The sequence below is a fragment of the Lentzea sp. NPDC037011 genome, from assembly GCF_055607425.1.
Genome location: NZ_JBVJRT010000003.1, coordinates 112,943 through 168,001, shown reverse-complemented (window position 1 = coordinate 168,001; position 55,059 = coordinate 112,943). Strand labels below are relative to the sequence as shown.

At 70.8% G+C, this 55,059-nt stretch carries 55 protein-coding genes and 2 pseudogenes (2 of these 57 only partly in view); 26 read left to right on the top strand and 31 right to left on the bottom strand.

Features of this window, described 5'->3' with window-relative positions:
- Positions 1-632: the 5' portion of a GAF domain-containing protein gene (locus ACZ7CH_RS09360; protein WP_360401242.1), read on the bottom strand. Its footprint begins 481 nt before the window's first position; 632 of the gene's 1,113 nt are visible here — the first part of the coding sequence; the start codon lies at positions 630-632; its stop codon lies beyond the left edge, outside the window.
- A gap of 117 nt (positions 633-749) precedes the next feature.
- Here ACZ7CH_RS09360 and exaC point away from each other — a divergent pair, with 117 nt between their 5' ends.
- Positions 750-2,273 (top strand): acetaldehyde dehydrogenase ExaC, encoded by a 1,524-nt coding sequence (gene exaC / locus ACZ7CH_RS09355; protein WP_470373537.1) that lies wholly within the window; start codon positions 750-752, stop codon positions 2,271-2,273.
- Entirely contained in the window at positions 2,273-2,635 is a 363-nt protein-coding gene (locus tag ACZ7CH_RS09350) for a DUF779 domain-containing protein (RefSeq protein WP_470373536.1), read from the top strand. Before exaC ends, ACZ7CH_RS09350 begins: the two co-directional genes overlap by 1 nt.
- A gap of 67 nt (positions 2,636-2,702) precedes the next feature.
- On the opposite strand, the gene ACZ7CH_RS09345 is transcribed toward ACZ7CH_RS09350, so the two are convergent.
- Positions 2,703-3,074 (bottom strand): hypothetical protein, encoded by a 372-nt coding sequence (locus ACZ7CH_RS09345; RefSeq protein ID WP_470373535.1) that lies wholly within the window; start codon positions 3,072-3,074, stop codon positions 2,703-2,705.
- A gap of 79 nt (positions 3,075-3,153) precedes the next feature.
- Between ACZ7CH_RS09345 and ACZ7CH_RS09340 the strand changes: the two genes are divergently transcribed.
- On the top strand, positions 3,154-4,209 hold the full coding sequence (locus tag ACZ7CH_RS09340) for a threonine aldolase family protein (RefSeq protein WP_470373534.1): 1,056 nt from the start codon (positions 3,154-3,156) through the stop codon (positions 4,207-4,209).
- A gap of 81 nt (positions 4,210-4,290) precedes the next feature.
- Positions 4,291-5,565: an alpha/beta hydrolase gene (locus tag ACZ7CH_RS09335; protein ID WP_470373533.1), complete on the top strand. Its 1,275-nt coding sequence runs from the start codon at positions 4,291-4,293 to the stop codon at positions 5,563-5,565.
- 48 nt (positions 5,566-5,613) lie between these two features.
- Here the strand turns inward: ACZ7CH_RS09335 and ACZ7CH_RS09330 are convergent, their stop codons facing one another.
- Positions 5,614-6,612: a chitinase gene (locus ACZ7CH_RS09330; RefSeq protein WP_458434376.1), complete on the bottom strand. Its 999-nt coding sequence runs from the start codon at positions 6,610-6,612 to the stop codon at positions 5,614-5,616.
- Positions 6,613-6,714: 102 nt separating this feature from the next.
- Entirely contained in the window at positions 6,715-7,584 is an 870-nt protein-coding gene (locus ACZ7CH_RS09325) for an MBL fold metallo-hydrolase (RefSeq protein WP_470373532.1), read from the bottom strand.
- An 82-nt stretch (positions 7,585-7,666) separates the two neighbouring features.
- On the opposite strand from ACZ7CH_RS09325, the gene ACZ7CH_RS09320 reads away from it, so the two are divergent.
- Entirely contained in the window at positions 7,667-8,506 is an 840-nt protein-coding gene (locus ACZ7CH_RS09320; protein ID WP_470373531.1) for a LysR family transcriptional regulator, read from the top strand.
- Here the strand turns inward: ACZ7CH_RS09320 and ACZ7CH_RS09315 are convergent.
- Together ACZ7CH_RS09315 and ACZ7CH_RS09310 are read right to left on the bottom strand one after the other, a co-directional pair.
- Positions 8,503-9,240: an SDR family NAD(P)-dependent oxidoreductase gene (locus tag ACZ7CH_RS09315; RefSeq protein WP_470373530.1), complete on the bottom strand. Its 738-nt coding sequence runs from the start codon at positions 9,238-9,240 to the stop codon at positions 8,503-8,505. The two genes, ACZ7CH_RS09320 and ACZ7CH_RS09315, sit on opposite strands and share 4 nt — an antisense overlap.
- Entirely contained in the window at positions 9,240-10,181 is a 942-nt protein-coding gene (locus tag ACZ7CH_RS09310; RefSeq protein WP_360401212.1) for an SDR family NAD(P)-dependent oxidoreductase, read from the bottom strand. The genes ACZ7CH_RS09315 and ACZ7CH_RS09310 overlap by 1 nt, the downstream gene beginning before the upstream one ends.
- 109 nt (positions 10,182-10,290) lie before the next feature.
- Here ACZ7CH_RS09310 and ACZ7CH_RS09305 point away from each other — a divergent pair, with 109 nt between their 5' ends.
- Positions 10,291-10,833 carry a TetR/AcrR family transcriptional regulator gene (locus ACZ7CH_RS09305; RefSeq protein WP_360401209.1) on the top strand — a complete coding sequence of 181 codons (543 nt, stop codon included), beginning with the start codon at positions 10,291-10,293 and terminating at the stop codon, positions 10,831-10,833.
- Here the strand turns inward: ACZ7CH_RS09305 and ACZ7CH_RS09300 are convergent.
- Positions 10,772-11,239 carry a GbsR/MarR family transcriptional regulator gene (locus ACZ7CH_RS09300; protein WP_360401206.1) on the bottom strand — a complete coding sequence of 156 codons (468 nt, stop codon included), beginning with the start codon at positions 11,237-11,239 and terminating at the stop codon, positions 10,772-10,774. The genes ACZ7CH_RS09305 and ACZ7CH_RS09300 overlap by 62 nt on opposite strands.
- 66 nt (positions 11,240-11,305) lie before the next feature.
- Here ACZ7CH_RS09300 and ACZ7CH_RS09295 point away from each other — a divergent pair, with 66 nt between their 5' ends.
- From ACZ7CH_RS09295 to ACZ7CH_RS09285, 3 genes are read left to right on the top strand one after another with little or no spacing between them, the layout of a single operon-like run.
- Complete coding sequence (locus ACZ7CH_RS09295; protein ID WP_360401203.1) at positions 11,306-11,827, top strand: FAD-dependent oxidoreductase; 522 nt, start codon at positions 11,306-11,308, stop codon at positions 11,825-11,827.
- Positions 11,828-11,838: 11 nt separating this feature from the next.
- Positions 11,839-13,353, top strand: coding sequence for an alkaline phosphatase D family protein (locus ACZ7CH_RS09290; RefSeq protein WP_470373529.1), 1,515 nt, complete (start codon positions 11,839-11,841; stop codon positions 13,351-13,353).
- A gap of 40 nt (positions 13,354-13,393) precedes the next feature.
- Entirely contained in the window at positions 13,394-14,470 is a 1,077-nt protein-coding gene (locus ACZ7CH_RS09285) for a hypothetical protein (RefSeq protein ID WP_470373528.1), read from the top strand.
- A gap of 120 nt (positions 14,471-14,590) precedes the next feature.
- On the opposite strand, the gene ACZ7CH_RS09280 is transcribed toward ACZ7CH_RS09285, so the two are convergent.
- Complete coding sequence (locus tag ACZ7CH_RS09280; RefSeq protein ID WP_458434375.1) at positions 14,591-15,625, bottom strand: aldo/keto reductase; 1,035 nt, start codon at positions 15,623-15,625, stop codon at positions 14,591-14,593.
- Positions 15,626-15,686: 61 nt separating this feature from the next.
- On the opposite strand from ACZ7CH_RS09280, the gene ACZ7CH_RS09275 reads away from it, so the two are divergent.
- The 3 genes from ACZ7CH_RS09275 to ACZ7CH_RS09265 are packed head-to-tail and all read left to right on the top strand — an operon-like array spanning position 15,687 to position 17,329.
- Positions 15,687-16,076, top strand: coding sequence for a MerR family transcriptional regulator (locus ACZ7CH_RS09275; protein WP_360393727.1), 390 nt, complete (start codon positions 15,687-15,689; stop codon positions 16,074-16,076).
- 10 nt (positions 16,077-16,086) lie between these two features.
- On the top strand, positions 16,087-16,788 hold the full coding sequence (locus ACZ7CH_RS09270; protein WP_360393724.1) for an MOSC domain-containing protein: 702 nt from the start codon (positions 16,087-16,089) through the stop codon (positions 16,786-16,788).
- Positions 16,789-16,798: 10 nt separating this feature from the next.
- The gene (locus ACZ7CH_RS09265) at positions 16,799-17,329 is read left to right on the top strand and encodes a GNAT family N-acetyltransferase (RefSeq protein WP_360393721.1); all 531 of its coding nucleotides are present in this window, start codon (positions 16,799-16,801) and stop codon (positions 17,327-17,329) included.
- Here ACZ7CH_RS09265 and ACZ7CH_RS09260 read toward each other — a convergent pair.
- From ACZ7CH_RS09260 to ACZ7CH_RS09250, 3 genes are all read right to left on the bottom strand, one after another.
- Complete coding sequence (locus ACZ7CH_RS09260) at positions 17,322-17,729, bottom strand: protein-tyrosine phosphatase family protein (protein ID WP_360393718.1); 408 nt, start codon at positions 17,727-17,729, stop codon at positions 17,322-17,324. The two genes, ACZ7CH_RS09265 and ACZ7CH_RS09260, sit on opposite strands and share 8 nt — an antisense overlap.
- A gap of 213 nt (positions 17,730-17,942) precedes the next feature.
- A complete protein-coding gene (locus ACZ7CH_RS09255; RefSeq protein WP_360393715.1) occupies positions 17,943-18,425 on the bottom strand; it encodes a hypothetical protein in 483 nt (160 codons plus the stop codon).
- A gap of 60 nt (positions 18,426-18,485) precedes the next feature.
- Complete coding sequence (locus tag ACZ7CH_RS09250; RefSeq protein WP_360393712.1) at positions 18,486-18,896, bottom strand: VOC family protein; 411 nt, start codon at positions 18,894-18,896, stop codon at positions 18,486-18,488.
- Positions 18,897-18,990: 94 nt separating this feature from the next.
- Between ACZ7CH_RS09250 and ACZ7CH_RS09245 the strand changes: the two genes are divergently transcribed.
- The gene (locus ACZ7CH_RS09245) at positions 18,991-19,959 is read left to right on the top strand and encodes a helix-turn-helix transcriptional regulator (RefSeq protein WP_470373527.1); all 969 of its coding nucleotides are present in this window, start codon (positions 18,991-18,993) and stop codon (positions 19,957-19,959) included.
- On the opposite strand, the gene ACZ7CH_RS09240 is transcribed toward ACZ7CH_RS09245, so the two are convergent.
- Entirely contained in the window at positions 19,913-20,587 is a 675-nt protein-coding gene (locus tag ACZ7CH_RS09240; protein WP_470373526.1) for a Clp protease N-terminal domain-containing protein, read from the bottom strand. The genes ACZ7CH_RS09245 and ACZ7CH_RS09240 overlap by 47 nt on opposite strands.
- Before the next feature lie 135 nt (positions 20,588-20,722).
- Here ACZ7CH_RS09240 and ACZ7CH_RS09235 point away from each other — a divergent pair, with 135 nt between their 5' ends.
- The 3 genes from ACZ7CH_RS09235 to ACZ7CH_RS09225 all read left to right on the top strand — a co-directional run bounded on the left by ACZ7CH_RS09235 (position 20,723) and on the right by ACZ7CH_RS09225 (position 24,877).
- On the top strand, positions 20,723-22,690 hold the full coding sequence (locus ACZ7CH_RS09235) for a serine/threonine-protein kinase (protein WP_470373525.1): 1,968 nt from the start codon (positions 20,723-20,725) through the stop codon (positions 22,688-22,690).
- Positions 22,687-23,424, top strand: coding sequence for an SDR family NAD(P)-dependent oxidoreductase (locus ACZ7CH_RS09230; RefSeq protein WP_360393700.1), 738 nt, complete (start codon positions 22,687-22,689; stop codon positions 23,422-23,424). Before ACZ7CH_RS09235 ends, ACZ7CH_RS09230 begins: the two co-directional genes overlap by 4 nt.
- A 115-nt stretch (positions 23,425-23,539) precedes the next feature.
- Complete coding sequence (locus tag ACZ7CH_RS09225; protein WP_360393697.1) at positions 23,540-24,877, top strand: glycosyl hydrolase family 18 protein; 1,338 nt, start codon at positions 23,540-23,542, stop codon at positions 24,875-24,877.
- Here the strand turns inward: ACZ7CH_RS09225 and ACZ7CH_RS09220 are convergent.
- Both ACZ7CH_RS09220 and ACZ7CH_RS09215 read right to left on the bottom strand, forming a co-directional pair.
- Positions 24,770-25,129, bottom strand: coding sequence for a DMT family transporter (locus tag ACZ7CH_RS09220; protein WP_360393748.1), 360 nt, complete (start codon positions 25,127-25,129; stop codon positions 24,770-24,772). The two genes, ACZ7CH_RS09225 and ACZ7CH_RS09220, sit on opposite strands and share 108 nt — an antisense overlap.
- A 42-nt stretch (positions 25,130-25,171) precedes the next feature.
- The gene (locus ACZ7CH_RS09215) at positions 25,172-25,486 is read right to left on the bottom strand and encodes a DMT family transporter (protein WP_360393694.1); all 315 of its coding nucleotides are present in this window, start codon (positions 25,484-25,486) and stop codon (positions 25,172-25,174) included.
- 104 nt (positions 25,487-25,590) lie between these two features.
- Between ACZ7CH_RS09215 and ACZ7CH_RS09210 the strand changes: the two genes are divergently transcribed.
- Complete coding sequence (locus tag ACZ7CH_RS09210; RefSeq protein ID WP_470373524.1) at positions 25,591-25,884, top strand: YiaA/YiaB family inner membrane protein; 294 nt, start codon at positions 25,591-25,593, stop codon at positions 25,882-25,884.
- 42 nt (positions 25,885-25,926) lie between these two features.
- Positions 25,927-26,748: pseudogene (locus ACZ7CH_RS09205) on the top strand (5'-nucleotidase); the annotation flags it as partial.
- A 74-nt stretch (positions 26,749-26,822) separates the two neighbouring features.
- Here ACZ7CH_RS09205 and ACZ7CH_RS09200 read toward each other — a convergent pair.
- Both ACZ7CH_RS09200 and ACZ7CH_RS09195 read right to left on the bottom strand, forming a co-directional pair.
- Positions 26,823-27,536, bottom strand: coding sequence for a DUF2625 family protein (locus ACZ7CH_RS09200; RefSeq protein WP_470373523.1), 714 nt, complete (start codon positions 27,534-27,536; stop codon positions 26,823-26,825).
- Between the two features lie 61 nt (positions 27,537-27,597).
- Positions 27,598-33,063 (bottom strand): ATP-binding protein, encoded by a 5,466-nt coding sequence (locus tag ACZ7CH_RS09195; protein WP_470373522.1) that lies wholly within the window; start codon positions 33,061-33,063, stop codon positions 27,598-27,600.
- Positions 33,064-33,389: 326 nt separating this feature from the next.
- Between ACZ7CH_RS09195 and ACZ7CH_RS09190 the strand changes: the two genes are divergently transcribed.
- A complete protein-coding gene (locus tag ACZ7CH_RS09190; protein ID WP_360393682.1) occupies positions 33,390-33,839 on the top strand; it encodes a DUF4383 domain-containing protein in 450 nt (149 codons plus the stop codon).
- Here the strand turns inward: ACZ7CH_RS09190 and ACZ7CH_RS09185 are convergent.
- From ACZ7CH_RS09185 to lnt, 5 genes are all read right to left on the bottom strand, one after another.
- Entirely contained in the window at positions 33,836-34,312 is a 477-nt protein-coding gene (locus ACZ7CH_RS09185; RefSeq protein ID WP_458431637.1) for a TspO/MBR family protein, read from the bottom strand. The two genes, ACZ7CH_RS09190 and ACZ7CH_RS09185, sit on opposite strands and share 4 nt — an antisense overlap.
- Positions 34,312-34,605: a hypothetical protein gene (locus ACZ7CH_RS09180; protein ID WP_360393676.1), complete on the bottom strand. Its 294-nt coding sequence runs from the start codon at positions 34,603-34,605 to the stop codon at positions 34,312-34,314. The genes ACZ7CH_RS09185 and ACZ7CH_RS09180 overlap by 1 nt, the downstream gene beginning before the upstream one ends.
- A gap of 10 nt (positions 34,606-34,615) precedes the next feature.
- Positions 34,616-35,410, bottom strand: a complete 795-nt coding sequence (locus ACZ7CH_RS09175) for a MerR family transcriptional regulator (RefSeq protein ID WP_470370303.1) — start codon at positions 35,408-35,410, stop codon at positions 34,616-34,618.
- Positions 35,411-35,523: 113 nt separating this feature from the next.
- A complete protein-coding gene (locus ACZ7CH_RS09170; RefSeq protein WP_360393670.1) occupies positions 35,524-36,291 on the bottom strand; it encodes a polyprenol monophosphomannose synthase in 768 nt (255 codons plus the stop codon).
- Positions 36,275-37,816: an apolipoprotein N-acyltransferase gene (gene lnt, locus ACZ7CH_RS09165; RefSeq protein ID WP_360393667.1), complete on the bottom strand. Its 1,542-nt coding sequence runs from the start codon at positions 37,814-37,816 to the stop codon at positions 36,275-36,277. Before lnt ends, ACZ7CH_RS09170 begins: the two co-directional genes overlap by 17 nt.
- A 52-nt stretch (positions 37,817-37,868) precedes the next feature.
- Here lnt and ACZ7CH_RS09160 point away from each other — a divergent pair, with 52 nt between their 5' ends.
- The 7 genes from ACZ7CH_RS09160 (at position 37,869) to ACZ7CH_RS09130 (ending at position 44,538) form a co-directional block, all read left to right on the top strand.
- A complete protein-coding gene (locus ACZ7CH_RS09160; RefSeq protein ID WP_470373521.1) occupies positions 37,869-39,254 on the top strand; it encodes a class I adenylate-forming enzyme family protein in 1,386 nt (461 codons plus the stop codon).
- A 29-nt stretch (positions 39,255-39,283) separates the two neighbouring features.
- Positions 39,284-39,895, top strand: a complete 612-nt coding sequence (locus ACZ7CH_RS09155; protein WP_360393661.1) for a TetR/AcrR family transcriptional regulator — start codon at positions 39,284-39,286, stop codon at positions 39,893-39,895.
- A 35-nt stretch (positions 39,896-39,930) separates the two neighbouring features.
- Positions 39,931-40,125 carry a PspC domain-containing protein gene (locus tag ACZ7CH_RS09150; protein ID WP_360393658.1) on the top strand — a complete coding sequence of 65 codons (195 nt, stop codon included), beginning with the start codon at positions 39,931-39,933 and terminating at the stop codon, positions 40,123-40,125.
- Between the two features lie 107 nt (positions 40,126-40,232).
- On the top strand, positions 40,233-40,787 hold the full coding sequence (locus ACZ7CH_RS09145) for an EF-hand domain-containing protein (protein WP_360393655.1): 555 nt from the start codon (positions 40,233-40,235) through the stop codon (positions 40,785-40,787).
- Between the two features lies 1 nt (position 40,788).
- Positions 40,789-41,505 (top strand): GNAT family N-acetyltransferase, encoded by a 717-nt coding sequence (locus ACZ7CH_RS09140; protein WP_360393652.1) that lies wholly within the window; start codon positions 40,789-40,791, stop codon positions 41,503-41,505.
- A gap of 53 nt (positions 41,506-41,558) precedes the next feature.
- Positions 41,559-43,964 carry an ATP-binding cassette domain-containing protein gene (locus ACZ7CH_RS09135; RefSeq protein WP_470373520.1) on the top strand — a complete coding sequence of 802 codons (2,406 nt, stop codon included), beginning with the start codon at positions 41,559-41,561 and terminating at the stop codon, positions 43,962-43,964.
- Between the two features lie 16 nt (positions 43,965-43,980).
- Positions 43,981-44,538, top strand: a complete 558-nt coding sequence (locus ACZ7CH_RS09130) for an EF-hand domain-containing protein (protein WP_360393646.1) — start codon at positions 43,981-43,983, stop codon at positions 44,536-44,538.
- A 4-nt stretch (positions 44,539-44,542) separates the two neighbouring features.
- Here the strand turns inward: ACZ7CH_RS09130 and ACZ7CH_RS09125 are convergent, their stop codons facing one another.
- The 10 genes and pseudogenes from ACZ7CH_RS09125 to ACZ7CH_RS09080 form a co-directional block, all read right to left on the bottom strand.
- Positions 44,543-44,959 (bottom strand): SRPBCC family protein, encoded by a 417-nt coding sequence (locus ACZ7CH_RS09125; RefSeq protein WP_360393643.1) that lies wholly within the window; start codon positions 44,957-44,959, stop codon positions 44,543-44,545.
- Between the two features lie 17 nt (positions 44,960-44,976).
- Positions 44,977-46,107, bottom strand: a complete 1,131-nt coding sequence (locus ACZ7CH_RS09120; RefSeq protein WP_360393640.1) for a Glu/Leu/Phe/Val dehydrogenase dimerization domain-containing protein — start codon at positions 46,105-46,107, stop codon at positions 44,977-44,979.
- Positions 46,108-46,132: 25 nt separating this feature from the next.
- Positions 46,133-47,218, bottom strand: a pseudogene (gene rho / locus ACZ7CH_RS09115) (transcription termination factor Rho); the annotation flags it as partial.
- A gap of 222 nt (positions 47,219-47,440) precedes the next feature.
- The gene (locus ACZ7CH_RS09110) at positions 47,441-49,513 is read right to left on the bottom strand and encodes an acetate--CoA ligase family protein (protein WP_470373519.1); all 2,073 of its coding nucleotides are present in this window, start codon (positions 49,511-49,513) and stop codon (positions 47,441-47,443) included.
- Entirely contained in the window at positions 49,510-50,676 is a 1,167-nt protein-coding gene (locus tag ACZ7CH_RS09105) for an acyl-CoA dehydrogenase family protein (RefSeq protein WP_470373518.1), read from the bottom strand. The genes ACZ7CH_RS09110 and ACZ7CH_RS09105 overlap by 4 nt, the downstream gene beginning before the upstream one ends.
- A gap of 702 nt (positions 50,677-51,378) precedes the next feature.
- Positions 51,379-51,729, bottom strand: a complete 351-nt coding sequence (locus ACZ7CH_RS09100) for a GntR family transcriptional regulator (protein ID WP_360393632.1) — start codon at positions 51,727-51,729, stop codon at positions 51,379-51,381.
- A gap of 232 nt (positions 51,730-51,961) precedes the next feature.
- Complete coding sequence (gene kal / locus ACZ7CH_RS09095; RefSeq protein WP_360393630.1) at positions 51,962-52,330, bottom strand: 3-aminobutyryl-CoA ammonia lyase; 369 nt, start codon at positions 52,328-52,330, stop codon at positions 51,962-51,964.
- A gap of 26 nt (positions 52,331-52,356) precedes the next feature.
- Entirely contained in the window at positions 52,357-53,109 is a 753-nt protein-coding gene (gene kamE, locus ACZ7CH_RS09090; RefSeq protein WP_360393627.1) for a lysine 5,6-aminomutase subunit beta, read from the bottom strand.
- Positions 53,102-54,673, bottom strand: coding sequence for a lysine 5,6-aminomutase subunit alpha (gene kamD / locus ACZ7CH_RS09085; RefSeq protein ID WP_360393625.1), 1,572 nt, complete (start codon positions 54,671-54,673; stop codon positions 53,102-53,104). Before kamD ends, kamE begins: the two co-directional genes overlap by 8 nt.
- A 4-nt stretch (positions 54,674-54,677) precedes the next feature.
- Positions 54,678-55,059, bottom strand: the 3' portion of a protein-coding gene (locus ACZ7CH_RS09080) for an amidohydrolase (protein ID WP_360393745.1). It continues 1,166 nt past the right edge of the window; the window shows 382 of its 1,548 coding nt (coding positions 1,167-1,548); the start codon falls outside the window, past its right edge; its stop codon occupies positions 54,678-54,680.

Sequence of the window (55,059 nt, the reverse complement as noted above, 5' to 3'; positions counted from 1 at the left end):
AGCGACAGCGGGCGTCCGTCGAGGGTCGCGGCCAGTCCGCCGAGGAAGGTGAGCGCCAGCACCGGCCTGCGCGGCCGCAGGTGGCTCCGCAGGTGGTGTTCCGCGAGCTGGGCGGCGGCGGAGACCAGCGGCGCGACGGCCGGGTGCATCGTCTTCAACGGGCCGCTCACGTCGACCACGCCCAGCAACGTGCCGGTGCGCGGGTCGCGGATGGGGCTCGCCGCGCACGTCCACGTGTGGCACCGGCGCACCAGGTGCTCGTTCGAGTGCACGGTCACCGGGCGGCCGGTCGCGAGCGCCGTGCCCATCGCGTTCGTGCCGATGGCGTCCTCGCTCCACCGCGAGCCCTCGGTCAGGTGGACGCGCTCCGCGGTGTGCCGGGTCTTGTTGTCGCCTTCGCACCACAGGATCGTGCCCGTGGTGTCGGTGACGATCATGATCGTCTCGTCCATCGCGAGGGTGTGCCGCAGCACCGGCAGGGCAGCCGCCAGCGGGTGGTCCCCGCGCAGGTGCGCGACCTCGTCCGGTGCGAGCACCACCGGCGCCTCGTGCCGGTCGGGGTCGACGCTGGCCGCGAGGGACCGCTGCCACGACTCGGCGATCACCGGCCGCGCCACTTCGCGAGGCTGCATCACACCAGGATGACTGCCGCACGCGCGGTCCGGACTACTCCTTTCGGATGCAACGTCGATGAAACGTTGCCCTCCCTAGCGTCGTCACCGGTTCGCAACGATGCGGGAGGCGAGACGATGACGAAGTACGCGGCCCCGGGCCAGCCCGGCAGCGTGGTGACGTACCGCGACCGGTACGACCACTTCATCGGCGGGGAGTACGTCCCTCCCGCCAAGGGCGAGTACTTCGCCAACCCGACCCCGGTGACCGGTGAGGACTTCACCGAGATCGCCCGCGGCACCGCGGAGGACGTCGAACGCGCGCTGGACGCCGCCCACGGCGCCGCCCGCGCGTGGGGCAAGACCTCCCCCTCCGCCCGCGCCCAGGTGCTCAACCAGATCGCGGACCGCTTGGAGGACAACCTCGAGGCGCTCGCCGTGGCCGAGTCGTGGGAGAACGGCAAGCCCGTCCGCGAGACGCTGGCCGCCGACCTGCCGCTGGCCGTGGACCACTTCCGCTACTTCGCGGGCGTGATCCGCGCCCAGGAGGGCGGCATCTCGCAGATCGACGAGGACCTGGTCGCCTACCACTTCCAGGAGCCGCTGGGCGTGGTCGCGCAGATCATCCCGTGGAACTTCCCGCTGCTCATGGCCACCTGGAAGCTCGCACCGGCCCTCGCGGCCGGCAACGCGGTGGTGCTCAAGCCGGCCGAGCAGACCCCGGCGTCCATCCACGTGCTGATGGAGCTCATCGCCGACCTGCTGCCACCCGGTGTCCTCAACATCGTGAACGGCTTCGGCGTCGAGGCCGGCAAACCGCTCGCGTCCTCCCGCCGCATCGCGAAGGTCGCGTTCACCGGCGAGACCACCACCGGCCGGCTGATCATGCAGTACGCCAGCGAGAACATCATCCCGGTGACGCTGGAGCTCGGCGGCAAGTCGCCCAACGTGTTCTTCTCCGACGTGGCGGCCTCCCGCGACGCCTTCTACGACAAGGCCCTCGAGGGCTTCACGATGTTCGCGCTGAACCAGGGCGAGGTCTGCACCTGCCCGTCCCGCGCGCTGATCCAGGACTCGATCTACTCGGACTTCCTCGGCGACGCCGTCGAACGGACGAAGGCGATCAAGCAGGGCAACCCCCTCGACACGGACACGATGATCGGCGCCCAGGCCTCCAACGACCAGTTGGAGAAGATCCTGTCCTACATCGACATCGGCAAGCAGGAGGGCGCCCGCGTCCTGACCGGCGGTGAGCGGGCCGACCTCGGCGGCGAGCTCTCCGGCGGCTACTACGTCACCCCGACGGTGTTCGAGGGCGACAACAAGATGCGCGTCTTCCAGGAGGAGATCTTCGGCCCGGTCGTCGCCGTGACGTCGTTCTCCGACTACGACGACGCCATGAAGACCGCCAACGACACCCTCTACGGCCTCGGCGCCGGCGTCTGGTCCCGCGACGGCTCCATCGCCTACCGCGCGGGCCGCGACATCCAGGCCGGCCGCGTGTGGGTGAACAACTACCACTCCTACCCCGCGCACGCCGCGTTCGGCGGCTACAAGCAGTCCGGCATCGGCCGCGAGAACCACCGCGTGATGCTCGACCACTACCAGCAGACGAAGAACCTGCTGGTCAGCTACTCGCAGAACGCCCAGGGCTTCTTCTGATGGCACGGGTCGACCTGACCTCGGAGGCGGCGGACCTGCTCCGCCGCCTCCGGGCGTCGCACGGCGAGCTGATGTTCCACCAGTCCGGCGGCTGCTGCGACGGGTCGGCGCCGATGTGCTACCCGGCAGGGGAGTTCCGGACCGGGTCGTCGGACGTGCACCTCGGGGACCTGGCCGTGGACTCGGATGCCGACTCGTTCTCCGTTCCCGTGTGGATGTCGGCGGCGCAGTTCGAGTACTGGAGCCACACGCACCTGACGATCGACGTGGTGAAGGGGCGCGGGAGCGGGTTCTCGCTGGAGGCACCGCTCGGGGTGCGGTTCCTGGTCCGGTCGCGGCTGCTGGCCGACGACGAGCTCTGAGGAGCTCAGTCCAAGGCAGCCGCCAGCACCGCGAGATCCGTGAACGCCGGGGCCCGCGGCACCTGCGTCACGAAGTCCGCACCGGAGTCCCAGTCCCACTCCTCCGCCTCCTCCCCCAGCCGTTCGACCAGCTCTCGGCCGGGCGCAGGCCCTCCACCACCGCGGTCAGGTCGCGTGCAGCGACGAAGCGCGCGCCGTCGCCGCCGACGGACAACCCAGACAGCCAGCCGTCCGCGTCGGCCGGCCACAGGTTCGCGCCCGTCTCCGCCCGGAACAGCACCGTGGCCTCAGCGGGACCGGACAGGAACTCGCCGGCCGCGGCGAACATCAGCAGGGCGGTGAGCTCGGTCAGCCCGATGAGGTGCGCGGACCGCGCGGAAGCGGGTGAACGAGCAGTCGAATCCGCTCTCGAAGGCGTACAGCGCCGCGAACCGGTCACGCGGGCTCCCCTGCCCGGTGTGTCCATCCAGGACCTGGACCGAGCCGGCGACAGAAATCGGAGCAGCTACCGTGCGGGCATGACGATCGAGCCGTTGCACGACACCGGCTGGCGTGCCTTCGCCAGCGACAACTACGCCGGGGTGCTGCCGGAGGCGCTCGCCGCCATCGCCGCGGCGAACGGCGGGCACCAGGTGTCGTACGGCGAGGACGTCTACACGGCACGGTTGCAGGAGGTCGTGCGGGAGCGGTTCGGGGAGCGCGCGGAGGCGTTCCCGGTCTTCAACGGCACCGGTGCGAACGTCATGGCGCTCACCAGCGTCTTGCCCCGGTGGGGCGCGGTCGTCTCGGCGGCCACCGCGCACATCAACGTCGACGAGGGCGGTGCGCCGGAGCGGATGACCGGGCTCAAGGTGCTGACCGTGCCCACGCCGGACGGCAAGCTCACGCCGGAGCTGATCGCCGCGGAGGCGTGGGGCTGGGGCAACGAGCACCGGGCGCAGCCGCTGGCCGTGAGCGTCTCGCAGACCACCGAGATGGGCACCCTCTACACACCCGATGAGCTGCGGGCGATCTGCGACTACGCGCACGAGCGGGACATGGCCGTGCACGTGGACGGCGCGCGGCTGTGGAACGCGGCCGCCGCGCTCGGGGTGCCGTTCCGCGAGTTCACCACCGACGCGGGCGTGGACGTCATCAGCCTCGGTGGCACGAAGGCGGGGTTGCTGGGCGCGGAGGCGGTGGTCGTGCTCGACCCCGGCCGGGCAACCGGGCTGCGGTACCTGCGCAAGCTGATGATGCAGCTGCCGAGCAAGATGCGGTTCGCGTCCGCGCAGCTGCTCGCGCTGTTCGACGGCGACCTCGGGGTGCGGTCGGCGGCGCACGCGAACGCGATGGCGGCACGGCTGCGGGCGGCGCTGGAGGAGGTTCCCGGGCTCGCGTTCACGCAGGAGACGGCGGCGAACGCGCTGTTCGTGACGTTGCCGGTCGAGGTCGCCGACCGGATCCGCAAGCGGGTGCGGTTCTACGACTGGGACCGGGCGCGCGGGGAGGTGCGGTGGATGACGGCGTGGGACACGACCGAGTCCGATGTGGACTGGTTCGTCGCGGTCGTCCGGGAGGAGCTCGGCGCGTAGCCGGACCGCAACGTCAGGGAAGTCCCAAGTTTGTGCGGGTGAACTGGACCACAGCCGGCGGTGGGCACACGATTCCCAGCCATGAACGTCCTGCTGGCTTTCGCTCTCACCGCCGCGAGCGTCACGACGCCCGTGCACCTGCCGCCCACGGCGCCGTGCCCGGCGAACGTCCCGGCCGACACCCGCTGTTACGAGGGCCGGGACGCGAACGGCGCCTACTACACCGTTGCCGTGCCGAAGCACTGGAACAAGACGCTGGTCGTGCACTCGCACGGCGGTCCGGACCTCGGCGAGCCCACGCCCGAGCGCACCCGTGACGACCTGAGCCGCTGGGCCGTGATGGTGAAGGAGGGCTACGCGTGGGCCGGCACGTCCTACCGGCGGGGCGGGTACGGCACGCGGATGGCCGCCGAGGACACGGACAACCTGCGCAGGATGGTCAGCTCGACGCTGAAGCCGCGCAAGGTGTACCTGCACGGGCAGTCGTGGGGCGGCAACGTCGCGGCCAAGACCATCGAGCTGCACAAGGGCTACGACGCGGCACTGCTCACCAGCGGGGTCATGGCCGGCGGGTCGAAGGGCTACGACTACCGGGTCGACCTGCGGGTGGTCTACCAGTACTACTGCGGCAACCACCCGCGCCCCACCGAGGAGCAGTACCCGTTGTGGATGGGGCTGCGCAAGGACTCCACGATGACCACGGCCGGGTTGCGGAGCCGGATCGAGGAGTGCCTGGGCACCGCGGGCAACCGCACGGCTGAACAGCAGCAGAAGCTCAATGACGTCCTGGCCGTCACGAAGATCCCCGAGTCCACCTTGAACTCGCACCTGAACTTCGCGACGTTCACGTTCCGCGACATCGTCCACAACCGGCTGGGCGGCCGGAACCCGTGGAGCAACGCGGGCGTGCGGTACCAGGGCTCGCACGACGACGCCGCGCTCAACGCCGGGGTCGAGCGGTTCTCACCGGACCCGCAGGCACGCGCGGAGCTGGCCTACGACAGCGACCTCACCGGCAAGATCGACATCCCGGTGCTCTCGCTGCACGCGATCGGCGACCCCACGGCGTTCGTCGAGCACGAGTCGGCCTACCGGCAGCAGGTGCTCAAGGCCGGGCGGTGGTGGAACCTCGTGCAGACGTTCACCACCGAGTCCGAGCACAGCGCGCTCAGCGACTCCGAGTACGCCTCGGCGGTGCAGTCGCTGGAGCGCTGGGAGCGGACCGGGCTGCGGCCGAACCCGTTCTCCGTCGCGGCCAAGTGCCCCCGCAACGACGAGACGTACGGCTCCGGCTGCTTCTTCGACCCGCGGTACCAGCCGAAGTCCTACGGGTCGCGCGTGCTCCCGCGGTCGTGACCGCTGCTCGGGCCGGAGGTGCAGGCCTCCGGCCCGAGCAGCGGTGCGCTACCGGCCCTGCAGGCGCTTCACGTTGTCGCCGAACGTCCAGCCCTTCGAGCCGTCCCAGTTGATCGACCAGGTCATCAGGCCCTTGAGCTGGCCACCGAAGCTGTTCCACGCCTGCCCCACCAGCGAGGGCGACATGTACCCGCCACCGGCACCGGGCTGTGCGGGCAGGCCGGGGACCTGCTTGTCGTAGGGCACCCGGATCGTGGTGCCCTGGATGACCAGCCCCTTGTTGAGGCACTGGGTCTGCGCCACGAACCCCTGCACGGTGCCGGCGGAGTAGCTGTCACCGGAGCAGCCGTACATCGAACCGTTGTAGTACTGCATGTTCAGCCACCACAGGCGGCCGTTGTCGGCGTACTTCTTGATGATCGGCAGGTACGCGCCCCAGATCGAGCCGTAGACGACGCTGCCGCCGGTCACGTACGCCGTCTCCGGCGCCATCGTCAGGCCGAACCCGGCGGGCATCGCCGCGAGCACCCCGTCGATGATCCGGATCAGGTTGGTCTGCGACGGCGACAGCTGGGTGATGCTGCCGCTGCCCACCAGACCGGTCTCGACGTCGATGTCGATGCCGTCGAAGTTGTACTTCTTCAGGATCGGCACGACGGTCGCGATGAACCGGTCCGCGACGGCGGACGAGCTCAGGTCGATGCCGGCCGTCGCGCCGCCGATCGAGAGCAGGATCGTGGCGCCCGCGGCCTTCGCCGCGCACATCTCGGCCGGCGTCGCGACCTTCACCGTCGCGTCCATCCCGTCCTCCCACAGCACCGTGCCGTCGGAGCGGATCACCGGGAAGGCCGCGTTGATCACGTTGTAGCCGTGCTGGGCGATCCGGCTGTCGTTGATCGGGGTCCAGCCGAACGGCGGGTGCACGCCGTTCGAGGCACCGTCCCAGTTCTCCCAGTAGCCGTGCAGCACTTTTCCGGCCGGCCGGGGTTTGAGGGCGCACGTGTCGGCCGCCTGGGCAGCGGTCGACGGGACCAGGACGGCGGTCATGAGCAGAAGCAGGGCTGTCAACACCGAACGTGCGGACATTCGCTCACCTTTCGCGTTCAGGCGGCGACCCGCTGTCATTCAAGCACGAAATGGTCCAGACCTCTAGGCGGGATGTTCGGCGCACAGGCACGCGACGCCCGGTTCGATCCACTCGCGGCCCTCCCACTCGGGGTGCCGCGCGATCATCAGCTCCCGCACCTCCTCCGCGACCAGCTCGCAACCACGGCGCCGCCACGTCTCGTCGCGCAGTTCAGCCAGGTAGGACCGCACGTCCGCAAGCACCTCCTGCCCGCCGACATCGCCGTGGCCGGGCACCACGACGGACGGCCGCAGCGCGCTCAGCCGGTCCAGCACGTCGATCCAGCCCAGCCCGGACACGTCGGTGTCGTACGGCGGGAACCACGGGAAGATCGCGAACTGCCCGGTCTCGGCGAGGTCGCCGGTGAACAGGACGCCGGCGTCGGGCACCTCGACCACCTGGTCGCCCAGCGTGTGACCGCGCCCCGTGGCCCGCAGCCGCACCACCCGGCCACCGAGGTCCAGGTCGTACGAGTCGTGCACCACGTCCGGCACCGGCACCTCGACGCCTTCCAGCCGGCGCGCGACCACGTCGCTCAGCCCGCGGAACATCTGCAGATAACCGGCGCCCTTGCGGTCCAGATCCGCGGCCTGCGCGCGGTTCACCAGGTACGTGGCCTCCCCCGCGAACACCTGCGCGCCGAACGCGTGCTCCGGGTGGAAGTGCGTCGTGGTCAGGTAGATCCGGCGGCCGCGCGCCACCTCCTGGGCGAACGCCAGCACGGCGGAGGCGTTCTCCACGCCCAAGCCGGTGTCCACGACGAGCACCGCCGCGGAACCGCCGATCACACCGATGTTCGGCACGAGCGGCACGCGTTCGCCGGGCACCACCAGCAGGTCGCGGGCGATCTCGACCGCGCCTTCCACCCGGACGACCGGGTCCATGAGCTCCATGACCACCAGCTCACCCGCGGGACCGCGCGCTGTCCAAGACCGGCTCCGCACACCCGATACCGGGCCGGTATCGTCGCTGATCGTGGAGCTGCGCACCCTGCGGTACTTCGTCGCCGTCGCCGAGGAGCTCCACTTCGGCCGCGCCGCCGCGAGACTGCACCTGAGCCAGCCGCCGCTGAGCCGGGCGATCAAGCAGCTGGAGCACGACCTGGGCGCCGTGCTGCTGCACCGCTCCCCCGCGGGCGTCGCGCTCACGCCGGCCGGTCGCCTGCTCCTGCACGGGGCGCGCGACCTGCTGGACCGGGCGGACCGCCTGCGCGACCGGGTCGCGGGCGCGGCCACCCTCACGATCGGCATGCTCGCCGACAGCTCCGACCAGGGCGCGACCCGGCTGGCGGCCGCGTTCCGGCGCGAGCACCCGGACGTCGAGGTGCTGGTCCGCGAGACCGACCTCACCGACCCGACCTGCGGCCTGCGGGCCGGGCTCGTGGACGTGGCGCTGACCAGGGCGCCGTTCGACCTGACCGGGCTGAGCACCCACGAGCTGCGCGGCGACCCGGTCGGCGTGGTGCTGCGCGCGGACGATCCCCTGGCACAGCACGGGGAACTGCGGCTCGCCGACCTCGCCGACCGCCGCTGGTTCCGGTTCCCCGAGGGCACCGACCCGGCCTGGCAGAGCTACTGGCACGGCGGCGAGCCCCGTGAGGGCCCGGTCGTGCGCGCGGTCCAGGAGTGCCTGCAAGCCGTGCTGTGGAACGGGACCGTCGGCATGACCCCGTTGGGACACACCCCACCGGCCGAGCTCGCCGTCGTGCCGCTCACCGACATGGCACCGAGCCGCGTCGTCGTGGCGTGGCAGGACGGCGACCCGAACCCGCTGATCAGCTCGCTGGTCCGGACCGCCGTCACGGCGTACGCCTAGCGCAGGGCGGCCTGCAGGTCGTAGACGCCCAGGGTCTCCTCGGAGACCTTCCACAGCAGTGCCGCTGACTCCTCGTCCTGCGCGTACGGGGCCAGGCCGCGGTAGCTGCCCGGCAGCACGGCGGTAGTCGTGATCCCCTCGGCGGCCCACCGCTTGCCGGCCTCGATCGCGAACAGGATGTTCGCGGTCTTGGACTGGCCGTAGGCCTGCCAGCGGTCGTACTCGCGGTGCTCGAAGTGGAGGTCGTCGAACACGACATCGCTCTTGAGGTGCGCGGACGAGCTGACGTTCACCACGCGCGCACCGTCGGCCCGCAACGAGTTGAACAGCCCGAGCGTGAGCGCGAAGTGCCCGAGGTGGTTGGTCGCGAACTGCAGCTCCCAGCCCTCGGCGGTGCGGGTCAACGGCGTGGCTCGCACCTCGGCGTTGTTGACCAGCAGGTGCAGCGGGCCGTCCCAGTCGCGCGCGAACGCCTTCACCGACTGCTGGGACGCGAGGTCCAGCCGTGCGGCTGAGATCCGCTTGTTGCCGGTGGCCACCATCAGCTCCACGGCCACCCGTTGCGCGGCATCGAGGTCACGTGCCGCGATGGTCACCTCGGCGCCCGCGACGGCCAGCGCGCGCACGGTCTCGACACCGATCCCCGACGCCCCGACGGTCACGACCGCGCGGCGGCCGGAGAGGTCAGCGCCCTCGACGACGTCCAGTGCGGTGGTCTCGAACCTGGTGTTCATCACTGTTCCCCAACGTTGAGCGTGTCCTCGGAGACCTTCCACAGCTGTGCGGCGGCCTCCGGGTCGTGTGCGTATGCGGCGAGCCCGGCCGAACCGGTGGCGGGCAAGGCCTGGTTGCAGTCTTCGAAGTAGAGCCCCGACCGCCCGTCGACCAGCGGCGAGACGGCGAGCACGAGCGTGGTGGCCGCGCCCTGCTCCGGCGTCTTGAGTCGCACCGGCCGGTCGCCGCCGCGCAGCCGGCGCCGTTCCTCCAGCTCCTCCGGCGTGATGTGCCGCTGCAGGTTCGTCAGGATCGCGCCCGGCATCAGCGCGTTCATCGTGATCCCCTCGGCGCCCCAGCGCTTCCCGGCCTCGACACCGAACAGGACGTTCGCGGTCTTGGACTGGCCGTAGGCCTGCCAGCGGTCGTACTCGCGGCGCTCGAAGTGGATGTCCTCGAACACCACCGGGCTCGAGAGGTGACCGGCCGAGCTGACGTTCACGACGCGTGCGCCCTCGGCCCGCAGCGCGTCGAACAGCCCGAGCGTCAGCGTGAAGTGGCCGAAGTGGTTGGTGGCGAACTGGATCTCCCAGCCCTCCGGCGTGCGGGTCAGCGGCGTGGCCATGACGCCGGCGTTGTTGACCAGCAGGTGCAGCGGCCCGTCCCAGGACCGCGCGAACGCCTTGACCGACTCCTGGTCCGCGAGGTCCAGCGGCGCCACGAGGACGTTCTTGTTGCCCGTCGACTCGGCGAGCGACGCGGCCACGCGCCCGCCCACCTCGACGTTGCGGGCCGCGATGGTGACCTCGGCGCCGGCGGCGGCCAGTGCCCGCACGGTCTCGACGCCGATGCCCGACGCCCCACCGGTGACCACGGCGCGGCGGCCGGACAGGTCGACGCCGTCGATGACCTCGAGAGCGGTGGTCTCGAAGCCGAACGGGGTGGTGATGCGCTCCGTCATCTGCTTTCCCCAACCTGTCGTACACTGAAACGGAGGTTCCTCCGGTTCGAGTTCCACACTAACCGGAGGCCCCTCCGGTTAGCAAGTGATCCCACGGGGAGAGTTCGAAGTGCGTGCTGATGCCGCCCGCAACCGGGCGTTGCTGCTCGAGGTGGCGCTCGACGCGTTCACCCACGGGAAGGACGTGACGCTCGGCGCCGTCGCCAAGAAGGCGGGCGTCGGGATCGGCACGCTGTACCGGCACTTCCCCACCCGCGAGGCGCTGATCGAGGCCGTCTACCGCGCGGAGCTGGAGAAGCTCTGCGACCTGACCCCGCTCGCCGGCCTGCCGGCCGAGGAGGCGCTGCGGGCGTGGATGGACCGCTTCACCGCCTACATCGCGACGAAGCGCGACCTCAAGGACGCGTTGCAGGCGGTGATCGCGAGCGGTGTGAACCCGTTCGAGCACAGCCGCGCGAAGATGGTCGGCGCGTTGCGGGAGCTGCTGGAACCGCTGGGTGCCCGCAACGAGCCCGCGGACGTGATGGCGATGCTCGTGGCCGTCGCCCAGAACGACGACCCGGCTCAGGCCCGCAGGATGCTCGACCTCGTCATGGACGGGATTCGCTTCGGCGCTGCTCGAACCGCTCCACCAGCGCCGGCACCTCGCTGAGCAGGAACTCGTAGAAGTCCCGCATGTAGACCAGCCGCTCACGGGCGGGCCCCGGCTCGACCGACTCGACCCCGCGTGCGACGGCGTCGAGGATGTCGTCGATCGGGGCGTGCTGGCGGCCGTAGAGCGTCGTCCACGCCCGGTCGCGCATCCGGTAGTGCTCACGGCGGCTGCCCTGCACCGGCACGCGTTCGATCAGCCCCATCTGCATGACCATCTTGACCGCGCCGGACACCGACCCCGCGCTCGCGCCGAGCTCCTCGCTCAGGTCGCCCGCGGTCAGCGAGTCCTCGTCGGTGAACAGGAACGCGGCGAGCACGCGCGCGGCCATCCGCTGCATCCCGGCGCCGACCAGCGTCAGCGCCAGGTGCTCGGCCACCTGCCTGCGGTCTGTCTCGCCCGTCACAGTGCCCCAGCCTTCAGAAATTTCTGAACGTTCGCTAGCCTCAATCCTAGGGGGAAGGGGCAGGTCATGGCCACAGCACTCGTCGTCGGAGCCGGGACCGCCGGGCTCGCGACCGCTCTCCGGCTGGCCCGCAGCGACTGGCACGTCGTCGTCCTGGACCACGGCGTGCGGCAGGAACCGATGCCGGTGCTCGGGCCGGACCGCCACGCCGCCCGCCGGCTCGCCGCGCTGCCGCACCCGCTGCACTACGAGACCCGCCACGACCCGGTCACCGCCCTGTGCCCGGACCGGTTCGGTGTCACCGTCGCGTTCCCCGGTCACGACGAGTGGTTCGACATCGTCGTGTGCGCGCAACCCTGCTGCCAGGCGGAGCGATTACCGGGCCTGCGCCTCGACGCCTGGTCACGCGACCACGTGGCGCTGCTCCACCGGGCCGTGCGGGACACACGGCTGCCGCTGAGCTCGGCGGAGGCGCTGGCGGACGGACTCGACCTGCACCGCGACCACCGCGACGCGTTCTCGTGGTGGGAGAGCACATTAAGACCGCATACCACCGCCGTTAGGCGGTCCTTTACTCGCGCCGGGTAAGCCTGCGAGGCATGACCACGTTACGGAGACGCACCTTCATCGTGGGAAGTCTCGCCGGAGCGAGCGCGGGTGTGTTCGTCCCCCGGCTGGCCAACGCGATCGGCTACCCCTTCACCCTGGGCGTCGCGTCCGGTGAACCGGCGGCCGACGGGTTCGTGATCTGGACCCGCCTCGCCCCCACCCCCCTCAACGCCGACGGTCTCGGCGGCATGCCGAACGCCACCACCTCCGTCGAGTGGCAGGTCGCCACCGACGAGCGCTTCACGGGCATCGCCCGCACCGGCACGGTCACCGCGGTGCCGGCGAGTGCGCACTCCGTCCACGTCACGCTGACCGGCCTGGAACCGGGCCGGGAGTACTGGTACCGCTTCCGCGCCGACGGCCACATCTCCCCCGTCGGCCGCGCGGTCACCGCACCGGCCGCCGGCACCTCCCCCGAGCTGTCCATGCTCTTCGCGTCCTGCTCGCACTACGAGGAGGGCTACTTCACCGCCTACCGCAGGATGGCCGAGGAGCACCCGCACCTGATCCTGCACCTGGGCGACTACATCTACGAGGGCGCGGCCACCACCACGAAGGTCCGCAAGTTCGCGCCCGCCGGCGAGATCAGCACGCTCGCGAACTACCGGGTGCGGCACGCGCAGTACAAGACCGACCCGGACCTGCAGGCCGCGCACGCGACCGCGCCGTGGCTGGTCGTGTGGGACGACCACGAGGTCGAGAACAACTACGCCAACCTGGTCCGCAACGACTCCAGCCCTGCCGGTGACTTCAAGGCCCGCCGTGCGGCGGCGTACAAGGCCTACTACGAGCACATGCCGCTGCGCTCCGCCCAGGCCCCGAGCGCGGAGAACATGCTGCTGCACCGCAGGGTCCGCTGGGGCAGCCTGGCGACGTTCCACCTGCTCGACACCCGCCAGTACCGCGACGACCAGGCGTGCGGCGACGGCACGAAGGTCTGCCCGGACGCCGACGCCACGGCCCGCACGCTCACCGGCGCCGCTCAGGAGTCGTGGCTGGTCGACGGCCTGCGGCAGAAGCTCGGCACCTGGGACTTCCTGGGCCAGCAGGTGTTCTTCGCGCAACGGCTGGCCGCTGCGGACGGGTCGAAGAGCATGGACGCCTGGGACGGCTACACCGCCAACCGCACGCGCATCCAGAACGCGTGGGACACCAACGGCAACAAGGGCACCGTCGTGCTCACCGGCGACGTGCACCGCAGCTGGGCCGCGAACCTCATGCAGTCCTACCAGTCGCAGAACCGGATCATCGGCACCGAGCTGGTGACCACGTCCGTCACCTCCGGCGGTGACGGCAACGCCGCCGACAACAGCCTCAACCCGACGCTCAACCCGCACGTGAAGTTCTTCAAGAACCTGCGCGGCTACGTGAAGACCCGCACCACGAGCACCGAGATGCGGGTCGACTTCCGCGCCGTCGACAAGGTCACCGTCCGCGACTACCCGGTGAAGACCGTGCAGAGCTACGTGGTCGAGGCGGACAACCCCGGATTGCAGGCGCCGTGAAGACATTGCTGATCGCCTCGTTGCTCCTCGCCCCGCCCCCATGACGTGGTCCACGGTCAACAGCGACTCGACCGGTGACCAGGACAACGCCGCCGTCTCCGCCACCCGCAACGGCTACACGGCCGTCGTGTGGGAGGACGACCGCGACACCGCCACCCCCGAGGACCCGGTCCACTCCGACGTCTGGATCCGGCTCTACCGGGAGGGCACGCCGGTCTACGAGAAGAAGCTCAGCACCGGCGGCACCGGCGACTGGCGGCACTGGCAGCCCGACGTCGCGCTGCACGAGGACGGCAGCGCTGTCGTCGTGTGGTCGGAGGACCCGGACGGCAACGGCTACTACAACATCGCGGTCCGCCAGGTGTCGGCCACCGGGACGGTCTCCGGTTCCGGCACCGCCAACGCCAGCGCCGACGGCCAGCAGCACTTCCCGAGCGTGGCGGCGGACCCGGACACCGCGCACTTCGCCGTGACGTGGGAGGACGAGCAGGGCACCGACCCGTCGACCGTCCGGATCGCCGGGTTCGCGTCCCTGACCAGCAAGACCTATGAGGCCCAGGTCAACAACGCCGGTGGCACGCACGCCAAGCCGCAGGTCGCCATGGGTGCGGCCGCGAACGCGGTCGTGGTGTGGGAGGCCGATGCGACCGTGGCCCGCAAGATCCTCACCCCGTCCGGTGGCGTGAAGCAGGCGCAGACCACGACGGGAACGGGGAAACGTCCCGCCGTGGCGGCCAACTTCAACGGCGACTTCGCGGTCGCGTGGGAGAGCGCCGGGGTGCGGACCCAGTCGTTCACCGCGGCCGGTGCGGCCACCGGGACGACCGCGCAGACCACCGGCGCCGACCCGCAGATCGGGGTCGACGACCAGCGCGGCGTCGCGGTGACCACGGCCGAGGCGCAGGACGTGCACACGGTGGTCTACAACCCGGACGGCACCACCACGGGCCGGCCGCCGCGGCAGCTCACGGTCTCGACCGCCACCGGCAGGCAGGACGAACCGGCCGTGGGCGTCGACCCGTGGGGCCGCGTCAGCGTCGTCTACACCGACGACAACGACGGCAACGGGTTCGACCAGGTCTACCTCGGCCTGGGCCTCACGACCCAGGGGTGGTGAGCTGAGCCCCTGGCCAGAAGCCTTGCCCGCCCCCTCGTTGCTTCCCAAGGATGTTGAGTTGGTGGTGCTTGCAGACGCCAGCAGAGCCAGGGGGCGAAGGCATGACAGCTGGCAACCTGCCTAGCGGAGGTCCAGGGGCCTGCGTCGCTGGTGGACGTCCACCAGCGACGCGGGCTTCCAGAACCCGTGCACGTCGTAGGTGTCGGTGCCGGGCGGCACGATCTCGTCGACGCGGTCCAGCACGTCGTCGGTCAGCACCAGGTCGGCGCCCTCCAGCAGCGACTCCAGCTGCTCCATCGTGCGCGGCCCGGTGATCGCCGAGGTCACGGCGGGGTGCGTCGTCACGAACGCGATCGCGAGCGCGGGCAGCGTCACGCCCATCTCGTCGGCGAGCTTCGCGAACTGCTCGACGGCGTCGAACTTCGCGGCGTTGCCCGGCAGCGACTCGTCGAACCTGTCCGGCGTGAGCGTCGCGCGGAACGCCTCGGCCGCCGCGCCCCTGCGGTGCTTGCCCGACAGGAACCCGCTGGCCAGCGGCGACCACACCAGCACGCCCATGCCGAGCCGCTGGGCCGTGGGCAGCACCGAGCGCTCGACCCCGCGCGCCAGCAGCGAGTAGGGCGGCTGTTCGGTGCGGAACCGCAGGAAGCCGCGGTTCAGCGCCACGTGGTGGGCCTCGACGATCTCCTCCGCCGGGAACGTCGAGCACCCGAACGCGCGGATCTTGCCGTCCCGCACCAGGTCCGTGAGCACGGACAGCGTTTCCTCGACGTCGGTCGAGTAGTCCGGCCGGTGCACCTGGTACAGGTCGATCCAGTCGGTGCCGAGCCGGCGCAGGCTGTCCTCGACCGCGCGCATGATGTACCGCCGCGAGTTGCCGCTGCGGTTGCGGCCGTCGGTCAGCGGGAAGTGCACCTTCGTCGCCAGCACCACGTCGTCGCGGCGGCCGGCGAGCGCCTTGCCGACGATCTCCTCGGACTCCCCTGCCGAGTACATGTCGGCGGTGTCGACGAAGTTGATCCCCGCGTCCAGCGCGCGGTGGATGATCCGCACGCCCTCCCCGTGGTCGGCGTTGGCCACGTTCCCGAACATCATGGCGCCGAGGCAGTGGTGGCTGACCTCGATGCCCGTTCCCCCAAGTACGCGATAGCGCATCGTCATGAGCGAGAACGTACGAACTAGAGCCGCCTCTAGGTCAAGAACCTATGCTCGGGGCATGGGGATGAGCATCGGCGAGGTCGCCGAACACACCGGGCTGAGCGTGCACGCGCTCCGGTTCTACGAGAAGGAGGGCATCCTCGCCCACGAGGTCCACAGAGGACCGGGCGGTCGCCGGGTGTACACGCAGCAGGACGTGGACTGGCTGCGCATGTGCATCATGCTGCGGATGTCCGGAATGCCCGTCCCGGAGATCCGCCGCTACACCGAGCTGGTCCGCCAGGGCGACGGCAACGAGCTGCAGCGCCTCGACATCCTCAAGGAGCACCAGGACCGGGTCCGCGAGCAGATGGCGCGGCTGCAGGAGTGCCTGGACCTCATCACCTACAAGGTGGGCAAATACCAGGACTACGTCAATTCGATCGCATCGAGGGCAGTCGGCCAATAATGTCGATGCCATGCCAGTAGTGCTCTCGCTGAACGTCGCCTCGAAGACCGTCCCGGTCGACTACGCCCGCGCCGGCACCACCGGCATCGACAAGCGCCCGGTCGACGGACCGCTGCGGGTCGGCCCGGTCGGCCCCAAGGGTTCGGCCGGCAGCGGCGTGGCCGGTGACGAGATCGGCGACTGGACGGTTCACGGCGGCGCCCACCAGGCGGTGTACGGCTACGCCCGCGAGGACCTCGACTGGTGGCAGGCCGAGCTCGGCGTCGAGCTGGACAACGGCCAGTTCGGCGAGAACCTCACGACCCAGGGCATCGACCACACCCACGCGCGCGTCGGTGAACACTGGCGCGTCGGCACCGCGGTGCTGGAGGTCACCGGTCCGCGCGTGCCGTGCCGCACGTTCGCGACGTTCCTCGGCCAGCCCGGCTGGGTGAAGCGGTTCACGCAGGAGGCACGGCCCGGCGCCTACTTCCGCGTCCTCGAACCCGGCCTGGTCGCGCCCGGCGACGAGATCACCGTCGTGCACCGCCCCGGCCACGACGTCACGGTCGAGCTGTTCCTGCGCGCCATCACCACGGAGGCCGCCCTGCTGCCCAGCCTGCTGGAGGCGGGCGACGCGGTGCCGCCGGAGGTCCTCGAACTGGTGCACCGGCGGACGGTGATCGACCTGTCGCCGGAGATCGCGGCGAGCCGGGTGCCCTCGGACGGGTAGCTTCGAGATCATGACCGAACCAGGGTGGCCGCCTTCCCCGATCAAGACGGAACGGCTGGTGCTGCGCCAGTCCGAGGCACGTGACCGCGCGGCGTTCGTCGAGCTGTTCTCCTCACCCGAGGTCGGCACCCACATCGGCGGCTCGAAGCCGCGGGCCGAGGTCGAGGCCGCGGCCCCGGAGGTGCCGGGCCGCCGGTTCGGGTTCTTCGCCGTCGAGCTGGACGGCGAGACGATCGGGATGGTCACGTTCGACCGGCGGCTGCCCGACCAGCCGGGGCACTACCGGCCAGAAGGCGGCGAGCACCAGCTCGGCTACCTGTTCCTGCCCGCCTCGTGGGGCAACGGCTACGCCACCGAGGCGTGCGCGGCGGCACTGGGGTGGTTCGCCGCCGCGCTGCCCGGTGAGCCGCTGGTGCTCACGACCCGGGTGGCCAACGAGAGCTCGCTGCGGCTCGCGAAGCGGCTGGGGTTCACCGAGGTGGAGCGGTTCGACGCCTTCGGCGCCGAGCAGTGGTTCGGTGTGCTGGAGCCCGCTAGCTGACCGGGAACCGGCGCACCCAGCGCTTCTGCCACGGCGTCTCCACGGCACGGCGGTGGTAGTGGGCACGGGTCCACGCCACCGCCTCGTCCGCGGGCACCCCGGAGAGCACCGCCAGGCACGAGATCACGGTGCCGGTGCGGCCGACACCGCCGCTGCACGCCACCTCGACCCTGTCACCGGCCAGTGCGCGCCGGTGCAGCGCGCGGATGAACCCGATCGCCGCCGCGGGGTCGCGGGGCAGGCGGAAGTCAGGCCACTCGACCCAGTCGTGCTCCCACGGCAGGTCGACCGCGCGCGCCTGGAGGTAGAGGCCGTAGGCAGGGGCGGGCTCGACGAGCCTGCCGTCGCGCAGGCCGCGACCGGTCACCTCGGCGCCGTCCGGTAGCTGAACCGTCTTCACGAACTTCCCCCAATGGTGCTCGGCCGGCGTCACCGGACAGCAACACCACCGGCGCCGGGAGCTCAACGTCAGCTGGTCGGCGACGGCCGGCACGACGCCGGACGACACCATGAGCACCGCCGTGTATACCAGCAGCGTCCGCGCGCCCGGTGTGCACCGCCACCAGCCCCGCGCCAGGAGCTGCGCCGACGGCGTGTGCGCGGTGACCGCGTCTCACCGGCTCGCGCCCTCGGGCCACAGCACCGTGACCGGCACGCCCCGCGACCGCGCGTAGGCGACCACGTCCGCCGTGCCGCCAGGGCCGCGCCCCGGCAGCCCGTCCCACACCGCGAGCAGGGCGGCGGACTCCCCCAGCTCGTCCACCATCCGCTTGCCCGCCTCCATGTAGGCGGTCGGGTCGGGCGTCACGAACGGCAGCTGCACCACCCGGCCCGCCTCCGCGAGCAACCGGTCGTAGACGGGCCGGAACTCCTCCGGCAGCGACGCCCGGTACTCCACCGCGGGCAGCACGGCCACCAGTTCGCCGCCCACGTCCAGCACGGCCTGGGCGAACACCGCGTCCGCGCCGTCGGCCAGGCAGGACACCCCGACCACGTCGTCGTCCGCGGTCACGGCGGCCCGGATCATCCGGTCGACCTCCGCCTCCAGCTCGGCGGAGAGCCCCCGGTGCCCCGTGATGGCGAGCTGCGTCGTCATCCCTGCAGCATAGGTGTCCGAGCAGCACAGCGGGCCTTTCCGCGCAAGACCGGTCCCGGCTCACCCCTGCCCGGCCAGCACCGCGAGGTAGTGGACGTTGGTCATCACGCCGAGCACGTTGCCGAACGGGTCGACCACCGACGCCGTCACGAACCCCTCGCCGCGCACCCGCGGTTCGTCGTGCACCTCCGCCCCCAGCTCGAACAGCCGGTCCAGCGTCGCCCGCAGGTCGTCCACCGCCCAGTAGAGGACCGCCCCGGACGGCCCGTCCGACGGCGTGACCTCAAAACCGCGGTGCACCAGCCCCAGCTCCGCCTGGTGGTCGCCGATGCGGAACTCGACGTAGGCCAGCAGCCCGTCCGGTGTGCGGCGCTCGAAGTAGGCCTCGACGCCCAGCAGTTCGGTGTACCAGGCGCGCGCCTCCGCCAGGTCGTCGGCGTAGTAGGACACGGTCGACATGCCTCGCAACATCTCGTTCTCCTTCGCAGGTCCGACTTGCTGATGTCCTCCAGCTTCGGCTGTGAAGTGCTCATCTTCTGAGCACTTTGACCGGGAAGCTGTCGACATGCGCGCAGACCGGCTCGTGGCCATGTTGTTGCTGATGCAGGCCCGCGGCCGGGTGACCGCCGCGGAGCTCGCCGAGGAGCTGGAGGTCTCCACGGCCACCGCCCGGCGCGACCTGGAGGCGTTGTCCGCGGCCGGGGTGCCCGTGTACCCGCAGCCGGGCCGGGGCGGCGGCTGGTCGCTGGTCGGTGGCGCGCGCACGGACCTCAGCGGGCTCACCGCGGCCGAGGCGCAGGCGTTGTTCCTGGTCGCCGGACCGGCGGCGGCCGTCGCGCCGCAGGTGAGGTCGGCGCTGCGCAAGCTCGTCCGGGCGTTGCCGGGCACGTTCCGGGCCGACGCGCAGGCGGCAGCGGAGGCGGTCGTCGTCGACACCGCGGCCTGGGGCGAGCACACCGGCGAACGGCCGGCGCTGGTCACGGCGCTGCAGGAGGCCGTGGTGCGGCAGCGGAAGGTGCGGCTGACCTACGCGAAGCGCGGTGCCGGGACGAGCGAGCGCGTGGTCGACCCGTGGGGGCTCGTCGACAAGGACGGCACCTGGTACCTCGTGGCCGGGACGCCGGACGGTCAGCGCACGTTCCGGCTGGACCGGGTGCGGGAAGCGGCGCTGACCGACGAGCAGGCGAGCCGTCCCGCCGGCTTCGAGCTCGCCGGTGCCTGGGACTCGGTCGTAACGGAGGTGGAGCGCAGGCGGGCGGAGACCACGGCCGTGCTGGTGGTGCCGACGCGGTTCCTCGACGTCTTCCGGCACCAGCACGGCCGTCACTGCACGGTCGTGGCGGAGCTCGGCGACCGGACGCGGGTCGAGCTGACCGCGCCCCGGCCGCTCGACCTCGCGCGCAACGTCGCCGGCTGGGGCGGCCTGGTCACCGTCGAGTCGCCAGAGTCCGTCCGCGACCACCTGGCCGCCATCGGGGCGGAGCTGGTCAGCCGATACCCGCGTGCCGCTCCAGCCGGGCCAGCCGACTCATGATCATTTCCAGGACCTTCGCCGCGTCCGGCGTGCTCTGCTGCTGCTTCTTGAGGTGGACGATGCCCGCGAGCGCCGTCTGCACCGCGCGCCGGGTGGACTTGAGGTCGGCACCGCGGTCCCGCAGCACCTGACCGCCCGCCCCCTCCGGTTCGGCGACCAGACCGAGCAGCAGGTGTTCGCAACCCACGTAGTTGTGGCCCAGTGCGATCGCCTCGACGACGGCCAGCTCCAGCGCGTTCCCCGCGTCGGCCGCCAGCCCGGCAGGAGCGGCGCCCTCGGAGGCGGAGGTGTGGCGCAGGGTCGCGGGATCGATGTCGATGGCCTGCAGGACGTCCAGCGCGAGGTTCCCCCCTTCGCGCAGCAGTCCCTCCACCAGGTGTTCGCTGGTCACGCTCGGTTGTCCGCCCGCAGCCTCGACGGCGAGCCGGAGGGCGTCCTTGGCGCGCTGGGTGAAGCTCTCGATCCGGTCCGACCCTCTCACCAGGTCTTCGGGTTTCACCGCCCGGATGGCGGCTATGCGTTTGACGGAACCTTCGAGTGCACGCTGGCAGATCGCGGAAAGCGGGATGTTGAGGTCCTTGACGGCCTCGGCCAGGTCGTCCGGCAGGTACACGTTGACTTTAGGCATAACCCCATCTGTACCCCCAGTAGGGGTTACAGTCAATCGACATCGCGTCGCCCGTCACACTTGTAGGTGATCGAGGGGACAGGGAGAGCACACGTCGTGGAGGAGAACAAACGGCTCATCGGGAGCCGATACCGGTTGAGGACGAAAGTCGGCCAGGGCGCCATGGGTGTCGTGTGGCAGGCCTACGACGAGAACCTGCACCGCGTCGTCGCAGCCAAGGAGCTGCTCGTGCTGGCGGGACTCGACGACTCCAAGATCGACCGCGCCAAGCACCGGGCCATGCGCGAAGCGCGCCTGGCCGCCCGGCTGGAGCACCCGAACGCGATTCGCGTGTACGACGCCGTCGAGGACGACGGCCAGCCGTGGCTGATCATGGAGTACCTCCCCTCGCGCAGCCTCGCGGCGGTGATCGCCGAGCAGGGCACCCTGCCGCCGCGCGAGGTCGCCCGCATCGGCTGCTACACCGCCGCCGCTCTGGCCGCCGCGCACCGCAACGGCATCCAGCACCGCGACGTGAAGCCGGGCAACGTGCTGATCGGCGACCAGGAGGTCAAGATCACCGACTTCGGCGTCTCGCGCGCCACCGGTGACGACGGCACCGCCACCGCGACCGGCACGGTCGGCACTCCCGCGTTCTTCTCCCCCGAGATCGCCCGCGGCGAGGAAGCCGGTTTCCCGTCCGACGTCTTCTCCCTCGGCGCCACGCTCTACAACGCCGTGGAGGGCACGCCGCCGTTCGGCGCGGCCGACAACCACATCGCGATGCTGCACCGCGTGGCGAGCGGCTCGATCATGCCGCCCGCGAACGCCGGCCCGCTGCTCTCGCCGGTGCTGTTCCGCCTGCTGGCCACCGACCCGGAGCGCCGCCCCACGATGGAGGAGGCCGTGCACCTGCTGGCCGCCGTCGTGAACGAAACGCCGCAGGCGTCCGAGGCCACGGTCGTCATCCCGGCGACGGTGGAGCTGCCGGTCGAGGCGCAGCCGGAGGAGAAGGCCAAGCAGCAGAAGAAGGCGGGCGCCGCGGCGGCCGGTGCGGCGGCGGCCGGGCTCGTGGCCGGTGCGGCGCAGGCGGAGGCAGCGGGTCTGACGGCGCCGGGCAAGGCCGATGCCGAGCAGGAGAAGGCCGACGCGGACCAGGCAGGCGCTGACGAGGCCGGCGCTGGCGAGGCTGGCGCTGACGAGGCTGGCGCTGACGAGGCCGGGAAGGCCGGTGCGGAGGCGAGCGAGCCGGAGGCAGCGGTCGCCGCCGCGGCAGCCGGGGAGCCGGAAGCAGCCGCCGCCGTGGAGCTGCCGCCCGCGGACACCGCCGACGCGCCCCCCGCGGAGCCTGCCGCGCCCCCCGCGGAACCCGTTGCGGCACCGGAGAAGACCGCGGTCGCAGCGACCACGCCGGAGGCCGCTCAGCCCGAACCCGTGCAGCCCGAACCCGCGCAGCCCGAACCCGCGCAGCCCGTTCCGGCACCGGCACGGCCTGAGCCCGCCACCCCGGCCGCGCCCGTCCCGTCCGCCCAGGAGGAGGAACGCCGCAGGAACCCGCTCGCCCTCCTCGGCATCATCGTCCTGGTGATCGCGGTGGGTGTCGGCGCGTTCCTGCTGTGGCCGAAGGGGGACCGGGAGCAGGCGGGGAACGACCCGACCGGCTCGGCGAACCCGCCGGCGGCGAGCCAGTCCCAGCAGCAGCCGCAGCAGTCCCAGTCACAGCAGCCGACCACCACGGCAGCGGAGACCACGACCCCGCAGGAGACGACGACCACGCCGGTCGTCCCGCCGAACACCGCGACCCCGCCGCCCGCGACGACGCCGGGCACGGCGCAGGAAGCGCTGACGGCGTACTACGCGCTGATCCCCGGCAACCTCGAAGCCGGGTACGCGACGCTGACGGACAGGTTCAAGGCGACCAGGACGCCGACGTTCCAGGAATACCAGCAGTGGTGGGGCCAGTTCAGCAGCGTCGACCTGTCCGACTTCGCGCCGCAAGGCGACAACGTGGTGGCAGCGACGCTCACGTACCGCAAGGGCGGGGCGGTCACGACGACCGAGCGCAACACGTACACATTGGTGCAGGTGAACGGCAAGTGGATGATCGACAGTCAGTCGCCGTGACCAGGCGCGCACTCGTGACCGGTGCCTCCCGGGGCATCGGAGCGGCAATCGCCCACGCGCTCGCCGCCGACGGGCACCGGGTCGCCGTGCACTTCCGCAGCGACCCGGAGCAGGCCGCGGAGGTGGCCGCGGGCCTGCCCGGCGACGGCCACGTGACCGTGCGGGGCGACATCGCCGCGGGTGAGGCCGAGCAGGTCGTCACCGAGGCGGTCGAGCGGCTCGGCGGGCTCGACGTGCTGGTGAACAACGCGGGCGTGTACTTCCTGCACCCGATCACCGCGACGAGCTTCGCCGAGTGGCAGGACGCGTGGCGGCGCACGGTCGAGCTCAACCTGTACGGGCCGGCCGACCTGGCGTGGCACGCCGTGCGGCACCTGCCAGAGGGCGGGCGGATCATCAACGTGGGGTCGCGCGGCGCGTTCCGGGGCGAACCCGACGCGCCCGCCTACGGTGCGGCGAAGGCGGGGCTGCACGCCTTGACCCAGTCGCTGGCGCAGTCACTGGCACCGCAGGGGATCGCGGTGGCGGCGGTGGCGCCGGGGTTCGTGCGCACCGACATGGTCACGGACCTGCTGGCCGGGCCCGCCGGTGACGCCATCCGCGGGCAGAGCCCGTTCGGGCGGGTCGCGGAACCCGAGGAGGTCGCGGCGGCCGTCGCGTGGCTCGCGACCCCGGCCGCGACGTGGGCCAGCGGCACGGTCATCGACGTCAACGGGGCCTCGTACCTGCGCTGATCCCCTGCTGCCACGACCGGAACCAGTTCCGGTCGGCTGCCGACCTTCCCGGCAACCGGTCTAGACCACTACCGTCGCTGTGGGCGCTCGACGTTAGTGGAAGGCAACCCTGCACATGCGTTCACTCCGCTCTCGCCTCGGTTCGGCCTGCCTCGCGCTGGCCGCCGCCGCGGCGACCATCACGGTCACGGCGCCTGCCGCGCAAGCCGCCTACCCGGCCGGGTTCAAGAGCGTCGGCTACCTGCCGTCGTGGTCCGGCAGCGTCAGCTCCATCCAGTACGGCAAGCTGACGCACATCAACTACTCGTTCGTGCTGCCGAACTCGAACGGCACGCTCCAGGGCGTTCCCGACCCCGGCAAGCTGCAGCAGCTGGTGAGCCTCGGCCACCAGAACGGCGTGAAGGTCTCGATCGCGGTCGGTGGCTGGAACGACGGCAACGACGACAACTTCGAGGTCCTCGCCGCGAGCGCGAACGGCCGCACGACGTTCGTCAACGCGCTGGTCGGCCTGGTGAACCAGTACAACCTCGACGGCGTCGACATCGACTGGGAGTACCCGGACCCCGGCGCCGAGGGTGACAACTACACCCTGCTGATGCGCCAGCTCGGCGACGCGCTGCACAGCCGGGGCAAGCTGCTGACCGCGGCCGTCGTCTCCGAGGGCGGCACGGCCAACGGCGTGCAGCCCGCGGTGTTCGGCATCGTCGACTGGCTGAACATCATGGCCTACGACGGCGGCAACCCGCACGCGAACTACGACTGGTCGATCAACAGCGTCAACTTCTGGAAGGGCCGCGGCCTGCCCGCGAGCAAGGCAGTGCTGGGCGTGCCGTTCTACAGCCGGCCGACCTACATCGCTTACAAGGACCTGGTCGCGCAGGACCCGGCCAATGCCAACCGCGACAGCTACAACGGCAACTACTACAACGGCATCCCCACGATCAAGCGCAAGACGACGTGGGCGCTGTCGAACGCCGGCGGCATCATGAACTGGGAGCTGTCCCAGGACACGACCGGCAGCACCAGCCTGCTCAACGCGATCTGGGAGGCCGCGAGCGGTGGCACCCAGAACCCGCCCACCGGCGGCACGATCACCGGTTACGGCGGCAAGTGCGTGGACGTGGCGGGCGCGAGCTCGGCCAACGGCACGGCGGTGCAGCTGTACACGTGCAACGGCACCAACGCCCAGCAGTGGACCCGCACCGGTCAGACGCTGCGCGCACTGGGCAAGTGCCTCGACGCGTCGGGCACCGCCAACGGCGCCGTGACGCAGCTCTGGGACTGCACGGGCGCCGGCAACCAGCAGTGGACCGCCGAGTCGAACGGCCAGCTGCGCAACGCGGCCTCAGGGCGTTGTCTCGACGCCACCGGCCCCAGCTCGGCGGACGGCACCAGGCTCCAGCTCTGGGACTGCGCCGCCACCGCCAACCAGCGGTGGACGCTCAACGCCTGAGCCCTTCAGGAACTTGAGCCCGATGACGCAGGCGATGATCCCGGTGAGGAAGACGACCTTCCAGGCGGAGACGGCTTCCGCACCGGTGATCATCGCCCACGTCACGGTCAGCGCGGCACCGACCCCGACCCACACCGCGTACGCGGTGCCGACCGGAATCCGTTTCATCGCAACGGAAAGCCCCACCATGCTGAGCGTCGTGGCCACCGCGAAGACCACATAGGACTGTTCGGACAACGCGGTCGCCCACACCGCTTCGAGCACGGCGCTCACCAGCAGCACGGCCCAGTGCACTCAGCTCACCACCTTCAGCCCGGCGACGCAGCCGATCAACGCGGCCAGCAGCACCGCCTTGGCGACCCCGAGCTTCTCCTCACCCCGCGCGACCGCGACGAGGACCGTGAGCACGGCCCCCACCCCGACCCACACCGCGTAGGCGGTGCCGACGGGAATGCCCTGCATCGCCCACGCCAGCCCGGCGACGCTCAACGTCATCGCCACGGCGAACACGACCACCGGCCACGGCCGGCGAAACCCGCGCGACGCGGCGAGCGCCGTGGCCCACACGGCCTCCAGCACTCCTGACGCGACCAGCACCACCCAGTACATTAGTACGACCGTACCAGAAAAACTTCCGCTGGTTCGCCCCCGTCCCGCTCGGATGAGTAGCCGTACTCATGACAGGCCCGGTGTGACCCAGGACGCTGGACGGCATGACCACCAAGCCCGCTGGCACCCCCACCTCCAGCGCCTTCTACGTGCAGGCGGTCCTGTCCTTCGGCCTGTCGCTCACCGCCGTCGGCATCGGGGTCGTGTTCCTGCCGGTCGACGGCTGGGTGCGGGCGTTCCTGGGCATCGCGATGCTCTACACGGTCACGTCGGCGTTCACGCTGGCCAAGGTGATCAGGGACCGGCAGGAGGACACCTACATCGCGAGCCGCGTGGACCGCGCGCGGCTGGACAAGCTGCTGGCGGAACACGACCCGTTCAAGCTGGACGCGGCCTGACCGCCGCTGAAACGACTGAACATCGGCAGGCGATAGGACCACATGGCCTATGACCTGAGCGGGAGACTGGTGGTCGGCATCGCGTCGAGCGCGCTGTTCGACCTCAAGAAGTCCGATGCGGTGTTCAAGCGCAAAGGCGTCGAGGCCTACCGCGAGCACCAGCGGAAACGGCGTCACAAACCGCTCAAGCCCGGTGTCGCGTTCCCGTTCATCCGCCGGCTGCTGTCCTTGAACGACCTCGCCGGTCCCGACGGTCCCCCGGTGGAGGTCATCGTCCTGTCCCGCAACTCGCCGGACACGGGCATCCGCGTCATGCGCTCCATCGCCCACCACGGGCTGCCGATCACACGCGCGATCTTCAAGCAGGGCAGAGCGCCCTACGACTACATGTCCGCGCTGAACATGTCCCTCTTCCTGTCTGCGGAGAAGAGCGACGTCACCGCGGCGGTGGCGGAGGGCCTGGCAGCGGGACACGTCCTCAAGTCGGAGTTCCAGGACGACGACCACGACGAGCTCCGTATCGCGTTCGACTTCGACGGGGTGCTCGCCGACGACGACTCCGAGAAGGTGTACGCCGAAGCCGGTCTTCCGAGCTTCCAGGAGTACGAGGTCACCAGGGCGGTCAGTCCGCACCACCCAGGACCCCTGCACAACTTCATGGTCAACATCAACCGGATCCGGCTGCTGGAGGAAGAACGACGCGCGAAGGAGCCCGAGTACCGGGTCAGACTTCGCGTCGCGATCGTGACGGCGAGGAACGCCCCGGCACACGAACGTGCGTTGAACAGCCTGAACGAATGGGGCATCACCGCCGTCAACGACGCCTTCTTCTTGGGCGGCATCGAGAAGCGCAAGGTGCTCGATGCCGCCCAAGCCCCACGTCTTCTTCGACGACCAACGTCAGCACCGTGGGGCAGCCGGTCTCCGTCAACCGCGGGTTACTCCGCCACCTCGCCGAGCGGCCCCGGATCGGCGATGCCGAGCTGCCCGCACGCGTCCGCGGCGAACGAGAGCAGCTCGCTCATCGGCACAGGCGACCGCGTGGCCCCGGCGACGTCGGTCGCGCCCTCCCCGGACCACAGCGGCGGGTACGCGGTGATGCCTTCGCGCAGCCCGAGCGCCGCCACGTCCGCCTCCCACCCCGGCCAGAACATGCCCTCGTAGTACCGCTCCACCCCACCGTCGAGCATCCACATCAGCCACGCGCCGTGTCCGCCGTCGAAGGTCTCCCACTCCAGCGTGTCCGGCGCGAAGTACACGACCTGCCCCGGCTCCCCCGGCCGGCCGAACCGCCCGCAGTCCGCGCCGTTCAACGCGAACACGCCACCCAGCACGTCGTGGGCGAGCACCAGCCCGCCAGCGGGCGCCCACGACGGGTCCACGGTCTCGGGAAACCCGTTGACCTCTCCGAGGCTCGGCAACGCACCGCCCGAGCCGCCGTACACGCGCAACCACCCGTGGTGCAGCACCATACCGCCGGTGTTCAGCACCACCGCGCCCAGCAACGACCGCACGGTCACCTGCAGCTGCAGCAACACAGCCCGGCAGGCACCCGGTTCCGGTGGCAGCACCGCACACGACGCGGGAACCGCCTCCGCCACCACCGGCCAGCCGGGGTCGTCCACCTCGGTCAGCTCCGCGATGTCCCGCACGACCGCCCCCCAGAACGCAGAAGAGCCCCGGCGAGATCGCCGGGGCTCCTCCATCCAAGCACTAGCGGGCCAGACCGGCCTCCACGGCCTTGATGATCGCCGGCCGCAGCTCGGCAGCCGAGATGATCGCGTCCACGGACCCGACCTCCACCGCCCGCTGCACGCTGTGCACCCGGTCGAACTCCGCCGCCGTCTCGTTCAGCTTCTCGGTTCGCACCGACTGCCGCGTCGACGCCAGCTCGGCGGCCAGGGCCGCGCGTTCAGCACCGGAGGCCTCCGCGACCGCCGTCTCCAGCTTCTTCACCCGCGGGTCGTTGGCCGTGCGGCCGTCGACGTCACGGGCGAACACGACCGCGGCCGCCGGTGCGCCACCGATGACCGAGGCGTACGAGCCCTCGACGGCGAGCACGGTCATGGACGGGTTCAGGGCCTTCGAGAAGACCACGAACGCGCCGCCGTGGTAGCGGGAGATCACGCAGAACACGATCGGGCCGCGGAAGTTCACGATCGCGCGGCCGATCTCGGCGCCGTACTCCAGCTGCAGCAGGCGCATCGACTCGGGTGAGCCGTCGAAGCCGGACAGGTTCGCCAGCACCACCAGCGGGCGGTTGCCCGAGGCCGCGTTGATCGCGCGGGCCGCCTTCTTCGACGACTTCGGGAACAGCGTGCCCGCGGTGTAGGTGTCCGGGCCGTCGGTGGGCGGGAAACCGGCGCGGGCCACGCCGCGGGACTCGATGCCCAGCAGCGTCACCGGGATGCCGCCCAGGTGCACGTCCTGCACCACGGCGGTGTCCGCGTCGGCCATGCCCGCCCAGCGCTCCAGGACGACGTGGTCCTGGTCCGACAACGCGCGCATCACCGTGCGGATGTCGAACGGCTTCTTGCGGTCCGGGTTCGCCTCGGCCGAGAAGATCTCCCCGACCGTCGTGAACGGGCTGTCGCCCGCCACGTGCGGGTACGACGAGACGTCGCGCGCCACCGGGTCCGAAGTGGACACCCGGCGCGGGCCCGGCTCGCCCGGCACCACGTAGGTGTGCTCGTAGTGCGCCAGCAGCACGGCGAACGCCGCCCGCAGGTTCGGGGCCCAGTACTGCGCCTGGCCGTTCGGGCCCATGACGCGGTCGTAGCCGCCGATGCCGTAGTTGTCCTCCGCCGACACGCCGCCGGAGAAGTCCAGCGCCTGCTTGCCGGTCAGCACCATCGCCGAGTCCGGCGTCATGACCAGGATGCCCTTGGTGTGCATGAGCATCGTGGCTTCGGCGTTCCAGTACGGCTGGGCGCCGACGTTGATGCCGTTGACGACGATGTTGATCTCGCCGCCGTCCTGGGTGAACTCGACGATGCGCTTGAGCGCCGCCGCGACCCAGTCCATGTTCTCGACACCGGACGACATCGAGATCTTCGCGCCCGACGAGAGCGAGAACCACTCCAGCGGCACTGACAGCGACGACGCCAGGTCCAGGGCGTGGATCACCCGCGAGCACTCGGGTTCGGCGAGCGCGCCCAGCGACTTGGTCGGGTCGCCCAGCAGCACCACGCGCTTCATGCCCTCGGGGTAGGCCGGGGTCGGGGTGGTCACCACGCCGACGACGATGCCCGCCCTGTTGCCGCCGCGCGGGCGGTCGACCGGCACCAGCGCGCCGTCGACGAGGTCGTGCTCCACGAACGAACCGCCCTCGCCCGCGAGCATGTCGCACAGCTCGTACGGGTAGATCGTGCCGCGCGACTGGGCGCGCAGGACGTTCTGGCGGTAGTCGTCGAGCGGCTGGATCGCGTCGGTCGGCGGCTGCACGAACGAGAACCGCACGCCCGAGCCCGCGTCGGTGGCGATGCGGACGCCGATGTCGGTGAGCTCACCGGTCTCGCTGTCCTTGCGCCGCGCCAGGAACAGGACCTCCTCCAGGTCCAGGCCCGTGGTCGTGGGCAGCACGCGGGACGCGATCGCGTCCAGGTCCGCCGAGTGCAGGTTGGTCGGCGGCCACGCGTAGAGCACCACGCGGTTGGTCGCGAGGCGGGTGCGGCCACCGGCCTGCGCACGGGCCCGGCGGATGCCGTCCAGGCACGTCGCCAGCACGTCCTCGGCCGCGGGCAGCGCCACGATCCGGCCCTCGTCGTCGCGCAGCGGCGTCAGGTCGCGGACCTGGCCCAGCGCGACGAGGCGCTCGTCGGACTTGTTCGTCTTCGCCACCGCGCGGAACAGGTAGACGTCCTCGTCCACCGACGGCAGGCGGGTGAGGTCGAACTCGCGCAGGCGTTCCAGCTGCATGCGTTCGGCGATGCGCGGGTGCAGCCCGCGCACCAGCCTCTCCTCCGCGAACCCGTTCGAGGACGGGCGGAACGTGAAGTGGTGGTGCATCGACTCACCGCGGCGGCCGGCCACGGTGGTGGTGATGCGGGTGATCGTCGGCGGCAGCTGGTGCGCGGCCACCGCGGCACCCAGACCGGCGGCCAGCTCGTCCTGTTCGGACGGACCGTCGGGCCAGTTGACGTAGAGGTCGGCCACGACCGGGTTGCCGTCGGCGTGCTTGACGATGTCGCCGATCGCGTCCACCAGCGACGAGAACTCGACGGCGGTGCTGACCAGGCGGGTCTGCTCCGGCTCGTTCTCGGCGAGGAAGAACGCGCCGTCCACGCGCGGGTTCTCCAGCGCCTTCTTGGTGTAGTAGCGGCGGGCCAGCACCTCCAGCAGCGGGGTGTTGTCCGCGCCGGGCTTGCCGATGCGCTGGCCGAGCAGGCGCACCAGCGGTTCGGCCGACGCGACCATCGCGGCGATCCGGTCCTCGCGGTCGGCGGCCTGCGGCTGCGCGTCGAGGTGGATCAGGTGCCTGCGGACCTCGGTGTGCACGCGGGCGCGGTTGCGGCGCACCAGCGGCTGCGCGAACCAGGTGAACACGACGCTGCGGGCGAGGTCGGCCACCTGCGGGTAGCGGACCTGGGTCGCGGCGACGATGTGCTCCAGAACCAGGCCGACCCGCACCCGCTCCGACTCGACCGGCGGCGCCTCCTCCACCCAGCGGCGCAGCAGGGTCGTCGCGACGGCGGCGTCGAACACACCCCGGCGCAGCGCGACGAAGATGCGGAACACCGCCTGCTCCAGCTCCGGCGTGCGGTCGAGCTCGGTGATGCCGTAGTGGCTCAGCACGTGCTGCAACCGCTCGCGGAACGTCGCCGGCAGCGCGGCGCGGTCGGCGTCGAGCGTCTTGAGGTAGGTGTGGAAGTGCTCGCGCGGCGAGTGGATGTGGTTCTCCGGCTTGGTCTCCTCGCCGGCCGGGCGGTTGCGCGACAGGTCGCACAGGTCGGCGAAGATGCTGAGCAGCTGCGCCTCCGCGACCAGTGGCCGCTCCGCCAGGTCCTCCCGCGCGCTCATGTAGCCCGCCAGCACCCGCTCGGTGTCCGCGGCGGTGGTGTCGAAGCCCAGCAGCAGGCTGCGCAGGTCGTCGAGGCCCCGTGCGGCGAGCTGCTCGGCCGGGACGCCGGTCTGCGGCGCGGGCATCTCCAGCTCGACCGCGGACTCCGGCTTCTGCACCTGCACGGCGCCCGCGTCGTCCTCGACCTCCTCCAGCTTGAGCAGCGCGCCACCGGCGGGCACCTGGGTGCCGACGACGACGTTCAGCTCCTTGAGCCGGGCGCGGAACGGCGCGCGCAGCACCGTCTCCATCTTCATCGCCTCGAGGACCAGCACCGGAGCGCCGGCCTCGACCTCGGCACCGACCTCCAGCGGCGTGGCGACGACCAGCGCGGGCATCGGCGAGCGCAGCACACCGCCCTCGTCGCGGGTGACGCGGTGGGTGACGCCGTCGACCTCGACCTGGTGCACCACACCGGACGTGCCGGTGACGACGCGGAACCGGGTGCCGTTGACGGTGATCTGGCCGACGTGGTGGTCGAAGCGCTCGACGTCGACGTCGGCGGACAGCACGACGTCGGAGTCGGCCGCGGACACGCCGACGCGGTACCTGGTGGCGCCGGCGCGGGCCACGGTCACGACGTAGGGCTGGCCGCGCAGCACGAACTCCAGCTTGCGCGCGCCCTCGTGGTTGGTACGCGGCTGGCCGCCGTGCGCGGAGGCGAGCAGCTCGGTGCGGTTGATCTGCTCCTCGTCCTCGTACACCTCGATGGCCGCGGCGGCCAGCGCGATGGCGGAGTGGCGGTGCGAGATCAGGCCGCCCTCGGAGCGGACCCGGTCGATCCACGACGTGTCGGCGGAGCCGTCGACCACGGCGGGCTCGTCGAGCAGGTCGAGCACGAAGCTCTTGTTGGTCGTGCCGCCCTCGATGATGACCGTGGTCTCGGCCATGGCGCGGCGCAGCTTGCCGAGCGCCTCGTCGCGGTCGCGGCCGTACGCGATGATCTTCGCGATCATCGAGTCGAAGTCGGCGGGGATCTGCGAGCCCTCGGCGACACCGGTGTCCACGCGGATGCCGGGACCGGCGGGCAGTTCGAGGCGGACGATCCGGCCGGGGCACGGCGCGAAGTCGCGGTCGGGGTCCTCGGCGTTGAGGCGGGCCTCGACGGCGTGGCCGAGCTCGGCGGGCTTGGCGCCTTCGAGCCTGCCGCCGCCCGCCACGTGCAGCTGGGCCTTGACCAGGTCGAAGCCCGTGGTGATCTCGGTGATCGGGTGCTCGACCTGCAGGCGGGTGTTGACCTCCAGGAACGCGAAGAGCTTCTCACCGGGGTGGTAGAGGAACTCGACGGTGCACGCGCCGCGGTAGCCGACGGCGTTCGCGAGCCGCTCGGCCGAGGCCTTGAGCTCGTCGACCTGCTCCGGCGCGAGCACGCAGGAGGCCGACTCCTCGATGATCTTCTGGTTGCGCCGCTGCACCGAGCAGTCGCGGACGCCCAGCGCCCACGCCGTGCCCTGGCCGTCGGCGATGACCTGCACCTCGACGTGCCGGGCGCCGGTGACCAGGCGCTCCAGGAACATCACGCCGGAGCCGAACGCACGTTCGGCCTCCATGCTGGTGCGGTCGAAGTTCTCCTCCAGCTCCTCCGGCGAGGTGATCTTGCGGATGCCGCGGCCACCACCACCCGCGGTCGCCTTCAGCATCAGCGGGTAGGTGACCTCCTCGGCCACCTTCAGGGCGTGTTCGAGGTTCTCGACGGCACCGCGCGACCACGGTGCGACCGGGACCCCGACCTCCTCGGCGATCAGCTTGGAGCCGATCTTGTCGCCCAGCTTGCGCATGGCATCGGCTGACGGACCGACGAAGGTGACCCCGACCTTCTCGCACAGCTCGGCGAACTCGGGGATCTCGGCGACGAAGCCCCAGCCGACCCACGCGGCATCGGCCCCGGTCTCGACGAGCGCCTTCTCCAGCACCCCGAGGTCGAGGTACGGACGATCGGCCGCCAGGCCGAGGTTGTGGGCGAGGTCGGCTTCCCTCACGAAGGGCGCCGACTTGTCGACATCGGTGTACAGGGCAACGGTCTCGATCCGTTCCCCTGACTCGGCGGCGAGCTCACGGACGGCGTGGATCAGCCGCATAGCGGCTTCCCCGCGGTTGACGATCGCTACACGACTGAACAACGACTTCTCTCCTCGCGGACAGACAACCTCAGCGGCAGTCGCCGCCCAATCGATGTACACACTCTCGTCTACTACCCGGTAACAAAACCGCTGGAGCGAAGCGAGTTGAGCAGCGTGCTTTGTATGAAACCAACAAGGCACCAGGTCCTCAGCACAGCTTCACTTGAGCCCCGTGTCTCAATTCACGACCGCGCCCGCCAGCGGCGGCGTGATGACGGTCACAGTCCGCGGTGGAGTGATCGCCCAGGAGCCACCCGGCGCTCCGCACCTGTGGGGACGGAGGTGCCGCACGAGTTCGTTCCGGCGGTGGCGGGGTAGTCAGGCACATGAAACCTGTGCAAACGGCAGCCAGGGTCGTCGGCGGGGCGTTCCTGCTCGTCGGCGTCCTCGGGTTCATCCCCGGCATCACCAGCCACTACGACCAGCTGACCTTCGCCGGCCACCACTCGGGCGCGCTCCTGTTCGGGCTGTTCGCCGTGTCCGTGCTGCACAACCTGGTGCACCTGGCGTTCGGGATCATCGGCCTGCTGATGGCGAGGACGGCGGGTGCCGCCCGGTTGTTCCTGGTGGTCGGCGGCGGGATCTACGTCCTGCTGTGGGTCTACGGCTCCGCGGTCGGCGAGCAGACCCGCGCGAACGTCCTGCCCGTCAACACCGCCGACAACTGGCTGCACCTCGGCCTCGGTGCCGCGATGGTCCTGCTGGCCATCGGTCTCACCATCGGGGAACGGGCCCGCGGCGACTACACCTCCGCGGGCCACACACCCACCAGCTAGTTCGCGACGGCGATGGCGATGTTCAGGGCCGCCGCGAAGCTGACCCACGCCAGGTAGGGCACCAGCAGCAGCGCGGCGGCCCTGCTGCGCGACCAGAACACGACGACGAGAGCGGCGATCGACAGCCACAGCAGCGCGATCTCCACCACCGCCACCGCGTACCAGCCGAGCGCGAAGAACAACGGCGTCCACAGTGCGTTCAGCACCAGCTGCACGCCGAACAGGGTCAGCTCGCCGCGACCGGCACCGGCGCGCCACGCCAGCCAGCCCGACAGCGCGATCAGCCCGTAGAGCACCGTCCACACCGGACCGAAGAGCCACGGCGGCGGCGCCCACGACGGCCGTTGCAGGGCCTGGTAGTCCGCTCCCGCCGACACGGAGAACAGCGAGCCGACGACGGCGGTCACCACGACCGCGGCGACGAACACGAGCAGCACGCGCACGGGGTGGTGGCGCACGGGCAGAGCGGTCATCAACAACTCCCCACAGGCAGGGCGCGGACGATGGCGAGCACGGTCGCGCGGCTCGGGGCCGCCCGTTCCGCGGCGCCGAGCAGCGACACCTCGTCGGCCAGCACCGCGCGCCGGATCTCGGCGCCCTTGCCGGGTACCTCCCGCAGCAGCGCCTCAACCAGGCGCGACCGCAGGGCCCGCCCGGCTTCGTCGTCGGAGGGCAACGCGCGCCAGTGGGCGCGCACGACCCGTTCGGCGACGGCCTCGTCACCCGCCGCCCACAGCAGACGGATCATGCGATCGGCGAGGCTCACGCCGACCAGACTAGATTCGATTCAAAATCGTTTCAACCGCGGCGGCCAGCGTGTCGACCCGCTGAACGCCCGGCGGAAGCGTCATCGAGGCCCACCCCGGCCCGCCGACCAGCACCGGCACCGCCGAGAGCTCGGCCAGGGGTACCTGCTCGGCATACACCCGATCGTGTGCCCACACGAAGACGACCCGCGGCTTCAGCACCTCCACCGCGCTCGTCAACGCGTCCCCCGGCACCCGCGCCCCCAGGTTGCGCGCCGCGTGCCCGTGCTCCGCGAGCGCCGCCGCCAGCACGTCCAGCGGCAGGCTGTGCTGCTCGTCCGGCGCGCACGCCAGCAGGGCCGACGGCGCACCGGCGACCGCGGACGCCCGCAGCACGTCACCGATGCTCGCGCTCGCGAAGTGCTCGACCTCGACCCCCGACGCCGAAGCCGTGACCCGCTCCCCCAGCTCCACCAGGAACGGCGCCAGCACCACGTCCCACGCGTGCACCACGCCGTGCCGGGCGATGAGGTCGACCGCGACGCGGCGCATCTCCACGGCGTCGAGCCTGGTCGCGGCACCCTCGAAGTCCAGGTCGTCCGACGTCGCCGGCACCACGGTCGCCGCGGCAGAGGCCGGCGCGACACCGGACGTGGTCAGCTCGACCATCCGCCGCAGCCGTGCCACGTCGTTCTCGCTGTACCGGCGGTGCTTGCCCTCCGCCCGCGTGCTCGGACCGAGCCCGTACCGGCGGTCCCAGGTGCGCAGGGTCGTCGGCGAGACGCCGAGCATCCGGGCCACCGCGCCCGCACTCCACTCCACCACTCACCCCACGTCCCGTCGCATCGGTTCTGAATCGTATCGCCCCGGACACGAAAACGGCCCCCGGCGCGACGCCGGGGGCCGTCGGGGTCCCGTCCACTCCGGACGGGCCCGCCTCACTTCTTCTTGCCGCCGAACAGCTCCTTGAGCTGGTTGCCGCGCCGCCGCAGCCCCCACTTGGTCACCCTGATGAGCGCTTCGCGGACGATGTTGCCGCTCATCTTCGACTCGCCGTACTCGCGCTCGCGGAACGTGATCGGCACCTCGCGCACGCGGAAGCCGAGCTCGATCGTGCGCCAGAGCAGGTCGATCTGGAAGCAGTAGCCGGCCGAGGCGACCGAGGCCAGGTTCAGCTTGCGCAGCGTGTCCGCGCGGAAGGCGCGGAACCCGCCGGTCATGTCGCGGATGTTCGCCCCCAGCGCGATGCGCGAGTAGAGCGAACCGCCGCGGGAGAGCACCTCGCGCTGCACGGGCCAGTTGACGACCTCGCCACCGGGCACCCAGCGCGAGCCGATCACCAGGTCGGCCTGCGGCAGCGCGTCCAGCAGCCGGTGCAGCTGTTCGGGGGCGTGCGAGCCGTCGGCGTCCATCTCGCACACGACGCCGTACTCGCGGTCGAGCGCCCACTGGAAACCCGCGACGTAGGCGGCGCCGAGGCCGGCCTTCTCCGTGCGGTGCATGACGTGGACGCGCTGGTCAGCGGCCGCCATCTCGTCGGCGAGCTGGCCGGTGCCATCGGGGCTGCCGTCGTCGACCACCAGGACGTGCACGTCGGGCAGTGCCGCGTGCAGCCTCTTGACGATCTTTCCGATGTTGTCCCGCTCGTTGTAGGTCGGGATCACCACCAGCACCTGCCCGAGTTCCTGGTCAGGCTGCTGCGCCATTCGAGTCCTTCCGTCGTCGTGTGAAGCCCAGCGCCAACGCGACAAGGCCCGCAGCGGTCAACACCCACGCGGGCCAGGCTCCAAGCCAGGTCGCCAGCGTAGTCTGTGACCGCAGGGGCAGTTCCGCCACCAGTGCGCCGGGCACGAAAAGGCCGGTCTTCTGCGTGACCGAGCCGTCAGGCCGCACGATCGCGCTGACCCCCGAGGTAGCGGCCACCACCACGGCCCGGCCGTGCTCCACGGCACGCACCCGTGACATGGAAAGCTGCTGGTAGGTCATCTCCGTGCGACCGAACGTGGCGTTGTTCGTCGGGATCGCGATGATCGTCGCGCCCGCCGTCACGGAGTCGCGGACAACTGAGTCGAACGCCACTTCGTAACATGTGTCAAGTGCGACCCGCGCGGGCCCCATCCGGAAGCCCTCGGGGTCGGTGCCCGGCTGGAAGACGCCCGCCCGGTCCACATCGGACGAGAACAGCCGGAAGAACGACCGCATCGGCATCGTCTCGCCGAACGGCTGCAGCTTGCGCTTGGTGTAGGTGTCCGTGGCGCCCTTCTCCGGGTCCCACAGCACCACCTGGTTGCGCGGCAGCCCGTCGCCCCGGTCGACCACGACGGCCCCGACCGCGATCGGCGCCTTGATCGCCTTCGCCGCGCTGTCGATCGCCGCCTTGGCGTCGGCGTTGCGGAACGGGTCGATGTCGGAGGAGTTCTCCGGCCAGATGACGACGTCGGGCTGCTTCACCCGGCCGGCGGCCACGTCGTCGGCCAGCTCGACCGTCTTCTTGACGTGGTTGTCGAGCACGGCCCGGCGCTGCGCGTTGAAGTCCAGCCCCGCACGCGGCACGTTGCCCTGGACCGCGGCGACCGTGACGGTGCCCGCGGAGGCGTCCACCCCGACCGGCACGCCGAACCCGGCCACCAGCGGCACCACGAGCAGCGGCAGGCCGAGTTTCCAGTTCCTGGTCAGCCAGAACAGCCCGAACCCGGTCAGCACGACCGCGAACGACACCAGCGGCGCGCCCCCGAGCGCGGCCAGCGGCAGGAACCAGCCCTCCGGCTGCCCGAACGCGATCTTGCCCCAGGTGAAGCCGCCGAACGGGAACACCTCGCGCAGCGCCTCGTCCGCCGCCCACAGGAACGCCGCCCACAGCGGCCAGGCGGGCAGCCGGGAGGTGAACGCCATCGCGGTCGTGCCGATCGAGATCATCAGCGCGCACGCGAACGCCAGCGGCAGCCACGCGACCAGCCCGACGAACTCCCCGGTCCACCGCAGCAACGGCACCATGAACCCGAGACCGAACAACAGGCCGTATCCGAACCCAGCGCGCGCACGACGGCCGTAGAGCACGTACGCGAGCACGGCGAACCCGACCGGCGCCAGGAACCACAGCGGCCGCGGCGGGAAGCTCAGGTAGACCAGCACGCCACCGGCGACGGCGAGGAGCACGCGCAGCAGCACGGACCCGCTGAACCGCTTGCGACGGGCGGGCTTTTCCGGCGATTCTGGCGAATCGGGCGCCATCGGGGGTGCTACCACCCGTTCAGCCTACGAGGAGCCGGAGTAGACAGGGTCCATGACCTACGTCGACCTCGTCCTCAACCGCCTCGCGACCGGGCAGGAACGGGAGGCGGTGATCGGCGGCGACACCCGCCTGACCCGCGGCCAGGCCCGTGACCTGGTGTTCCGGCTGGCCGACGGGCTGGCCCGGCGCGGGATCGGCCGGGGTGACGGCGTGGCGGTGTTCATCGGCAACACCCCGGAGGCGCTGCTGCTCACCGTGGCCGTGCACCTGCTGGGCGCCCGGCTCGTGTACGTGCCACCGGAGCCGGGTCAGCGCGAGCTGGCGGCGTTGATCGAGAAGGCGGAGGTCGCGGCGGTCGTCGTGGACCCCGGCTTCAGCACCCGCCTCACCGGCTGGGACCTCGCGGAGCTGCCCGGCGACCCGGTCGAGCGAACCCCGGCGCCGGACTTCACCACGGTCAGCTACACCGGCGGCACCACCGGTCTGCCCAAGCTCGCCGTCCACGGCCCGCGCTCGACGAGCCGCTGGGAGGCGCTGGGCCACACGCCGTCGCTCACCATGCTGTGCAGCACGCTCATCACGCACGGCAGCGGTGCCGGCGCCTCGGTCGGGGCGCTGGTCACCGGCTCGAAGCTCGTGCTCGGCCCCTCGGTGTTCGACGCGGACGCGTTCGTGCGGCTCGCCCGCGACGAGCAGGTCAACGCGACGTTCTTCGTGCCGCCCATGATGTACGAGGTGCTGGACCACCCGGACTGCCCAGGACCGCAGTTCCTCAGCATCGGCCTCGGCGGTTCCCCGCTCGCACCGGAACGCCTCCGGCAGGCGGTCGAGCGCTGGGGGCCGGTGGTGTACCAGGGCTACGGCATGACCGAGGCCATGGCGATCGCGTTCATGCCCGCGACGGCCGTCGACCTCGCGAAGCCGCACACGCTGCGCACCGTCGGCAAGCCCAACCCGGACATGGAGGTCGAGGTGCGCGACGGCGACGTGTGGGTGCGCGGCCCGCACGTCATGCGCGGCTACTGGGGCGAGCCGCCGCTGAGCGAGACCAGCGACGGCTGGCTGAACACCGGCGACGTGGGCCACTTCGACGAGGACGGCTACCTCTACCTCGACGACCGCAGCAAGGACGTGATCGTCACCGGCCGCACCTCCGACAACGTCTACTCGCGGCTGCTCGACGACTTCCTCGTGACGCTGCCCGGCGTCCGGCAGGCCGCGGCGGTGGCGGCACCGGACGAGAGGTGGGGCGAGGCGGTGCACCTGTTCGTCGTGGTGGAGGACGGCCACGAGCTCGACCTCCACGAGGTGGAGCAGGCCGTTGTCGCCGAACTGGGCGATCTCTATGCACCACGTGGCGTCACGGTCGTACCCCGTCTGCCGCTGACGCAGGTGGGAAAGGTCGACAAGCGCCGGCTGCGCGCGTTGCTTCGGTAAGGTCTCGAAGCAAGTCATGGAGGTGACGGATGCCCCGTCCAAGCGTGGAAGCCGAACGCAAGGCGCAGATCCTCGCGTCCACCTGCAAGGTGATCGCCGCCGAGGGCTTCCGCCACCTCCGGGTGTCCGACGTGGCCAGAGACGCCGGCGTGTCCGGCGGCACGGTCCACTACTACTTCGAGACCAAGCGCGAGCTCACCGACGCCGCGTTCGAGCACTGCTTCGAGCAGTCGCTCAAGCGCCGCCGCTGGATCCTCGAGTCCGACGAGCCGCCGTTGTCGCGGCTGCGCATGGTCGTCGAGTCCTACCTGCCGCAGGGCGCGGAGACGGTCGAGGCGTGGAAGATCTGGGCCGAGCTGTGGGTCGAGGCGATCCGCAGCCCCGAGCTGCAGGAGCTCAACGAGCGCTTCTACGGCGAGTGGCGCGAGATCGTCGCGAGCATCTTCCGCGACGGCCAGGACACCGGGGAGATCCGGACCGGCGACGACCCGGTGGAGCTGGCGAACATGCTGGTCAGCATGCTCGACGGGCTGGCGCTGCAGGTGCTCGCCGGGTCCAGGTCCATGACCGTCGACACCATGCGCGCCACGTGCCTGAGGTTCGTCGACCAGTTGTCAGGGGTATCCCAGGGCTGTCCCTGATGCAACGAACGGACCGGCGGGAGCATTGTGGAGCTATGACCACGACAGTTGCTTTGAGCAGGCCCAGGACCAACCGGATGATCGCAGGTGTGTGCGCGGGGCTCGCCCAGCGGTGGGGCATGAAGGCGAGCACGGTGCGCCTTCTGTTCGTGCTGTCGTGCCTCCTGCCCGGACCTCAGTTCGTCGTCTACCTCGTGCTCTGGGTGATCATGCCCAGCCGCGGCTATTGATCGACGCCCTCGTCAGACCCACGCGCAGCAGCCCGGCGCGTGGGTCGCGTCGTGCGTGAAAGAGCAGGTGGTGGAGGGCGTGTTCGAAATGCGGTAGAAGGATGCCCATGGAGATCACCGCCTTCCTGGACCGCAAGCTGGCCCGTCGGTTCCGCACCTACGACGCCGACGGCGACGGGTTCATCGGGTGCGATGACTTCACCACCGCGGGACTGCGCACCACGAGGGCGTTCGGCCTGGGTGATGACGAGCCGAGGGCGGTGCGATTCCGCGCGACGCTGACCGGGTTGTGGCAGCAGCTCTCGCTGGCCGCTGACACCGACCGCGACGGCCGGATCAGCGTGGACGAGTACAAGAAGGCGTTCGCGGACGGCCTGCTGGAGACACCGGAGTCGTTCGACGAGGGGTACGTGCCGTTCCTGGACGCGGTGATGGCGATCGCCGACGGGGACGGCGACGGCAAGCTGACCGTCGACGAGCACGTGAAGTGGACCGGCGCGTTGATGAACCTCTCCGAGGCCGATGCCCGGATGATCCACGACCTGCTCTCCGACGACGACGGCCTGCTGTGCACGCACGCGCTGCTGGCGGCCATCCGGGAGTTCTACTTCTCCGAGGACCCCGCGGCGGCCGGCAACTGGCTGCTGGGGTCGTTGGACTGACGTGCTGCTCAAGACGCTGCAGGAGTACGCGGCACGGGCTCAGCCGGCCGCGCACGTCGAAGAGGCCGGTGGCTGGTGGCTGCGCCATTCCCCCGACGACGCCTGGTGGGTGAGCGCGGTCCTGCCGCACGACCGCGAGGACCGGGTCGAGGTCGCCGAGGAGTTCTGCGCGGGCCGCGGTGCCCCGGTGCGGTTCCAGATCACGCCGGGCGTGTGCGCCGACGACCTGGACGCCCGGCTGGCCGGCCGCGGGTACGCGCGGGGTCACGACATGTCGTTGCAGATCGCGTCGACCGCCGACGTGCTCCGCCAGGCGCACGCGGACGCCGGTGCGGTGACGACCCGGCCGGACGACGGCTGGCTCGCGGCGTGGCACGAGGTGACGACACGCGACGTCGAAGCAGAACGCGAGCTGCTCAGCCGTGTGGAGGCACCGAGCGCGTACGCCTACGCGGAGGTCGACGACGAGGTGGTCGCCGTGGGGCGTGTGGTGGCCGACAACGGGTGGGCCGGCGTGTTCGGCATGGCGACGCTTCCGCACGCACGGGGCCAAGGCGCGGCACGGTCCGTGCTCGCCGCGCTGGCGTCATGGGCGGCCGCACGCGAGTCGAACCACATGTACCTGCAGATGGAAAAGGCCAACAAGTCGGCGTTCCGGCTCTACGAGCGGTCGGGGTTCCGCGAGCTGTGCACCTACCACTACCGCTGCCGCGAGTGATCAGTCAGGAATCGAGAAGCGCGGGACGGGGGTCTGCGAGTTAGCTTGTCGCCATGACCTCCAGGAGAGCGGCCGCCACCAACGCGCACGAGGCCGACACCCACGACATGATCCGCGTGCGGGGCGCGCGGGTGAACAACCTGAAGGACGTCGACGTCGAGATCCCCAAGCGGCGGCTGACGGTCTTCACCGGCGTGTCCGGTTCGGGCAAGAGCTCGCTCGTGTTCGGCACGATCGCCGCGGAGTCGCAGCGGCTGATCAACGAGACCTACAGCGCGTTCATCCAGGGGTTCATGCCGACCCTGCCGCGGCCGGAGGTGTACCTCCTGGAGGGGATCACCACCGCGATCCTGGTGGACCAGCAGCGGATGGGCGCCGACCCGCGTTCCACAGTGGGCACCGCGACCGACGTCAACGCCATGCTGCGCATCCTGTTCAGCCGCCTGGGCGCACCGCACGTCGGCGGCCCGCAGGCGTTCTCGTTCAACGTCGCGTCGATCAGCGGCGCGGGCGCGGTGACGATCGAGAAGGCAGGCCAGAAGGTCAAGGAGCGCCGCGAGTTCTCCATCACCGGCGGCATGTGCCCGCGCTGTGAGGGCCGCGGTCAGGTCTCCGACATCGACCTGACCGAGGTCTACGACTCGTCGAAGTCGATCCTCGAGGGCGCGATCAAGGTGCCCGGCTACAACGTCGACAACCAGTGGACGGTGCAGACGTTCACGCAGTCCGGGTTCATCGACCCGGCGAAGCCGATTGCCGAGTACAGCAAGAAGGAGCTGCACGACTTCCTCTACCGGGAACCGGTCAAGATCAAGGTCAACGGCATCAACCTGACCTACGAGGGCCTGGTCCCGAAGCTGCAGAAGTCCATGCTGTCGAAGGACCGCGAGGCGCTGCAGCCGCACATCCGGGCGTTCGTGGACCGTGCGGCGACGTTCGGCACCTGCCCCGACTGCGGCGGCACCCGGCTCACCGAGGCCGCGCGGTCGTCGAAGATCAGGGGTGTGTCCATCGCGGACCTGTGCGACATGCAGATCAGCGACCTGGCCGACTGGATGCGCGGGCTGGAGGACAGGTCCGTGGCGCCGCTGGTCGAGAAGCTGGTGCACACGCTCGACTCGTTCGTCGAGATCGGACTGGGCTACCTCTCGCTCAACCGCCCCGCCGGCACCCTGTCCGGCGGTGAGGCGCAGCGCGTGAAGATGATCCGGCACCTCGGGTCCGCGCTGACCGACGTGACCTACGTGTTCGACGAGCCGACGATCGGCCTGCACCCGCACGACATCCAGCGGATGAACAACCTGCTGCTGCGGTTGCGCGACAAGGGCAACACCGTGCTCGTGGTCGAGCACAAGCCGGAGACGATCGCGATCGCCGACCACGTCGTCGACATCGGTCCCGGCGCCGGCCGCGACGGCGGCACGATCTGCTTCGAGGGCACGCTGGAGGGGTTGCGCGCCAGCGGCACCGTGACCGGACGGCACCTCGACGACCGGGCGGAGCTCAAGCCGTCGGTGCGCAAGGCGTCCGGGACGCTGTCCATCCGCGGCGCGTCGAAGAACAACCTGCGCGACGTGTCGGTCGACATCCCGCTCGGCGTGCTGACCGTCGTGACCGGTGTGGCGGGGTCGGGCAAGTCGTCGCTCATCCACCAGTCGATGCCGAAGGACTCCGGCGCGATCGTGGTGGACCAGACCCCGATCAAGGGTTCGCGCCGGTCGAACCCGGCCACCTACACCGGGCTGCTGGAGCCGATCCGCAAGGCGTTCGCCAAGGCCAACGGCGTGAAGCCGGCGTTGTTCAGCGCGAACTCCGAGGGCGCGTGCCCGAACTGCAACGGCGCCGGTGTGGTGTTCACCGACCTGGGCATCATGGCCACGATCGAGTCGCCGTGCGACGTGTGCGAGGGCAAGCGGTTCGACCAGGCGGTGCTGGAGTTCAAGTTCGGCGGCAAGGACATCTCCGAGGTGCTGGCGATGCCGGTCGCGGAGGCGGTGGAGTTCTTCGGCTCCGGTGAGGCCCGCACGCCCGCCGCGCACGCGATCCTGGACCGGCTGAACGACGTGGGCCTGGGCTACCTGTCGCTGGGCCAGCCGCTGACCACGCTGTCCGGCGGTGAGCGCCAGCGCCTCAAGCTCGCCACGCACATGGCCGACAAGGGCGGCGTCTACGTGCTGGACGAGCCGACCACCGGCCTGCACCTGGCGGACGTCGAACAGCTGCTGGGCCTGCTGGACCGGCTCGTCGACTCCGGCAAGTCGGTCATCGTGATCGAGCACCACCAGGCCGTGATGGCGCACGCCGACTGGATCGTCGACCTGGGGCCCGGCGCCGGCCACGACGGCGGCAAGGTCGTGTTCGAGGGCACTCCCGCGGACCTGGTGGCCGGCCGCTCGACGCTGACCGGCGAGCACCTGGCCGACTACGTGGGGGCCCCGGCGCGCGTCAAGAAGCGCTGAGCGGGTAAACAGGCGCATGGAGATCACGCCGTTCCTGGACCGCAAGCTGACCCGCAGGTTCGAGACCTACGACAGCGACCAGGACGGTTGCGTCGAACGCGCGGACTTCGAGCTCGCCGGTGCGCGCACGACCGGCGAGTTCGGCCTGGCCGCCGACGACCTGCGGGCGAAGCGGTTCCGCGAGCAGCTCCTGGCCGCGTGGGACCACCTCTCCGCCGTGACCGACACCAACGACGACGACCTGGTCAGCCTCACCGAGTACAAGACGGCGTTCGTCGCCGGCCTGCTGGAACGCCCCGAGGTGTTCGACGACGCGTACGTGCCGTTCGTGGACGCGCTGATGGCCGTGGCGGACCACGACGGCGATGGCCACCTCGGCGTGGACGAGTACGTGCGCGCGAGTGGGGCGTTGCTGAACGTGCGCCCCGCCGACGCGCGCGCCGGGTTCACCCGGCTCGACGGCGACGGTGACGGCCTGGTCAGCGGCGAGGACCTGCTGGCCGCGCTCAGGGCGTTCTACTTCTCCGACGACCCGAACGGTCCCGGCGCGTGGCTGTTCGGCCCGCTGGGCTGAGCCGTCACTCCACGGCGGTCTTGACGGCGGCGGCCTCGGCCTTGACGTACCGGCTGGTCAGCGACCGGGTGAGCAGCCAGCCGACGCCGGCCATCAGCCCTGACATGGTCAGCGTGAGGGTGAGCCTGCTGCCGTCGGCCAGCGGTTCGACGACGTGCGCGGCGGTGACCGTGACGCCCGCTGACCGCGACTGCCAGGTGTACGAGGTGCCCTCGGTCAGCTCGGTGACCGTCCAGACGGCGGGCGACAGCCGCGGCTGCACCAGCCGGGTGCGCGACCCGACCGCCAGCGGGCCGGCGTCGAGCCGTTCGACGCTGTCGACCGTGGGAATCCGCTCCGGCCAGCGTTCGACGTCGGAGACCACCTCCCAGACCTTGGCGGGCGGGGCAGCGATCGTCACGGTGTGCTGCAGGCCGGGCATGCGCCGAGTGTACGGCTTCAGAACCGCTTTTCGATCTCCCGAACGGCAGCAGCGGCGAGCTGTGCGGCGGCGGCCCGCGGCCGGGGCGCGCCGACGACCTGCCGGACCAGCCGGCGCATGTTCTCGTCGATCTTCGCGAACGCCGACTCGGCCGTGGGCTCGATGTCGCCGAACAACGTCCACCACCACCACGAGTTGGTCGCCGAGTTCGCGACGACGTCCGGGATGACCAGCGCGCCGAGCAGGTCCTCGGCCTCCCTGGTGATCGGCATGTTCGCCGCCTCGACGACCAGCCGTGCCTTCACCTCGCACGCGTTGTGCTCGTCGATCGCATAGCTCGTCGCGGCGGGCACGAGCACGTCCGCCTCGACGTCGAGCCACCGGTCCCGGTCGAGCCGCACGTCGTCCGCGGCGAGCTCGGAGCGGTCGATGCCGCCGTGGGCGTCGCGGGTCAGCAGGAGCGCCTCCACGTCGAGCCCGGCCGGGTTGGCCACCACCCCGTGGACGTCCGCGAGCCCGACGACCTTCACCCCGGCCCTGGCGAGGTAGCGGGCCGTGGCGCCGCCCATGGAGCCGAACCCCTGGACGAACGCGGTGGGGTTGCTGAGCCGAAGCCGTTCGATCCCTTCCAGCGCGGCCGTCGCGACGCCGTAGCCGCCGACCAGCTCGTCGAGGCCGACGCCGTCGACCGTGACCGCGAAGGCGTCCTGAAGTCGTTGCCGCGCTTGGTGTTCGTCGTCCAGCAGCGGGTACACGGCCTGGATGGACGACTGCAACCCGATCTTCTCGATGGCGGCGTCGATCGTGGACTGCCGCAGCCCCAGGTCCTCCCCCGTGGTCCAGAACCGCTCGATGTACGGCGACATCGCGTAGAGGTAGGCCGTGAGCACGTCGAACGCCCGCGGGTCGTACGGGTCGAAGTCGATGCCGCCCTTGGCACCCCCGAGCGGCACGTACCGCGCGCCGGGGTCGTAGTTGAGGGCCTCCTTGGCCGTCATGCCCTCCGCGAGCCCGCGCACCTCGTCCAGCGTGCACCCGGCCCGCATGCGCAGTCCCCCGCTGCACACCCCGCGCACCAACCGGTCGACGACGAGGTAGCCGCGCGCGCCCGTGGCCGGATCGGTCCACGTGACCTGCAGGAAGCTCATTCCCCCATCTTGGCCGACGGCCGGTTCACCTCGACATCTGGCGCAGGAACTCGGCGTTGCCCTGGGTCTTGCGCAGTCCGTCGAGCAGCACGTCGACGTCTCGGTCGGCCATGGCCCTGCGCACGGCGTTGGTGATGGCGAGCTCCTGTCCGGACACCAGCAGCTCCACCTTGCGCGTGCCGGACTGGTGCAGGTCGATCGCGGGGAAGACCCGCCGCTGCGCGGCCTTGCGGTCGAGCTTGAGCTCGGCGTTGCCGGTGCTCTTGAGCTCCTCGAAGATCACCGTGTCGCCCACCGACCCGGTCTCCACGAGCGCCGTGGCGAAGATCGTGAGGCTGCCGCCCTCCTCGATGTTGCGGGCGGACCCGAGGAACTTCTTCGGTGGGTTGAGCGCCCCGACCTCGATGCCACCGCTCAGAATCCGCCCGCCGCTGGGCGCCGCGAGGTTGTACGCCCGCCCCAGCCTGGTCAGCGAGTCCAGCAGCACCACCACGTCCTGCCCGTCCTCGACGAGCCGCTTGGCCCGCTCGATGGCGAGCTCCGCCGTGGCGATGTGCTCCCGCGGGTGCTCGTCGAACGTCGAGGTGAACATCTCCCCCGGCACCGTGGTGCGGATGTCGGTGACCTCCTCCGGCCGTTCCCCGACGAGCACGACCATGAGGTGGCACTCGGGGTTGTTCTTGGCCACCGCCTGCGCGATGTGCTGCAGCACCATCGTCTTGCCGGCCTTGGGCGGCGCCACGACCAACGCCCGCTGCCCCTTGCCGACCGGCATGACCAGGTCGACCGCCCTGCTGGTGAGCTCCTCGGGGTCGTGCTCCAACCGCAGCCGCTCGTTGGGGTAGAGCGGCGTCAGCTCCTCGAACCTGGGCCGCCGGTGCGGCTTGCGCCCGTTGACCGTGTCGACCGACGTGAGCTTGCCGTCGTGCGCCTCCCCCGTGACCCGGTCGCCCCTGCGCAGGTCGTGTTGCCGCACGAGCTGCTGCGGCACGACCGGTCCGTCGAGGAGGAAAGCCTTGTTGTTGCGTACGTCGAGTACACCGATGTGCATCGGTCTGTCCTTTCGGGAGGGTTGCGTGCAGATGCGCTCGTCCGCCCCGCCTCGTGTGCGTGGGAAAGCGCTGCAGATGTGAGTCCGCCAGCGTTCAGAAGCTGGGGGCTGGTTCGCTGCGGACTTCGGATGGTCCAGCAGCTGGTAGGTGCTCACGTGCGCTCTGCGGCGCACTGCCTACCCGGACTGTAGCAGACAACGTCGCCGACGCGTCGCTTATTCCGCGCCACACCTCTGCTGTTCCCGCGCGTCCTCCCGGCATTTCCGGACAGGACAGGGCGATCAGGCCACCTGCTGGTCGCCTGACTCGGTCAGCGCGGCATCGGCGGGGGTGATCAGCGCGTCCACGGCCACCACGCCGTCCGGGCCGACGCGCACCGGGTTCAGCTCGATCTCCGCCAGGTCGGGACGGGTGGCGATGAGCCGGGAGAGTGACGCGATGACCTGGGTGAGAGCGACGAGGTCGACGGGTGGTGCGCCGCGCCAGCCGCGCAGCAGCGGTACGGACCGCAGGCGGTTGAGCATGGTGTGAGCGGTGGCCGGGGTGACGGGTGCCAGTTCGAGGGCGGTGTCGCGGTGCAGCTCCGCGTGGATGCCGCCGGCCCCGACGAGGACCACTGGGCCGAACGAGTGGTCACGCCGAGCGCCGATGATCAGCTCGACGGTGTTCGGGCGGGTGTCCATCTCTTCGAGGACGTACGTGCCGGGACCCAAGCGGGCTTCCATCTCCTCGAAGGCGGCGGCCGGGTCGGTGAGACCGGTCTGAACGCCGCCGTGCTCGGTCTTGTGCGCCAGCCAGTCGGCCTTGAGCGCGAACGGGGCGGTGAGCGGGGTGGCGCGGGCCTCTGCGGCTGTGGTCACGGCGTGGGCGCGAGGGAAGCGGACGAAGTCCAGCAGCTCACGAGCTGCCAGGTAGCCTGGCCGGTACGCGATCCCCGGTCTCTTGCGCGTGCTCACGCAGGGGTCCCCCGCAGGGGGTCCCCCAGCTTCAATTCTTCCAGCCGGCACCGACAGTTCCGGACCGCTGAACAGCCCGGCCCCGGCTGCGGCAGAGGTACCGAAGCGAGCAACGTTACCGAGAGCACCCACAACGCGCTCGATCGTGTGCTGAACGGACACGCCACCAGCTCGCAGAGCACGAACCGCGGCGGAGTCGGTGCACATGCAGTGGGCGACCACGGGAACGCCGGTCTCCCTTGCCAGCGAACAGATCCGAGCGGCGACGGCGACCTCGGTGGACTCCAGGCAAGGCGTGTCCGCACCGTAACTGCCGAAGTAGCCGGACAACACGACCGAGTCGACCTCACCACCGCGCACCAGCACCTCGACGGCACGGGCGTAGTTCTCCAGGTCCTGCTCCCCCGCCCCGGCCAGGTCGATGGGGTTGCGCGCCGACACACCGGCCGGCAGCCCGCCCACGGCGGCCAGAGCAGGCACCACGAGCCCCGCACCCACCGCGAGATCCGCCGCGATCGCCCCCTGACCGCCGGAGTCCGCGAGAATCCCGACCCGCGTTCCGCGCGGCACCCCTCGCGTCACCACAGCGGCAACGTCCACCAGGGCAGCCGGCGTCGCCACCCGCACGGCCCCGGACCGGCGGCACGCGGCGTCCACGACGTCCAAAGAGGACACCAGTGCGCCGGTGTGCGACAGTGCGGCGTCCCGTGCGGCAGCGGAAGCACCGACCGTCAGCAGCACAACGGGTTTCCCGGCCGACCGGAGCTCCGACAGGGCGGTCAGCATCCCGGGCCCGAAGCTCTCCAGGTACACCCCGACCACAGCGGTCAACTCATGCGCAACCAGGTCCAGCAACGCTTCCGCGGCCGTCACGTCGACCTGGTTGCCGACCGACACGAACCGCGACACCCCGAGCCCGGCGGCCGCGGCGAGTCCGGCGATCTCCAGGCCCACCTGCCCGCTCTGCGACACCACCCCCAGCGAACCGGGCTGGAACCGCCCCCACGCCAGGTGCAGCGACGTCGCCGCGTCGTACACGCCCAGGCAGTTCGGCCCGAGCAGCCGCGCCCCCGCCGCACGGATGCGCGCGACCACGCATTCGTCCATCGCCGACGGAATCCCGACGAAACCGCGCGTTCCCAACGCCAGAGCCTCGTCCACCACCGCGGCGACGTGCTGGGGAGGCACGGCGAGCACCACCAGCTCCGGCGCCTCTGGCAGTTCCGACAGCGTCCGCACGGTCGGCCGCGACAGCACCGCCCCGCCACCGCGGTTCACCAGGTGCACGGCCCGGCGGTCGCTGCCGGTCAACGCACCGCGCGCCAGCCAATGCCCCCACTTCGCCGGGTCGTCGCTCGCCCCCACCACCGCGACGGACGACGGATCGGAGAAGATCACCTGGCACCCAGCCCGCGCGAGATGATCAGGCGCTGGATGTCCGAGGTGCCTTCCTCGATCTCCTCCAGCTTGGCGTCGCGCATCCAGCGCTCGACGGGGTACTCGCGGGAGTAGCCGTAGCCGCCCAACGTCTGCACGGCCGCGTGCGTGCACCACATCGCGTTCTCGGAACCGACGAGTTTCGCCATCGCGGACTCCTGCGCGACCGCCTCCCCCGCGTCGTACAGCGCAGCGGCCCGCAGCGTCAGCAGGTGCGCGGTGTCGACGCGCGTGGCCATCTCGGCCAACCGGAACGCCACGGCCTGGTGCCGCAGGATCGGAACGCCGAACTGCACGCGTTCAGCGGCATAAGCGGAAGCGAAGTCCAGCGCCGCCCGTGCCAGACCCGTGCAGGCGGCGCCGATCAGGATTCGGGAGGCGTCGAACGTCCGCATCAGGCCCGAGAACGCCTGCCCCTCCTCGCCGAGCCGGTTCTCGGCGGGCACGCGCACGTCGTCGAGGAACACCTCCGCGTTCACGATCGCCCGCTGCCCCATCTTCCGGAACGGCGGCCCGACGGTCAGGCCGGGCGTGTCGCGCGGCACCACGAATGCCGTGACACCACGGGAACGCAAGGAGGGGTCAACGGTCGCGAAGATCACGAACATCGCGGCGTACGGGGCGTTGGAGATCCAGGTCTTCTGTCCATTGAGGACGTAGGAGTCACCCTCGCGCCGCGCCGAGGTCCGGATGCTCGCCGCGTCGGAGCCGGCGCCCGGCTCGGTGACCGCGACGGCGGTCAACGGCGGCAGGTCCGTCCCGAGTGGACCGAGGAAGCGCTTCTGCTGCTCAGGGGTGCCGAGGTGGCCGATCGGAGCACTGAAGAAGCCGTTGGACGTGAGCAGGTTGCCGATGCCGATGTCGCCGTGGCACAGCTCCTGCTGGACGAGCACCTGAGTGGTGAGGTCGGTGATCCCGCCGCCACCGAACTCCTCCGGGATCATGAACGTCGTCAGCCCCAGCCGCGACGCCTTCTCCCACAGGTCGAGCGGCGACTCGGTGTCCGCCTCGTCCACGGCGCGGGCCCGCGGGCGGATCTCCTCCGCCGCGAACCGCCTGGCGAGCTCGACGAACTGGTCCTGTTCAGCCGTGCGCCGCAGGCCGTCCCGGACGGTCCGCACCATCTCCCACCCCTAAGTTGACTGATGAGTCAGTTATCTGCGGTTCACGGGGCAGCCTAACCGCATAAGGGCAGGTAAGAGGGTCCGCAAACGGGTGAGTGGCGTGCACGTTCGTGGCGGTCGTGATCACCTGCTTGGAGCAGGCAGGCATACAGATACGACTACTCGGCCACGCGGCGCCCGCAGCATGATGAACTGGCCGTGACGGCGGTGTTCCACCTCTGGCCAGACCCGCGGTGTCGAGCACGACGGGCGCATCGCGGCTCAACTGGGTGAGCGCGATGTCGTCATTCCAAGCGGCCACCGCGTTGTCGACGCCGGCGTCCATGCCCGCCCTGACTCGGGCGGGCACGGCGGTTCGTCCGGGCCCGTAGCGACACCTCGCCGAACGCCCGGTGCACGATTCGGGCGTGGCTCGCGACTTGTCCACAGGGCTTCGGTTGTCCACAGGTTCGCGAGCCGCGGGCTTGACACGCGCGGACTCTCGCTATGGTGGGTGGAGGTGGGCGGTCTGCCCCCAGGGTGGGCGGGGCCCCGCGCTCGCGTCGTTCACGCGATGAGCGCACTGCCGCTGCCCACGACCCGCATCTAGGCTCCTGACGTCCTTTCAGACACTCAAGGTCCCGCCTGACGCGTGGCATCCGCACCCGAGGCCCGTGGCCCCTTACCTCGACACCGGTGGCCCGACCGGCACGTCCGGCCCCATCAGGCCCGGAACGCCGCCCGCACGATCTCCAGCGCCTCTTCTCTCGACAGTCCCAACTCGGCCGACATCGACGCATAGGCGTGCGCTGCCGAACGCACCCGCTCGCGGTTGCTGTCACCGTTCGCGCTGACCACGGTGCCCGCCCGGCCTCGTGTTTCCACGAGTCCCGCTTCCTCCAGCTCGCGGTAGGCGCGAGCGACTGTGTTCACCGCAAGGCCCAGGTCTTTCGCGAGCGCGCGCACTGTGGGCAGTTTGGCGCCGACCGGCAGTTCGCGGTTTGCGATGGCGTGTGCGTAGTGCACACGCACCTGCTCGTACGGGGGTGTCTCCCCGTGGTGGTCGATCTTCACTGCGCCGTTCCTCCCCGCTTGTAGCTACCTCTGTGTTGACCAACGGGCGAGGGCGGCAGAGGTTGCGGGTTTAATTCAGCTCGGACCGGAATTGGGCTGGACCGCTCTCATCCTCACGGAGAGCGACGGCCGGACAGACCCGGCAAGGCGACGCCGGGACAGGAGCCGCCTTGCCGGGTCGAGCTGGGGCGTGCGGGCGTTCGATGTCGGTCCACACCCGCGGTTCTTGTTGCTATTCCGCGGATTTCGGCGCGACCACGGTGCCGCGGGCGCGCGTTACGACGATCGGCTCAGCCAGCGCGTCCGCGGCGGAAGGGCCGCGTTCGGGCGCCGAACGGCACACCACGCGGGCCTCGAACTCGATCTCCCGCGACCGCTTCCCGATGCGCACCAGCGTCGCCACGGCCTCGATGACGTCACCGGCCTGGATGGGCGCAACGAACTCCACGGAGCTGTAACCCGCGAACAGGCCCTCGTCGGAGTCGGTGTGGATGAGCATCTCGGTGGCGACGTCACCGAACATGCCGAGCCCGTAGGCGCCGTCGACGAGGCTGCCGCCGTAATGCGCGTGCGAGTGCGGCACGTAACGCCGGTGTGCCACGGTGAAACCTTCGACCAAAGCCCCGCTCACGCGGCGACCCCCTTTTTCTCCTGCATCGCGTGCACCAGGTAGCTCGCGACCTCGCCCGGAGTGGTACCCCGGGAGAAAACCCGGTCAACCCCCAGCTCGGCCGCCATCAGCGGGTCGAACCGCGGGCCGCCCGCCACCAGCAGCGGCCGCCGGTCCCCCATCGCCTCGCGGAACGCCGCCGACATCTCCTGCGTGTTCAGGATGTGCGCGTCCCGCTGCGTCACCACCTGGGAGACCAGCACCGCGTCGGCCTTCTCGGCGCGGGCGGACCGCACCAGTTCCGGAACGCTCACCTGCGCGCCGAGGTTCACGACCTTCAGCTCGCGGTAGTACTCCAGGCCCTTCTCGCCGGCGAAGCCCTTGATGTTGAGGATCGCGTCGATGCCGACCGTGTGCGCGTCCGTGCCGATGCAGCCGCCGACGACGACCAGCTTGCGCCGCAACACCTTCTTCAGCGTCGTGTTCACCTCGGCCGGTGACAGCAGCGGGTACTCGCGCTCGACGACCTTGACCTCGTCGAGGTCCACGAGGTGCTTGACCGAGCCGTAGACGACGAAGAACGTGAAGTCGTCGCCGATGGGGTGCGAGTGGACCACCATCGCGGGGTCCATGCCCATCCTGTTCGCGAGCTGCTGCGCCGCGCCGTCCGCCTTGGGACCGAACGGGATCGGCAGCGTGAACGACGTCTGGACCATGCCGTCGCCGGTCGTGTCGCCGTAGGGCCGGACGTACCTCTTGGCGTCAGACATTCGAGGCCTCCAGCAGGTCCGAAGCCGGGTTGAAGTACTCGGGAGCCTTCTCGACCACGCCGTCCGCGCCCTTGCCCTTGTCGGCCGGGCGCTTCATCAGGCCGAACGTGCCGTCGGCGATCGCGTTGAGCAGCCCGTCGCCGACGATGCGCTCCAGCAGGTCCACCGCCTCGCCCAGCACCTGGTGCGCGCGCTTGACGATCAACCCGTCCGGTGCCGGCCGGAAGTCCTCCGCGAGACTGCCGGCCGCGTTGAGCACGTACCGGACGTTCTGCAGCGCGAGGTCGCGGTCGGACAGGAACGGCGTCACGACCGCCTCGGTCATCATGCCGACGAGCAGGATGGACTGTCCGGTGAGGACACCCGCGAGGTTGAAGAACCCGTCCAGCAGGTAGCCGTTGAACACGTCGCCGGTCATGTGCTTGGTCGGCGGCATCCATTTGAGCGGCGCGTCCGGGAACAGCTCGCGGGCCAGCAGCGCGTGCGCGAGCTCCAGCCGGAACGAGTCGGGCACCTTCGGGTTGATCTCGAACGCGTGCCCGAGGCCCAGCAGGTGGTCGGGCAGTCCCGCCTCGTGGGCGAAGTGCTCGTTGAGCAGCTGGGACACCGTCACGGTGTGGGCGGCCTCGACGGCGTCCGCGGTGGTGAGGTAGTTGTCCTCGCCGGTGTTGATGATGATGCCGGCGCGCGCGTGGACCTGGCGGGAGAACCGCTGGTCGACGAACGTGCGGATGGGGTTGATGTCGCGGAACAGGATGCCGTACATCGAGTCGTTCAGCATCATGTCGAGCCGCTGCAACCCGGCCAGGACGGCGATCTCGGGCATGCACAGGCCGGACGCGTAGTTGGTCAGCCGCACGTACCGGCCGACCTCCTTCGACACGTCGTCCAGCGCCGCGCGCATGATCCGGAAGTTCTCCTGCGTGGCGTAGGTGCCCGCGAACCCGTGGTGCGTGGCGCCTTCCGGGACGTAGTCCAGCAGCGACTGGCCGGTGGAGCGGATCACGGCGATGACGTCGGCGCCGGCGCGGGCGGCGTTCTGCGCCTGCACGACGTCCTCGTCGATGTCGCCGGTCGCGACGATCAGGTAGATCCACGGGCGTTGCGCGGGGTCGCCCCACTTCTGCACCAGCTTCTCGCGTTGGACGCGGTTGCGGTCGACCGTCTTGAGGCCCTTGGTGATGGCGGAGGTGGCGGCCTTCTTAACTGCGTTCAGGTCCCTGCCAGTGGGGATTGAGAACTGGACCTGCCCGGCGGCGGTGGCCTCGGCGAGCTCGGTCAGGCTCGCGAGGTTGTGCTGCCGCAGGGCGTGGAACGCGGGCAGCACCACCCCGTGCTCCAGCCCGCACTGCTCGCGGACCGTGTCGATCACGCGGTTGACCCACGGCACGTCACCGGCGCGGTGGGTGGAGTCCGCGCCGGTGATGCCGGCCAGCCGCAGCGTGGCGCGCTCGACCGCGACCGTGGTGTGCGCCTTCGCGATGGACACCACGGGTTCGGCCGCCCGCGCGGCGAGCTCGCGCGCGGTGGCGACGACCCTCGGGTCGAGGTCGAGCAACGCCATCGAGTCACTTCCTCTCGTAGATCGTCCGGCCGTTCAGCACGGTCCGCACGCACACCGGGGCGGGCCCGGTGAGGTCGGGCAGGCCGGGCACGCCCGACCGCGGGTCGGTGGACCAGCGCTGGACGCGGGCGTCGGACCCGGCCACCACGAGGTCACCGGTCTCCCACACGGCGTACGTCGCGGGCGCACCGGGCCGCAAGGTGCCGGTCACGCCGTCGTCCACGCCCGCCGCACGCCAGCCACCGCGCGTGTGGGCGGTGAACGCGGCACGTGGGGACACACCGAAGCCCTCGGTCCTGTGGTGCACCGCGGCCTTCACCGCTGCCCACGGGTCGATGGCGGTCACCGGCGTGTCGGAGCCGAACGCCAGCACGACGCCCGCGGCG

What these genes read in the sequence shown, in the direction of transcription:
- ACZ7CH_RS09250 (WP_360393712.1), bottom strand. Translation starts at nt 18,896, where the DNA reads ATGTTGCGAGGCATGTCGACCGTGTCCTACTACGCCGACGACCTGGCG.
- ACZ7CH_RS09295 (WP_360401203.1), top strand. Translation starts at nt 11,306, where the DNA reads ATGGCCACAGCACTCGTCGTCGGAGCCGGGACCGCCGGGCTCGCGACC.
- ACZ7CH_RS09215 (WP_360393694.1), bottom strand. Translation starts at nt 25,486, where the DNA reads ATGTACTGGGTGGTGCTGGTCGCGTCAGGAGTGCTGGAGGCCGTGTGG.
- ACZ7CH_RS09245 (WP_470373527.1), top strand. Translation starts at nt 18,991, where the DNA reads ATGCGCGCAGACCGGCTCGTGGCCATGTTGTTGCTGATGCAGGCCCGC.
- ACZ7CH_RS09240 (WP_470373526.1), bottom strand. Translation starts at nt 20,587, where the DNA reads ATGCCTAAAGTCAACGTGTACCTGCCGGACGACCTGGCCGAGGCCGTC.
- ACZ7CH_RS09210 (WP_470373524.1), top strand. Translation starts at nt 25,591, where the DNA reads ATGACCACCAAGCCCGCTGGCACCCCCACCTCCAGCGCCTTCTACGTG.
- ACZ7CH_RS09290 (WP_470373529.1), top strand. Translation starts at nt 11,839, where the DNA reads ATGACCACGTTACGGAGACGCACCTTCATCGTGGGAAGTCTCGCCGGA.
- kamE (WP_360393627.1), bottom strand. Translation starts at nt 53,109, where the DNA reads ATGTCTGACGCCAAGAGGTACGTCCGGCCCTACGGCGACACGACCGGC.
- ACZ7CH_RS09130 (WP_360393646.1), top strand. Translation starts at nt 43,981, where the DNA reads ATGGAGATCACGCCGTTCCTGGACCGCAAGCTGACCCGCAGGTTCGAG.
- ACZ7CH_RS09335 (WP_470373533.1), top strand. Translation starts at nt 4,291, where the DNA reads ATGAACGTCCTGCTGGCTTTCGCTCTCACCGCCGCGAGCGTCACGACG.
- ACZ7CH_RS09145 (WP_360393655.1), top strand. Translation starts at nt 40,233, where the DNA reads ATGGAGATCACCGCCTTCCTGGACCGCAAGCTGGCCCGTCGGTTCCGC.
- ACZ7CH_RS09270 (WP_360393724.1), top strand. Translation starts at nt 16,087, where the DNA reads ATGCCAGTAGTGCTCTCGCTGAACGTCGCCTCGAAGACCGTCCCGGTC.
- ACZ7CH_RS09125 (WP_360393643.1), bottom strand. Translation starts at nt 44,959, where the DNA reads ATGCCCGGCCTGCAGCACACCGTGACGATCGCTGCCCCGCCCGCCAAG.
- ACZ7CH_RS09330 (WP_458434376.1), bottom strand. Translation starts at nt 6,612, where the DNA reads ATGACCGCCGTCCTGGTCCCGTCGACCGCTGCCCAGGCGGCCGACACG.
- ACZ7CH_RS09315 (WP_470373530.1), bottom strand. Translation starts at nt 9,240, where the DNA reads ATGAACACCAGGTTCGAGACCACCGCACTGGACGTCGTCGAGGGCGCT.
- ACZ7CH_RS09225 (WP_360393697.1), top strand. Translation starts at nt 23,540, where the DNA reads ATGCGTTCACTCCGCTCTCGCCTCGGTTCGGCCTGCCTCGCGCTGGCC.
- ACZ7CH_RS09150 (WP_360393658.1), top strand. Translation starts at nt 39,931, where the DNA reads ATGACCACGACAGTTGCTTTGAGCAGGCCCAGGACCAACCGGATGATC.
- lnt (WP_360393667.1), bottom strand. Translation starts at nt 37,816, where the DNA reads ATGGCGCCCGATTCGCCAGAATCGCCGGAAAAGCCCGCCCGTCGCAAG.
- ACZ7CH_RS09325 (WP_470373532.1), bottom strand. Translation starts at nt 7,584, where the DNA reads ATGGAGCTCATGGACCCGGTCGTCCGGGTGGAAGGCGCGGTCGAGATC.
- ACZ7CH_RS09160 (WP_470373521.1), top strand. Translation starts at nt 37,869, where the DNA reads ATGACCTACGTCGACCTCGTCCTCAACCGCCTCGCGACCGGGCAGGAA.
- ACZ7CH_RS09280 (WP_458434375.1), bottom strand. Translation starts at nt 15,625, where the DNA reads ATGCGCTATCGCGTACTTGGGGGAACGGGCATCGAGGTCAGCCACCAC.
- ACZ7CH_RS09340 (WP_470373534.1), top strand. Translation starts at nt 3,154, where the DNA reads ATGACGATCGAGCCGTTGCACGACACCGGCTGGCGTGCCTTCGCCAGC.
- ACZ7CH_RS09350 (WP_470373536.1), top strand. Translation starts at nt 2,273, where the DNA reads ATGGCACGGGTCGACCTGACCTCGGAGGCGGCGGACCTGCTCCGCCGC.
- ACZ7CH_RS09120 (WP_360393640.1), bottom strand. Translation starts at nt 46,107, where the DNA reads ATGAGCTTCCTGCAGGTCACGTGGACCGATCCGGCCACGGGCGCGCGC.
- ACZ7CH_RS09135 (WP_470373520.1), top strand. Translation starts at nt 41,559, where the DNA reads ATGACCTCCAGGAGAGCGGCCGCCACCAACGCGCACGAGGCCGACACC.
- ACZ7CH_RS09275 (WP_360393727.1), top strand. Translation starts at nt 15,687, where the DNA reads ATGGGGATGAGCATCGGCGAGGTCGCCGAACACACCGGGCTGAGCGTG.
- ACZ7CH_RS09185 (WP_458431637.1), bottom strand. Translation starts at nt 34,312, where the DNA reads ATGACCGCTCTGCCCGTGCGCCACCACCCCGTGCGCGTGCTGCTCGTG.
- exaC (WP_470373537.1), top strand. Translation starts at nt 750, where the DNA reads ATGACGAAGTACGCGGCCCCGGGCCAGCCCGGCAGCGTGGTGACGTAC.
- ACZ7CH_RS09105 (WP_470373518.1), bottom strand. Translation starts at nt 50,676, where the DNA reads ATGGTGCGGACCGTCCGGGACGGCCTGCGGCGCACGGCTGAACAGGAC.
- ACZ7CH_RS09255 (WP_360393715.1), bottom strand. Translation starts at nt 18,425, where the DNA reads ATGACGACGCAGCTCGCCATCACGGGGCACCGGGGGCTCTCCGCCGAG.
- ACZ7CH_RS09170 (WP_360393670.1), bottom strand. Translation starts at nt 36,291, where the DNA reads ATGGCGCAGCAGCCTGACCAGGAACTCGGGCAGGTGCTGGTGGTGATC.
- ACZ7CH_RS09265 (WP_360393721.1), top strand. Translation starts at nt 16,799, where the DNA reads ATGACCGAACCAGGGTGGCCGCCTTCCCCGATCAAGACGGAACGGCTG.
- ACZ7CH_RS09190 (WP_360393682.1), top strand. Translation starts at nt 33,390, where the DNA reads ATGAAACCTGTGCAAACGGCAGCCAGGGTCGTCGGCGGGGCGTTCCTG.
- ACZ7CH_RS09285 (WP_470373528.1), top strand. Translation starts at nt 13,394, where the DNA reads ATGACGTGGTCCACGGTCAACAGCGACTCGACCGGTGACCAGGACAAC.
- ACZ7CH_RS09310 (WP_360401212.1), bottom strand. Translation starts at nt 10,181, where the DNA reads ATGACGGAGCGCATCACCACCCCGTTCGGCTTCGAGACCACCGCTCTC.
- kamD (WP_360393625.1), bottom strand. Translation starts at nt 54,673, where the DNA reads ATGGCGTTGCTCGACCTCGACCCGAGGGTCGTCGCCACCGCGCGCGAG.
- ACZ7CH_RS09155 (WP_360393661.1), top strand. Translation starts at nt 39,284, where the DNA reads ATGCCCCGTCCAAGCGTGGAAGCCGAACGCAAGGCGCAGATCCTCGCG.